The sequence below is a fragment of the Candidatus Cloacimonadota bacterium genome, assembly GCA_021734245.1.
Lineage (GTDB): Bacteria > Cloacimonadota > Cloacimonadia > Cloacimonadales > TCS61 > B137-G9.
Genome location: JAIPJH010000007.1, coordinates 1 through 57,671 on the forward strand (window position 1 = coordinate 1; position 57,671 = coordinate 57,671).

Here is a 57,671-nt window from a genome sequence, read left to right on the forward strand (position 1 = left end):
CGCGAGATCGTTTTGGGTGGAGCAGCTTTGAATAAAGAAGTGGAAACCTTCCTGCGGGATATTAAATTTCGCTATACTGTTGGTTATGGCATGACGGAATGCGGACCTCTGATCAGTTATGTGAGCTGGAAAAATTTTAAAAGATCTTCCTGCGGAAAAGTAGTAGATAATATGGAAGCCCGTATCGATTCCAACGATCCACAAAATGAAGTAGGTGAGATACTGGTTCGTGGTGAAAATGTGATGAATGGATATTACAAAAACAAGGAAGCAACAGCTGCAGCAATTGATGAAGAAGGCTGGCTGCATACCGGTGATCTGGGAATTCTGGACAATGAAAACAATGTATTTATCAAAGGACGCAGCAAAAGTATGATTCTGGGTGCTTCCGGCAAGAATATCTATCCAGAAGAACTGGAAGCCAGATTGAATAATCTGCCCTTTGTCCAGGAATCTATCGTCATCGAAAAAGACGGAAAACTGGTTGCGCTGGTCTATCCCGATATGGAAGCGGTCGATTCCGAAAAGATCGATGAACATGAATTGAATAAAAAAATGGAAGAAAATCGGATTCTGATGAATAAATACTTTCCTGCCTATATGGCTATCAATAGGATAGAGATCTATCCCGAAGAATTTGAAAAAACACCAAAACGCAGCATCAAACGTTTTTTGTATTCGAATTAATAATATTCTAAGGATTCTTTATGTGGCGTCCATTGCTGATAATTTTGCTGATTTTTGCAGTCCTGGCAGGTTTGTATTATTATTACAACAAACCGGAAATTACTGAGAACAGTGAAGAACAGATAAACGCTAATAAAACACCCAGGCAATCTGCGCTTTTCCGCCCCAAATCTATTGCTTACAAAACTGGACTGCTGGACTTGATGATATCTCCAATGGCTCGTTATTCGATTTCTGCCAGAATTTTATCCAAACGGCGTTATGTTCGAGGATGGCAATCGGAGATTTCTCCGTGGGACATTGTTTTCGGCTGGGGTGATGCTGCCAAAATGATAAGTGTGGAAAATCTTGGAATTAAACAGGCTGTTCGCCATTATTCTTTTCGAGTAGCAGCCGATATTCCGATGACAGGTGAATACATCAGAACTCACACCTCCAATAATCACATAATTCCAGCAAATGATAATATTCGCAAAGCAATTTTGTTTCTGAGTAAATATGATATTGTGAAAATGGAAGGTTATCTGGTTAATGTTAATGGTAAAAAAGGTCATCAAAATGTTTCCTGGATATCCAGTTTAAGCCGTAATGATTCAGGAAGGGGTTCAGTAGAAGTATTTTACGTGGATTCTGTTCAGAAAGGAAATAAAATCTATAAATAAACAGGAAATAATATTATATGAATGTAAACAATGGAATAATGCTGCCCAATTACGAAAATAGTATATTGAACCTTATTTCTTCAATATTGGAAAATTATGATGTTAAGCCTTTTCATCCAGTTCTAAAACAGAATTTGAATCTTTCAAAAAAACAGAATGTTATACTTTTTATTTTAGATGGTTTTGGCATGAATCTTTACAGTAAATTTGCTGAGAAAACTTTTTTAAAGGATCATTTTGTGGATAAACTTACATCTGTATTTCCACCCACCACAAGTGCTGCAATTTCCAGTATCACCAGCGGTCGTGCTCCAATTGAACACGGAGCGATCGGCTGGACTTTGTTCTTCAAAGAATTTGCCAAAAATATCGATTATCTACCCAACTGGGATTCTATTTCCACCAAAACTCAAAATTCTAATAAGTATAATGTTTATGACATGGTCGGAGCAGAGAGTATTTTTTCCATACTCCGCAAGAAACGGCCTGAACTGATGCTTTATCAAATTACCGAAAGTGGCTTACAGAGCAGTTTTAATGTGAATAAAGTTGCAGCAAATACAACGGTGATGAGCCCTCAAAATAGTGAAGATCGTTACGACTTGATCTACAATACGATAATTCAGCATCCAAACTTACAGAAATTTATTTATTCCTATTCATCCAGCCCCGATCATCTGGAACATCATCATGGTGTTTTTTCGCAGGAAGTGGAAGAATTTTTGAATAAAACATTCTTAGAACTGAAGATACTCTGTGAAAAATTAAAAGGAACCAGCACATCGATTTTGATAACCGCAGATCACGGACTTATCGATATCGATGAATATTTCTATTTAAATGAAGATGAAGAGCTATTCCAGAGCGTGATCTTGCCAGCTTTCCCCGAACCAAGGTTTTTAAGCTTCTTTGTAAAAAAACATCGGATGAATCAGTTTTTGAAAGCTGCAGAAAAATATGAAGATCATTTCTGGATATTATCTCGAGAAGAATTCCTTAATTCCAAACTTTTGGGAATGGGAATCGAACATGCCAAGATCGATGATTTTGTAGGAGATTATTTATTCATTGCCAAGTCTACCAAAGCTTTGCGTGGAATTTATCAACAAAATGGAAAGTGGGACAAAGAGTTTAAAGCTCATCATGCAGGCATTACGCCAGCAGAAATGCAAGTTCCACTTTTAAACATCGAACTTTGAGTTGAAATAAAAAAATTTGATTTTATGAAAAATGCAAAAACACAAATCGGTTATCTACAGGCGATCATTTCAGTAATAATAAATATTCTGTTGTTTGCAGTTAAACTATGGGCGGGAATAAAATCAGCTTCGATAGCTATTATCGCCGATGCCTGGCACACACTTTCCGATTCATTTTCTTCGTTCTTACTTATTATCGGGTTCAAAATATCCAGTAAACCTGCGGATGAAAAACATCCTTTTGGCCACGGTAGAGCAGAGATAATTTTTTCTGTGATCGTAGGTACAATTTTAGCAGTGATCGGCGTAAATTTTCTGGTAGAATCGATTGAAAGATTGAAAAGTGTCCATTCCGCTCAGTTTGGACTATTTGCCTACATCGCTACAATAGTTTCAATATTGGCAAAAGAAGGAATGGCTCAATTTGCGATTCGAATGGGAAAGAAACATAATTCCTACCTTCTTATTGCGGATGGCTGGCATCATCGATCCGATGCGATTTCATCTATAATAATTTTAATAGGAATTATTTTGGGAAAGTATTTCTGGTGGATCGATGGTATTTTGGGAATATTAATGGCATTCCTGCTTTTCTATGCTGCTTATGATGTATTAAAAAATTCAATTAGTCATTTAATTGGTGAAGAACCTTCTGATGATTTGATTTGTGAGATAGTTGAATTGATAAGAAATAAAATAGCACAACCAGTTTATCTGCATCATCTGCACGTGCATTATTATGGCGATCACAGAGAAGTTACCTTTCATATCGAAATGAATCCCGATCTGGCATTAAAAGAAGTTCATACGGTAATGGATGAAATTGAAAATCTATTACGAGTAGAAATGAATATCGAAGCAACAATTCATGCGGAGCCTTACAGCCTGCCAGATTCTGAAAATATTAGTGAACATGACAAATCAAAATAAAGCCTACATTTTTGCTTCTTTTGCTGTGCTTTTCTGGTCTACTGCACCTTCTGCATTCAAGCTGACACTGCGATATTTGAACACGATTGAAATGCTTTTATATTCTTCTTTTACAGCAAGTTTAGCATTATTTCTAATCCTGATTTTTCAAAAAAAACTGAATCAATTCAAGCAATTTTCCAATAAAGATTTTCTGCATTCTGCAATCTTAGGATTTCTTAATCCTTTTTTCTATTATGTTATTTTATTCAAAGCTTACACACTTCTGCCAGGCCAGATGGCACAACCACTAAATTTCGTATGGCCGCTGATGATCGTACTTCTATCAATTCCAATATTGGGACAGAAGATAAAACCTGCCAGTATTCTGGCAATTTTCATCAGTTTCTGCGGGGTAATAATAATCTCTACCAAAGGACGATTTGCTACAATGGATATGGTGAACCCGCTGGGAGTTTTTCTGGCTTTGTCCAGTTCAATTATCTGGGCACTTTTCTTTTTGATAAACGTTCGTGACAAACGTGATGAAACATTGAAACTTTTCCTCAGTTTTACTTTTGGATTTCTATTTGTTCTGATCGTATTTCTTTTTCAAGCCAAATTTCCAGATTTTATTGGTATTTTAGGAGCAATCTATATCGGGTTATTTGAAATGGGAATTACATTTGTGATCTGGGTAAAAGCTCTAAAGCTATCTCAAACCACTGCACAAGTTAATAATTTGATATATCTTACACCATTTCTGGCGTTAATTTTTCTGAATATTTTTATAAAAGAAGAAATTTTATTTTCGACCATCATCGGTTTGATTTTTATCGTTACTGGAATTTTGATCCAACGCAAAGTAGGAGGTAAAATTGAGAGTAATAAATCCAGCTGATAATCAGTTTGTAAAAGAATATAATAATGACAGTTCTGAAATAGTTCAACTGAAATTGGAAAAAGCCCAAAAAGCTTTCCTGGATTGGAAGAAAACGGAATTTTCTTATCGAGCAAAATTGATGCGAAACGCAGCTGAAATCCTAAGAAAAAGATCACAGGAATATGCTGAATTGATGACTATAGAAATGGGAAAGCTGATTTCCAGTGGTAAAGCCGAATCAGAAAAATGCGCCTGGGTTTGCGATTATTATGCCGAAAATGCTGAAAAGTTTCTGCAGGATGAGCCGATCATTACTGATGCAGATAAGAGTTTTATTACCTATCAACCTTTTGGCGTTATTCTGGCCATAATGCCCTGGAATTTTCCTTTTTGGCAGGTTTTTCGATTTGCCGCTCCCAATTTGATGGCAGGAAATGCAGGTTTGCTTAAACATGCTTCCAATGTTCCAGGTTGTGCTTTACAGATCGAGAAGATATTTTTAGAAGCAGGTTTTCCGGAAGCTGTTTTTCAAACTCTTCTAATTGGAAGTACAGAAACAAAAGCTGTAATTGAGAATCCAATCGTGAAAGCTGTCACACTTACCGGCAGCACTCCAGCCGGAAAATCTGTAGCAGAAACAGCAGGCAAAGTCCTTAAGAAATGTGTTCTGGAACTGGGCGGCAGCGATCCATACATAATTCTGGCAGATGCTGATATCGATAATGCTGTCGATCTCTGCCTGACCAGCAAACTGATAAACTCCGGTCAAAGCTGCATTGCTGCTAAACGATTCATTGTTGTAAAAGAAGTTGTTGAAGAATTCACAACCAAATTCCTGAATAAAATGAGCCAGCAGAAACTTGGAGATCCAACCGATCCAAGAACAAAAATCGGGCCGATGGCACGAACTGATTTACGTGATGAACTGCACCATCAGGTACAAAAATCTATAGAGCAGGGTGCAAAATGTATTTTGGGTGGATACGTTCCAGAAATGAATGGAGCTTTTTATCCTGCTACAATTTTAACTGATGTAAAAAAAGGAATGTTAGCATATTCAGAAGAAATATTTGGCCCTGTGGCAGTTATCATTACAGCCGTTAATGAAGCAGAAGCAATCCAGATTGCCAATGATACAAGTTTTGGTTTGGGAGCTGCAATATTCACTTCCAACCAGCAAAAAGGTGAAGAAATAGCAGCCAAAAAGCTGGAAGCCGGCTGCTGTTTCGTAAATGATTTCGTAAAATCCGATCCCCGCCTGCCTTTCGGAGGAATAAAAGAAAGCGGCTTTGGCAGAGAACTGGCAAGAGCCGGTATTCTGGAATTTGTTAATACTAAAACAGTTAGCATTAATAATTATTGACAATATAAAATGGATTCAGAATTTAATTAATAAAGGAAAAAGAGAGAGAAAAAAATGGGAACTCAGCAGATATTATTGATAATTTTATCGGTAGTAATCGTAGGTGTTTCGATAGCAACCGGCATCACAATGTATAAAGAGAGAGCTAAAGAAGCAAATCGCAGAGCTGTAGTTCAAGACATGTTCAATGTTGCAAGTTTAGCATTAGCATATCGTCGTACACCTGCTTCTCATGGTGGTGGAAAAGTTGATGATTTTATCAGTAATCCAAGAAAATTCTATCAATTTACAGGCTACCCACATGACAACACCTGGATTTATACTGATAATGGTCAGATCTTTCTTATCCGAATTGGATCAAATTATTATGTGATTGGTTATGGGAACGAGCTGGGAATAAATGAAGAGAATCGTATAAGTGCACTGCTGATTTTGGATGCTACAGCAGAAGACAGCATATTACAATTTTCTAACTAACTTTTATTTACAGGAGATTTAAGTGGGCACTCAACAACTTTTATTGATCGTATTAAGTGTTGTGATTGTGGGAGCATCAGTTGCAACAGGAATTATGATCTTCAATAATAAAATTAAGTCCAGCAATCGGGAAGCCATAATTCAAGATATGTATAATATTTCGTCCCTGGCGATAGCCTATTACAAAATACCGGAAACTCAAGGTGGCGGTGGTGGAAGCTGGGATAGTGACAGATTCATGCAGTACAGTGGATTTCCTCTTACCAGAAATGGAAAAAGAATGGTAACCAACAACGGACAAATTAGAGTGGTTGAACTAGCTAATGGACGTTTACGAATAGTTGGTTTTGGAAATGAACTTGGTTTTGATGAAGATAAAGCAATCAGGGCAAGGCTGGTACTGTTTGGACGAGAAATTGAAGGAAGTAGATTTAAAATTTTAAACTAATAAAAACTACCCGGTAATAAATAATTCTTAATTTCTTCGTTATAGTAGCGATCTGTCATTGTAGCAACGAAGTCTCGAACCTTTTCAGCATTATTGAACGATTTCATATAATTCTCATTTTTACGATTCAGGAATTGTGTAAAAACCTTGGAATCGGTTTCATTTGTCTCGATATCTTCCAGATACTGATCGAAAAGAATGTCCATGCTGCGATTGATAATATCTCTGGCATGTTTCACGTTTTTATCGGTGTAAATGCGAGCATAATTGAATTTCTTGAGTTTCAAGAGATAATGTGACGTTTCTTCATCAAATGCCACCTGATCTTTGTCGTAACTATTCAAGATCACACTTTTTACCAGTGTATCGATGATCTGGCTGTTGGTTTTTCCCAGGTACTCAGCGCAATTTACAGGAATTTCTTCCCGCTTTAAAATATTTAATCTGATCGCATCTTCGATGTCCTGTCCGATATAAGCAATTGTATCAGAAATTCTAACCACACAAGCTTCCAATGTTGCCGGCATCCAATTAACCTTTTTTCCCTGTTTCTTACCGGAAATATAAGATTTTATGTCATTTTCAGTTTTATTTCTGTTAGGATGAAGTACAGTATTATGAACTTCTCCATCGTGAGAAATTATGCCGTCCCGCACTTGGAATGTCAGATTCAATCCTTTACCACGATGCGAGATATGGTCTACAATATGAAGGCTCTGTATATTGTGATGAAACTGCCCAATTTTATATTTCTGACAACATTTACTGAGAGCGATTTCACCATCATGACCAAACGGAGAATGTCCCAGATCGTGGCCCAGAGCAATTGCCTCGGTCAGTTCCAGATTCAAGCGCAGCATCTTGGAAATAGTTCTGGAGATCTGTGAAACATAGGTGGTGTGCAAACTGCGATTGGAAGTTTCTTCATCGAACATATTCGTGAAGGAAAAAACCTGAGTTTTACCCTGATAACGTCGATAAGCTCCGCTATGCAGAATTCTATCACGATCAACAGCATAAGGTGTTCTCATATGACAGCGAGGTTCAGGTAAATAACGCTTTTCAGCTTCATTACGACAGGCAAACTCACTGTAATAATCACTGGAATGTTTTATATTTTCATCGTAAATCTTCTGCAGTTTTTCTCTATCCATTGTTTTCTCCCCTACCCTATCTTCATATTTTTTAAAATCTCAAATCTTTAATCGTCAATCTAAAATCTTGACTTTCTTATATTCCATAAAAAAAGGTGGAAAGCCCTCAGCTTTTTTCATTTTTTCAAAATACGTTTCCAGATGATCCTCTGGCGCATTTTTTGTAAATCCATTTTCATGAAGCGATCCAAAATCCTTGCGAATAGAAAAATGATCGACGATCCAGATGGCATAATCGGGATGATCAGTAGAAAGTCTGACAATTCCATCTGGCTTTAAGAGCTTCCAGAGTACATCGATAAAATCCTGATTAATTATTCTGCGTCGATTATGACGCTTTTTGGGCCAAGGATCTGGATGAATAATAAAGATCTTTTCAAAGCTTTCCTCAGCTAAAATTTCTGTTACGGTGCTATCTACAAACAGCCTGATCACTCTTACGTTTTTGTGATCTTCAAAATCCAGTTTCCGCATAATTGTTTTAATGCGTTTTTCTTTTAATTCTATCGCTAAATAATTAACATCTGGATTTTGTCTTGCTTTTTGTATCAGGAATTCACCTCTTCCACTACCAATTTCCAGATGAACTGGATTTGAATTTCCAAAAACCTGATTAAAATCAAGATGTTTATCAGCTTCAGGTTCAATCTCGAAATATGCAAATTTTTTACTTAAATCTTCCATTCTTATATTCTTATTTCTTTTCTTGGAACCAAATTCGAATCTCTTGTTTTTTCTGTCAATCTGCTCAAGTTTACTGCAAGGTTTTCAGAATAACATCTCAATATCGTTTGACACGAAAACTATACAATTTTTTGTAAGTTCAAAGTGAAAAAGGAAGTTATATGAAATATAAAATTTTGTTAATATTATTTTTAGCCGCAGTGCGTTTATTTGCCGATCCTCCACCTGGTTATTACGATGGAACTGAAAACCTTTATGGTGAGGATTTGAAAGCTGTTTTGAATGATATTATCGATGGACATACAGAAGTCAGTTATAGTGCGGCTTGGAATGCACTCAAAGATACTGACAAGGACCCTGATAATCCGAATAATGTAATTTTACTTTATACAGGTTGGTCGGTTACAAATACTGGTTATCCTACCTGGAACCGTGAACATGTCTGGGCAAAATCGCACGGAGATTTTGGGACAACTATAGGACCGGGAACAGATATTCATCATCTCCGTCCTGCCGATCCTGATGTGAACAGTGCACGTGGAAACAAAGATTTTGATAACGGTGGAACCCAGCATTCCATTGCAACAGGCTGCTATTATGACGATGACAGCTGGGAACCGCGTGATGAGGTGAAAGGAGATGTAGCTCGCATGATCTTTTACATGGCTACACGCTACGAAGGAGAAAATGGCGAGATTGACCTGGAAGCTGTAGATGCTGTAAATACTTATCCCAATCCCCAGCATGGAAAGCTCTCAACTTTATTGGAGTGGAACATCATCGATCCTCCCGATGATTTTGAAGAGAATCGAAACGATGTGATCTTCGAAGATTATCAGGGTAACCGCAATCCATTTGTTGATGATCCAAATTTTGCCAATTTAATCTGGAGCTCAACTATTGCTGATTTTGAAGGATTTCCAACTGAGGGAAATGCTCCGCTTACAGTTGATTTCACCGATTTATCTCAATCTCCATCTACAATTGAAATCTGGGAATGGGATTTTGATGGAGACGGCACGATAGATTCCAATCAACAGAATCCACAATTTATCTATCAGGAAGATGGTGTTTATTCGGTAACACTTACAGTTCAAAACGATCTGGGAGATGAAGCCAGCACCACCAAACTGGGTTATATTTTGGTTGGAAGTTCAAATATCCCGATCACGATTTTAGCTGAGAGTTTTGAAGACGGATTGAATTGGGCAGTTTACGATGCTTACAGTTCTTACAGTTGGGAACGAACCAACGATATTGTCAGCAGTTCACATCCAGATAATGTTCCGGATGGTGAATGGTATGTTTACATGAATAATTACGGCAGTAATGCCGGTGCCGATGACTGGTTGATATCTCCAGTTATCGATCTGTCAGATCTTACATATCCGTATTTTACATTTTTCTCCTGGACTAAATATAGCGACAATATTCCCGGTTTGGAAGTTATGGTTTCCACCGATTATAACGGTTCTGGAGATCCGCAAACAGCCATTTGGCAAAACCTGAATCCTGTTTTACCTTCGGCAAATTCTCAGACCTGGATGTCTTCAGGGCAGGTTGATCTTTCTGCTTATATTGATGAAAATATCTACATTGCCTTTCATTATGAATCTTCTGGTTTTGGAGCCAGTTCATGCACAGCCTGGGCTGTAGACAATATAATCGTGGAAGGATTTGAAGTTCAAAATTCTGTGAATGAAATAATTCCTGCCAATATCTCACTTTCCAATTATCCAAATCCTTTCAATCCAGCAACTACAATTACATTTAACGTAACGCAAACGTCTTCGTATGCGAAAATCGAAATTTACAATCTGAAAGGTCAGAAAGTTAAAACATTGCCTGTCATCCTGAGTCCCGAGTCTTTGCTCGGGAAAGCATGTGGCACACCAACGAGTTATTCTGTCGTCTGGAATGGCAAAGACCACAATAACAAGCAGGTATCCAGTGGAATCTATTATTACAAATTGAATATTCTAAACTCACCAATAAAGAAAATGTTGTTATTGAAATAAAAAAGCATTTGATTGTAAGAGGTTAAAATGAAAGATTTAAAAGAACTCACATTGAAAGCTGTTTTAGAACGAAGTAATAAATTGTTTGGTCATCGTACTGCATTTTCCTGGGTAAAAGGCGATCCTCACACATACAAAGATGTATATGAAAAAGTAAATGAGATCAAAATATTCCTGCATAACAACGGCATTATAACTGGAGATCGAGTTGCCATTTTAGCAGAAAATTCTCCTAACTGGGGAATTGCATATCTGGCAATAACAACCATGGGTGCTGTAGTAGTTCCTATCTTACCCGATTTTCATGAAAATGAAGTTCGGCACATTCTGCGCCATTCCGGAACAAAAGCGATCTTTGTATCGGAAAAGTTGTATGGAAAGTTACCTGAAAGCAAATCTAATCGTATGCGAATCCTTATTGATGATTTCAGTATTATCCCTCCTGAAACAACAAAAGAAAAACTTAACTCGATTCTAAATAGCGGTTCCCATGAATTCGCCAAGTTGAAAGAATCTGCTTTAAAATTTACAGGATTCGTAAGCCAGCAAGTCAGAGAAAATGACACTGCAGCAATAATCTATACTTCGGGAACAACAGGCCGTTCCAAAGGTGTGATGTTGACACACAAAAATTTAGTTTTCAACATTTTGGATACTCTTAATATTCAGAATTTAGATGAACATGATCGACTTATTTCGATTTTACCTCTTCCCCATACTTATGAATGTACAATTGGTTTCCTGCTGCCTTTCAGTTGCGGAGCCAGCATTTTTTATCTGGATAAACCTCCTGTAGCAAGAGTTCTTTTACCAGCAATGGCAAAAATAAAACCAACGATGATGTTAACCGTGCCACTTATCATGGAAAAGATATTTAAAACCAAAATCCAACCTACTTTCACACAAAAGAAGCTTTTGAATGTGCTTTACAAAATCCCATTTTTCAGAATTCTGTTACATAAAGCTGCAGCTAGGAAATTATATAAATCCTTTGGTGGGAAACTTCATTTCTTTGGAATTGGTGGAGCACTTTTAGCACCCGATGTAGAAAGATTCATGCGGGATGCAAAATTCCCTTATGCTATTGGTTATGGCCTTACTGAAACCTCTCCCTTGATTGCTGGATGCTCTCCATCTGTAACTCGATATCGTTCTACAGGAACTGTGTTACCAGGACTGGAAGTAAAGATCGAAAAACCAAATCCAAAAACAGGAGAAGGAGAAATCCTGGTAAAAGGACCAAGCGTAATGAAAGGATATTATAAAGATCCTGAACGGACAAAAGAAGTTCTTTCAGATGATGGCTGGTTTCATACTGGAGATCTGGGAATTCTTACCAAAGATAATTATCTATATATCAAAGGTCGTTCAAAAAATGTGATCATCGGGCCAAGCGGTGAGAATATTTATCCAGAATCTATTGAAGCTATAATTAGTGAAAATGAATTTGTTTTGGAATCGATAGTATATTCTCATGAAAAGAAAATAATAGCCAGAATTTATCTTAACTATGAAATGATAGATGAGATTCACGGCACTTCACAACATGAATCTAAAATGGAAAAAATAATCAATAAGTTATTGAATGACATAAAGAGAGAGACAAATTCCCAGCTTTCTCAGTTTTCACGCATATCTCAGGTTATCGAACAAACTGAACCATTTGAAAAAACTCCAACCAAAAAAATAAAACGTTATCTCTATACAAATTAATGAAGATTGTTTGCGGATTTACCTCTCGCCAGCAACTGTCGGATCGCCCCTATAGAAAAGGCTGATGTCCAGTCACGTTATGCTTTGCTAAAACGACACATACAGGGGATAAAATTTGGAAAACTCCGATGCAGAGCAGCGAGGAATTCTTTCGATTAATTTAAGATTTGTATAGATTGTTCACACTATAAAATTTTTCGTTTGACGATAAATACTGCTGTTTAAAAAGATTATTTAGAAAATAGAAAATTAAAAAAAATGTGGTTATCTGAAATGATAGAAAAACAGAAACAAGCTATCTCGGAATATCTGAGACAAAGTGAGAAAAACTCCCTTTTAATCGGAGCAGAACTGGAGTTTCTCATTGTCGATAAATTTACCAAAGAAAGTATCTCATATTACGGAAAACACGGCATTGAAGAACTTTTAAAAACACTTACAAATAATGGATTTACAGCAGATTTGGAAGATGATCATATCATCGGTGTTCACAATGAATATCTTGCTATCACATTGGAACCTGGGGCACAATGGGAAATTTCTTTGAATCCACAGAAAAGTTTTGAGATCATGGAAGCTAATTATTTGGAATTCATGGAATTACTGTTGCCAATATTACAATCTAAAAATCAAATTCCTTTTTCTTCCGGTTATCTGCCAATTAGCAGAATAGATGACATCAAGTTCATTCCCAAAAAGCGATATAAATACATGTCGGAATACCTGGGTAAAACTGGTAAATATGCTCATAATATGATGAAAGGAACAGCTTCTATTCAGGTTGCAATAGATTTTAGAGATGAAGAAGATTTTATCAGGAAAATGCGCTTAGCCTGTAGATTGACCCCGATTTTCAGTGCTGTTTTCGATAATACCGCTATTTTCGAAGGAAAACCATATAAGGATTTCTGCCTTAGAACTTTGATCTGGAATTGTTGCGATAACCAGCGTTGTGGAATTGTTCCATCTGTTTTTTATGACGATTTCGGTTATCAAAAATATGCAGAATACATTTTGAATTTGGTTCCAATAATAATTCAGAATGAAAATGGATCAATTACTTCCGATGATCCTTTTTTCATAAACTTCGATCTTACTAAAAATATCTATGAACAATTGAATCATATTTTCTCAATGTGCTTTCCTGACGTTCGTGCTAGAAATTATATCGAACTTCGCATGACAGATTCACTTCCCTACCCGCTTAATTTTGCTTTCGTTGAACTGATCGACTTCATTTTCAATGATGATGACAACTTCGAAATGGTTGAAGATTTATTGGAGAAAATAAATCTCGATGAAATTAATATGGCAAAACAGAAGATCATTAAGAAAGGCATAAACGCTGAATATAATGGCAAAACAATCATTCATCACATGCAGCAAATCATGAAAAACATTCCTGATGGGAAATACCAGACCATGATCAAGCAGATGGCATCAAAAGAAATAATTCCCAGAGAATTGGAACAGATCGGAGGACAACTTGCATCGACAGATATTTGAAGATTACAAAAACTTTGTTATCGAAAATCCAGAAATCTGTAAAAAAGATTTATTTGAGATCACTCGAAAACTTCAACAATCCAATGCGAAATATAAAGGAAAGATCATAAATTTCCGCTACCAGCCAATGTTTTTCTCATCACAAGACCTTCAGCAATTCAAATCCATTTGTAAAACTATGATGAGCATAATTCAAAAGTGTACAGAAGAATATTTGATGAATCCTGATTTCCGTAAATATTTTAGTTTTTCCAGAGAAATGGAAGAATTGATATTGAGCGATTCCGGTTACAAAACAGCAGCTCCAGTTGCTCGTTTTGATATCTTTTTCGATGAAGATTTCAAGTTCTGTGAACTGAATGGTGATGGCACTTCCGCTATGAACGAAGCCAACACTTTGGAAAAAATATTTCTTGAGTCGAAGATCATTACAAAATTGAAAACAAAATATAAAATTGAATATCACGAGCTTTTCATATCCTGGCTGGATCAGCTTTTGCAGATTTATCAAGAATTTGGTGGTAAGCAAAAACCAAATATTGCTATCGCTGATTTTCTGGGTCTGGGTTCGGTCGAAGAATTTGATATTTTCAAACAGGTTTTTGAAGAAAATGGATTTACAACAGTTATCTGCGATCCAAGAGAAATGAAGTACAAAAATGGAAAATTATATTACAGGCAAACACGCATCGATCTGGTTTATCGCAGAGCTGTAAATCAGGAAATGGAAAGAAGACTGCCCGAAGTTACCGATTTCATAAAAGCTTACAAAGATAAAGCAGTTTGTGTGGTTGGTCCTTTTCGTTCTCAGATAATGCACAATAAGATTTTCTTTTCCATTCTTACTGATCCCGCAAAGACTGCATTTCTAAATGAAGAAGAACACAATTTTATCGATAAACACATTCCCAAAACCTGGAGAATAAATGATGCTCCTCAGCAGGAAATTCTTTCCAGAAAAGATTGTTATCTCATCAAACCAAAAGATCTTTATGGTGGTAGAGATGTTGTTTGCGGATTAGATTGTACTCATAAGCAGTGGATTAAACTACTGACTGATTCTGAAAATAATGATGAGTTTCTTGTTCAGGAATTCTGCAATTTCACTAAACAGGAAATCCCAGATTTGGAAAAAGATAAATTTGTATTCAAACCTTATAAAACAACTTTGGGTTTATTTTGCTATAATGGAAAATTCAGCGGATTGTATTCCCGCATAAGCAAAAAAAATGTAATCGCGGGAGTAATAAACAGTATTACTTTACCAAGTTTTGCAGTTGAATAAATTACTTCATCAAGAGTAAACTTAGAGCCATAACAATCATTCCAGCAAATAATCCAAGCAAACTGTCATGACCTTTTCCATAAGCTCTGCTTGTGGGAAGAAGTTCATCCAAACTGATATAAACCATGATGCCTGCAACTCCGGCAAACAGAATTCCCATTATCTGAGGTGGAATTGCCGTTGTTTCTGAACCAAGAAAAAGGCGAATTCCAAGATAACCAATTATTGCTCCGATCGGTTCGGAAATTCCACTGAGAAAAGATAAAAAGAAAGCTTTTTTTCTGCTTCCGGTAGCATAAAATATCGGCACCGATACACTGATTCCTTCTGGAATATTATGCAAAGCAATAGCAATTGCAATGGCAATTCCTAATCCCGGATCCTGCAGAGCAGAAAGAAAAGTGGCAAGACCTTCCGGAAAGTTGTGAATTCCAATAGCTAATGCAGTGAACAAGCCCATTCTCAACAGTTTTTTATCGGTCACACGATGATCATGAGCACCAGGTTCTGCTGCTTTGGGATGCGCTGCAATTTCATCAAAATCCGGCATTGGAGCATCAGGGTCTCCCAAAGGTTTTGTTTCTTCTCTGGTATGAATCTCATGAGGATTTTCGGCTGACGGAATTAGATTATCGATAAGACCAATGAGTAAAATTCCACCAAAAAAAGCAGCTGCATTTACCCAATGTCCCCAATAATCTCCAAAAGCTTCTGTTAAAGAATCTACTCCTTTATAAAAGATCTCCACAAAAGAAACATACAACATAACTCCAGCAGAGAATCCGGTAGAGATGGAAAGAAATCTATAATTTGTTTTCTTGGAGAAAAATGCTATGGCACTACCAATTCCGGTAGCAAGACCGGCAAATATCGTCAAACCTAATGCGATCAAGACATTCTGCATAAATCACCTATCGAAAAAATAGTTCTTAAACTTGTTCAACTTTCTTTCTGGCAGCCAGCATTTGCCCGATCGGCAAATATTCAATTTCCTGTAATTCTATGTTGAATAAAACAAAATCCGGATCGGCAGGATCCTGCCAGAAATGCTTGATGAATTCTATATTATCAGCGATAAGTATCTTGTCTTTTATGTTTTTTACAATATGAGCATTTCCTGATCCGCGTATATAACCGGAACTTTTCTCACCTTTCAAATTTAAGCAAAATTCTATGTTGTTATTATTATAAATCTGTTTTACTTTTGCATCATTACTTCCTGTTGCAAACCAGAATTTCTGTTTAAAATAAATTAGTGTTACAGGTCGCAAGCGAGGTTTATTGCCATCCACACTAGCCAGATGAACAAGTTGCGTTTGTTTGAAATAACTGTAAATTTCTGTCCAGAAATCCATCTTTTCCACCACTTACTTTCGATAAAGAAGAAAAACCATATAACCGGCATACAAAGCTATAAACATCAAGGCTTCCCAGCGATCTAATTGTCGTCGTTTTCCTGTGAACATCGTTATAAATAATATAAGAGTTATTAAAATCAGAAAGATAAAATCTATATTCAATACTGTGGGAAATTCTATCGGATCGATGAGAGATGTAATTCCCAAAACCATGAAAATATTGAAAAGATTTGAACCAATAACATTTCCTACTGCCAGCCCATATCTTTTTTTGCGTACAGCCACGATGGAAGTTACCAATTCCGGCAAAGAAGTTCCTAAGGCAACTATCGTGATACCAATAAATTTCTCACTTACATTTATAAGTTCAGCGACAAAAACAGCATTTTTTACTACCATATTTCCGCCGAAGAACAAGCCAAGAATTCCAATCGAAACAAATAATACAGATTTCGGTATAGTATAATCGTAAATATTGATAGAGTCTATAACGCTATCTTTTGATATTCCAACCACATAAAAGAAGAATAGTACCAAGCTTATTACCAGGAACAGACCATCCAAACGAGAAAGAAGATTTCCGGCAAAACCAAAATTATTGGCCAGGGCAAATACAAAAACAGTTCCGACAAAAACCATGGGAATTTCTTTTTTTATAGTATTACGTTGAACTGCAATCGGATGAATGATGCCTGCTACTCCCAAAACCATCAGAGTGTTGAAAATGTTACTTCCCATCACATTGCCAAAACACATTTCATTATGACCACCGGTGCTGGAAAGAATGTTAACGATAAGTTCTGGAGCTGACGTTCCAAATGCAACGATGGTGAGACCAATAGCAATTTCCGAAATTGAAAGTTTCTTGGCCAGCGAAGAAGCTCCGTTCACCAGCAGGTCTGCACTTTTGATTAGAATAACAAAGCCGATGATCAGCAGAATTGCTGCCAAACCCAGCGACATAAATATCATACCTTCTATCATAAAACCTACATTAAATAAATTTACACATCTATTAAATCTGTGGCTTCATATTGCGATGAAACCAGCAAATTTAATTCGTGTTTCACTTCTTTTAAGAAATCGCTCATTATTTTGTGTGCCAAATCTGGCAAATTATTTTTTTCACTGAGATGAGCTAAAACCAGGTTTTTCAGCTTGGGATGCAGTATTTGAGTCATTACACCAACTGCCTGTTCATTGCTCAAATGTCCTTGTCTGCTTTTTATTCTCTGTTTTAGATGCGGAGGATAGGGTCCTGTAAGAAGCATTTGAACATCATGATTGCTTTCCAAGATAATTGTAGAAGAATTCTTCAAATTGTGCAGCATCAAATTACTGGAATAGCCAACATCGGTGGCAACTGCCAGTTTATTATTATTTTCCATTTGTTTAAAGATAAAATTCGAACCGTCGATCACATCATGAGAACTGGGAAAGGGACGAATAACTACATCATCGATCTCAAACTTTTCTCCAACTCTAAAATACTTTGTTCCTGCCGGTAATTTACCGACCCGATGACAACAGGTAGAAAAGGTAAGTTCAGAAGAATAAAGTGGAATATTCAGCTTTCTGCACAAAATTCCTGCACCGCTGATATGATCACTGTGTTCATGGCTGATAATGATACCTTTCAATTCCGCTGGATCTACATCGATGCTTTCCAGAAGAGCAATAATCTTTTTTCCGCTCAATCCGGCATCCACAAGGAATGCTGTATTCTCAGTTCGAATGAAAACTGCATTTCCTTTGCTGCCGCTGGCCAGAACACTGGTTTGGAACATTAACAGATCTTCCTATTTGATGTAATAATATCGCATATTCAAGCGATCAAATTCCGACCATTCAGCACCATCTTCCGAAATCTTATTTGTTAATTGCAGAACTCCCACCGTTTGTGCGTCCAGATTGTCGGCATGATGCATAACAATGGCTTCAATGGTTTGTGGTAAACGGGCTGAAGCTTTTTCATATTCGCCATGATGTGCCAAGATCAGATGACGCAATTTCATTAAAATATTTTCCGGGAAGTTGTTCAATCTGGCTGCTCTTTCACAAATGAATTGATCACCCAGTGGAATATGCCCGATCAAACGTCCCTGCACAGAAAAATCGATAGTATTGGCAATTTTATATTCAAACACTTTGCCGATGTCATGCAGAAGGGCTCCGGTAATCAGTAGATCTTTATCCACATCGTACATGTGCGATACGAAATCACAGATCGCAGCTATGGAAATTGTGTGTTCCAGAAGACCTCCGATGTAGTTGTGATGCCAGGTTTTAGCTGCCGGAGCTTGAGCAAATTTGGTATAAAATTCTTTATCTTCAAAAATATTTAATAGCAATTCTTTCAAATTTGGCTGTTTGATGTTATCGATAAAATTAAATAATTTATCGGAAAGTTTGTTCACATCTTTGGCAGTTGTTTCCATAAAATCTGCCAGATTGTATTCTTCTTCATAAAGCTTCTGAATTTTGTTAACTGTAATCTGGATTTGTGTTTTGTAGCTGATGATAACACCTTTGATGCGCAGAACATCACCTTCTTCAAATTTCTGTGCTAACGTTTTTGCATTATTCCACACATTTCCAGGAACAGAGCCTGTTTTATCGGAAAGCTGCAATCTTATATAAAAATCTTTACTGCCTTCCCGCAGGTTCTTCTGAGTTACCAGAAAGTCGCTGATAATTTCTTTGTTCAAATGATCTTTCAATTCACTAACTGTAATTTTTTCCATAATTTATCTCCAGTTTAATCTATTACATAAATGTTATTTGTATAAATCCAACCACGACCAAAACGGGTAATTTCCAAACGGTAATTTCCTGGCTTGGTAATTTCAAAGCTACCATTTTCGTCTCGTTTGTATTCTACTTTTTCTCCATTTTGGAAAAGAGTTACTTTTGCTATTTTGGGAATTCTAAAATAATATTTCAACCCTTTTCGGAACTTGATTTCTTCACCCAGGATTGCATTAGTTTCCCGATTGGAAATTCCAGCGAAAAAATTATAGGGATTCCCCATTTTGTAATTGATTATATAGCTATTACCTTTTTGCAGAGCAGTTAAAATATTGGCCTTATTGATCTCTTTTCCACTTTCAAGGAAAACATTGGTGCGAATAGCATTGTAAAGCGTGCGATGACGCAGGAATTTGAAATTAATCCCGAATTTCTTCATTCTTTCGGTATGAGCATCCACACTGCCGATAGCAGATTTTTTTTTACCTGCTGCGTTCAATTGATCCCACCAATTCAAGACTTCCCGAAATGGTTTTCTTACGAACATTGCAGGAAATAGCACCAAGAAAAGGCCGTTCAATTTTGGTTTCATTTTTCCGATCCATTCCGAAAGATAATTCCAGATCTCGATGCCGTCAAAGCCATCTACATCTTTTTGAAGCCATTCATATTTTCGGAACCGGGAACAGATCCTTCTTTCAATGGGATGAGCTGCAAATCCGATCGCTCCACTATTTTTATAGAACTCGACGTATTCTTGTACTTCCTTGCCTTTCAGCACTTCATCGGAATTGAAAACCAGGTAATGATGATCTTTGTTAGGATCGTTAACTTCCATTCCCACGATAACGACCAGATCTTTTTCTTTTAACACATGTTCATCTTCGGCGGCAGCTTTCGTGTTATGATCGTTGATGGTAACATAATCCAGATCGCGAAGTTTGGCTTCTCGAATGATGCGTGCCATGCTGATTAAACCATCATAAGAATAAATGGAATGATTGTGAATACAACCAGTTACTTCTACAAAATTCCTGTCAAATATCTGTTTTCTTTTCATTTGTTATTTCTTTAAAAGAAGGCATTTTTTATGTTTAACTATTTTTTCGTTTCCGCTTCTGGCAGAGAGTTTCAGCAGATAAACTCCGCTGGAAACCTGTTTACTATTTTCATCCTTTCCATTCCAGATAAAGCTGTTATTAGTATTGGAAATATCCTGCGCCATTTTCCGCACAAGTTGACCTCTAATATTATAGATCTTCAATTCCACATCTTCTGCATTTTCGCTCATGTTGAAATTAATATGCAAATTTCCGTTGAACAAGTACGGATTGGGAAATATCCTCATATTTACGGCAATTGGATCGATCTCGTTTTCCTGGATATCGACCAATTGAAAATCATCAAAATCTATCGCATTGTAGGCGTAGATCTGCTTGGTTTCATCATTCTGAAGAATTGCAACAGCTCTACAATTGGTCATATCGCCATTAATGGTTGTAAAATCCAGGTTATAATCAAAATCTACCGAATCTACGAAGCTTGTATCTGCTGCCAAAGTAATATTTTCGAATTGGGTTGGAATATAACGCAGGATCGGAATCGTGAAACCAGAAGGTAAACTGGCATTGTCAATAACGTCTTCCACTATCATCGTGTAAATGGAACAATCATCCAGGAAATTTGTGAAAACCCTGGTTTCAGAATTCGCCGCTTCCACTTTAATTTCAGCAAATCCAGCATTATCATATTTTCCACTCACATTGAAAGATGAAACAAATGTACTGTCATTCATCGCATCATCATATAGATCTGTAAAATCTGTGATATAACTAGAAGAAATATAACCCGGAATTTGCCGACTGCCATTGAGCACAGTTCCCGGCAATCCGACAAAAGAATATGAATTGTAGCGATTGAAAGAATCTATGCAATAAAATGGAACATTACCAGCAGAAGGAAAATAATTTATCACTTCTGTTGTTTCAGGATCGATGACATCCTGCTGAACTGTCATCACATTTGTGCTGTTATTACTATTTAACTGCACGCAATTTTCTACGATTGTTACCGGCATGGAATGATAAAAAGTATCGAATTCCAAATCCAGGGAATTATTCTGATTTAAACTGTCTGATGCACAACCTATGTAAGCAGAAGCTTCATATTGCGATGCAGAGTGTAACAATCCAAAATATAGACTGTCTGTAAAATCGTAAGTTACTATGCTTCCGGCTGAAATATTATCTACGAAAATAGTATCTCGAACTAAGCCGGTTGTTAATTCCTGCACGAATATTTCGTTTTCGGGAGAGGACATCGAAAAAACCAGATATGCATCTTGAGCTGTAGAATTGGATGCATTGCGAATTGTAAGTTTGGGAAATATTTGTGCTGCACTTGTAATATCACCTTCAAAAGTAAAATCCAAAACATCCAGATCCGTGCCATCGGTTATAAAATGTCCGTACAGGCAAAACAGGAATTCACTCTGATAATTAAAAGAATTCATGGAATAGTAATAATCATTAGTGTAGAAATAGCTTGTTAGTCCATCTCCTTCCGAAGCTGCAATAAATTGATCTGTAGAATTTGTGGGATAATCTACAATCAACCACATTTTCGAATCAATTATCGTATCATTAAATTCAATATTGTTCCAGGCTCCCAGGTTTAACTGATTTGGCTGCACCATTATCGAATCGTAAACAGCATCTGGTTGATACAGAGAATCACGAGCAACTTTTACACTCAACGGATCGGAACTCTGGCTGCCGGGAAGATAAATAAGTGCGCCTTCTGCTGCAAATTGCTGACCTGGAATTGCTCCCAGATAAGTTTCAAAATCGAAGCGGACAGCCCAGCTGGATGCGCCATACCAAAGTTGATCGACCGTGTTCTGATGATAATAAACCAGTGAATCTCGCATTCCGGGATTTACTTCCATTCCACCTGCTGGTCGAAATTCGATAGCGACCAAAAACGAAACAACAGTCAGGATCAGTATTACAAATACTTTTTTCAACATAAACTCCTTTTGGCAAAACTTGCCGAAAAGCCTTTCTTGTAAACCTTTTTTTGAACGATTTTAACTTCAGCAATCCCCGAAAATATAATTGCTGAGTTAACTGAAATTATAAATTATCAAGCCTTTTTAGCTCTTTTATGTCCGCGCCAGCGTCGATGCACCCAAAACCATTGTTCCGGATATTTCAGAATATATTTTTCCAGCTGCTGAGAAACCTTTTCTGTAAGAGCAATAACATCTGCTGTTGTATTCTTGTAACCCTTCGGTAAGATCATCGATTCAAAGATGAATTTATGTTTATCATTCTCTGTTCGTAGAGCAAGGGCAGGAACGATGGGAGTTTGGGTTTTGATGGCGATCTTGGCTGTTCCCACAAAAGTGGAAGCAGGATGCCCCATAAAATTGGTAAGAACGCCATTCTTTCTGGCATTCTGGTCAATCATGATAGTTACAATATATTTTTCTTTCAAAAGCTTGAGGATCTGTCTGAGAGCAGTTTTCAGTTCGATCAGCACCAGACCATCGTCTTTACGCAGAGAGTAGGTGAAATCATTTAAATAACGATTTCGTAATTTTTTGTAGATCACCGAAAGTTTGTGTTTGGTATGAATGTATCTTCCTGCCAATTCCCAATTACCTGTATGAGCAGAAGCCAAGATAACGCCTTTATTCAGCGTAATTGCAGCTTCCAGGTTCTCCCAACCTTCCAAAATAACATCATCGTACAATTTTTCGAAATCGGCAAAATAAATTTCGGCAGCATTCCTGCCCATTTCCCGATACATTTTCTTTAGAATTCTGTTACGTTCCTGCAGGTTCATTTCAGGAAAAACAAGCTGTAGATTCTGCTCTGCCGTTTTCTTTCGAATACCCAAAACCATGCCGCCAAACTGCATCAAATTTGCTGCTACGTTCTTGATGACAGAAAGCGGAAAGTGCTTGACCGTGTAATACAAACACATGAATAAAATATATTCTATCCTGCTCTGGATCGGCTTTTTCATCTAATCTCCATTTGCTGACAAATCTGTAAAAATGTTCCTGGAAGGCAACAGAAATTTTGTGGAAATTTTTGGAAGGGATAAAATATCTTTTTCCCTTTTACTTGACTTTGTGAGATTCATCCGAATCTTGAATTCAAAAATATTTGGAGAATAGGTTGAATATTTTAGCAATTTGCACTACAAGTTCATCTGGCAGCATCGCGATCTGCAAAGATGAGGTGATTTCCTTCAGCAGCTACCTGGATATCAAGATCACTCATTCCGAAAGACTGATGCCGCAAATAGATTTTGGGCTGAAACAATGCAAGATCACATTGGATGAGATAGATCTGATAGCTGTGGCAAACGGTCCCGGTTCTTTTACAGGATTGCGGATCGGACTGGCAACTGCAAAAGGACTTTGCATGGGAAAACAAATTCCACTTTTTCCTGTAAATACTTTGGAACTTCTGGCCTACAATGCTTTTGGCTCACGTTTAGCTGTTCTACCTTTTATCGATGCCAAAATGAATGAAGTTTATGCAGCATTATATTCGAAAGATTTTAAGGAATTGATAATTCCACAAAATGCCAAACCGATTGAATTTCTGAATCTGATCGATCAGCCTGTATTTATTCTGGGAGACGGCATTCAAAAATATTCCAGAGAATTGAAGGAAAGCAAGATTGAGTTTGTAACTGCTCTTCCCCACCAGAATATTCCACAAGCTTCCACATTGATAAGTATGGCACTGCAGCTTAAGGAAATACCCAAATACGATTTTGAGTTCATTTCCGACCTGCAGCCTTATTATCTGCGTAAATCTCAAGCTGAGATCGTGAAAGAAGAAAAGGAGAAAAAATAATGGAAAACAAACGACCAAGCTGGCATCAATATTTTATGGAAATGGCGTTTCTGGCTTCTAGCAGATCTACCTGCCTGCGCCGTAAAGTAGGAGCGATCGTTGTTCTGGAAAATCAAATAGTATCAACAGGATATAATGGCTCACCCAAGCACGTGCGACATTGTGCTCAAACCGGCTGTTTGCGAGCTAAAATGAATGTTCCTTCGGCAGAAAGACACGAACTTTGCCGTGGTGTTCATGCTGAACAAAATGCTGTGATCCAGGCTGCTGTAAATGGAGCTTCCATCAAGGGAGCTGTGCTGTATTGCACAAACCAGCCTTGCGTTATCTGCTCCAAAATATTGATAAATGCTGAGATAAGAACTGTATATATAGCCGAACCTTACGAAGACAAACTGGCTCAGGAACTTCTTAAAGAAGCTGGCGTTGCCATGAATTTGGTGAATAGAGAAACGGGTGTGCTGGAGAAATTGATTTAAGTTTATCAGGATTTCAGCAATTCAGGATTTCAGCAATTCAGGATTTCAGCAGTTCAGGATTTAAGCAGTTCAGTAACTCAGCAAGATTTGTATCTCGTTCACTCTGGAACGAGAAAGAACTTTTTTTTACAATCCCGTCAATCCTGTGATCCTGTCGAAGAAACTATCCGAGTTAATCCGTGTTTATCCGCGGCAATAGAGATTCTTCATAAGAGCAATCGTCGTAAGATTCTTCAGAATGACAGAATTATATTCGTCTTCCTGAGGATTTCAGCAAGATTTGTAAACGAGGAAATCTTAGACATCAAAAACAACTTTTCTCAATACTTATTATGAAGCTTTCGGAAAGTTTTTTATTCAACTCCTCCAGAGTTGTAATTTGTATAAAGATCTAAGCTGGCGGTTTATTCTTTTCGACTTTTATCTCATCCCCACGACTGAAGTCATGGGCTAATTTGCAGCAGCAATCCTAAACCAGCAGCTCCAAACTTTTTAGATAAAACTTTTTGTGAAAATGCTCCGAAAGATGCAGAAGAAAAATTCTGTTCAGCTTCTGCATCATGGTTTTATCTAATTTAAAATCATTGAGCATATTACCTATTTGTCGTAAATTATTCAGGATAAATGCCTGTTGTTTAGATAGTTTGATCAGCTGATCACTTTGAACAGGACGATAGCAAGCGCTGCAGATAAAACCGTGTTTTTGGGGATAATAGGCAAAAAACGATTTATTTTTATTACATTCCAGGCATTTTTCTACATCGATCTCGATTCCGATGATAACGAACATGCGAAGTAGAAAACGCCAGAAAATAGCAATTCCATTTTTAGGAATCGCTCGAATATAATCTAAATAACTTACGATCAATTCATAAAGTTTATGATAATCACTCATTTCCAGGATTAGCTGGCGATAGATCTCAGCAGCAGCCTGCATTAGAATGCCATTTTCAAATTTCGTTTCCCGTAGATGAGCCTTGATCAATTCACCATCTTTGAAGATATGCCATTCACTGCTGGGATTTTTGTATAATGTAAAATCAACTTCATTCAGAATTTCCAGAAGACCGATCGCTTTACTTTTCTGTTTGCGCACGCCTTTTGCCATTAGCGTGATGTGCCCGAATTCTAATGTGAACACATCTAAGATCAAGCTGGTGTCGCTATATTTTGTTTTTCTAAGAATTATACCTTTTGCTGATATCTCTCGGTTAGAGGAACTCATCTATTCCACAGTTACGCTTTTTGCCAGGTTTCGGGGCTGATCAACATCCAGACCGCGCAGATTTGCCACGTGATATGCCAGCAGCTGAAGTGGAATAACAGAAAGTAATGGCTGCAGAGTAACGATAGTTCTAGGAATATAAATCACGCTTTCGGATTGCTCGATTATTCTTTTATCACCTTCGGTAGCAATCGAGATGATTCTTCCATTTCGGGCTTTCACTTCCTGCAGATTCGAAATGATCTTATCATAGATCGCATCGTCGGGAGCGATTGCTACAACCGGCATATTTTCATCGATCAAAGCAATCGGCCCATGTTTCATTTCTGCAGCCGGATAACCTTCGGCATGAATGTAAGAAATCTCTTTTAATTTTAGAGCTCCTTCCAAAGCCACCGGGAAATTCACACCACGCCCCAGATAGAGTGCATTTTGGGAATCAACCAGAGTTTTGGCTATTTCCAGAATATTATCGTTTTGATCTAAAATCTGCTGGATTTTTTCTGGAATTTTCTGCAATTCTTTGATGAAAGCTGTTCCAAAAGTTGGAGATATATTTCTCATTCTGCCCAATAAAACAGCCAGCATGGTTAAAATGGTTACTTGCGAGGTAAAAGCTTTTGTGGAAGCAACTCCAATTTCCGCTCCGGCATGAATATAAACTCCGCCATCCGATTCACGCGCTATCGTGCTGCCAACTGTATTCGTAATTCCTAAAACACGGGCACCTTTTGCTTTTGCTTCCCGCATTGCAGCCAGAGTATCGGCTGTTTCACCGGATTGGCTGATAAAAAATACAGGAGTAAATGTAGGAATGATCGGATTGCGATAGCGATATTCGCTGGCATATTCCACTTCTACTGGAACGCGTGCAATATTTTCGATAATATGCTTACCAATAAGTGCCGCATGCCATGATGTGCCACAGGCAATGATTTGCATTCTTTTGATGCGTCGTAATTCCTCACCTGTCATATTTAAACCACCCAGACGTACTGTAGAAAGTTCCTGAACCAAACGACCTCTAAAAGCATTTTCCACTGAAATCGGTTGTTCAAAAATCTCCTTTATCATAAAATGCTGATATTCACCTTTATCAATGGAAGAAACATCCCAATCTACTACAGAAACTTTTGCCTTTACTACTTGATTATCCAAAGTTGTGATCTCGAAATGATCGTTATCTATCGTTACGATCTCATTATCTTTCAAATAGATAACTTTCTTGGTGTGAATGATGATGGCACTCACATCAGAAGTTACGAAAAATTCGTGATTTCCAATTCCCAGAATCAGCGGACTGCCCTTTCTGGCAGCAACCATTTTTCCCGGGTGGTCACTGCTGATCACAGCGATCCCAAAAGTTCCTTCCACCAGCTTGAGAGCTTCCTGCACTGCCGAAGTGAGATCTTTGGTGTCATGTTCAAAATGCTCGATAAGATGCACCAGAACTTCCGTATCTGTTTCACTTACGAATTTATGATTTTCAGATTCAAGTTTTTTTCTTAAATTGCGATAGTTCTCGATTATCCCATTGTGGACAAGAGCAATTTTGTTGTGACAGCAAACATGTGGATGAGCATTTTCTCCGGTTGGTTTTCCGTGAGTAGCCCACCGGGTATGAGCAATTCCCAGTTTTCCTTCCACCAGTTCCGGAGATGGAAGTGTGCGTTCCAGTTCTATGATCTTCCCCGGTTTTTTGTGCACTTTCAATTCGTTATTCTTATCGATTATCGCCAAACCTGAACTGTCATAACCTCTATATTCTAAACGTTTTATACCTTCTACGATGATCGGTGTAGCATTTCTTTTTCCTATGTAACCTACGATTCCACACATATCAACTCTCCAAAATTTTTATCGGTTTTTGATTTGTTTTATTTATTTGAACGTAAACAAAATACATTATTGCAGCTGCTGGAATTATATACCAGTACGGCATGATTTCCTGGCCCAGAAGTTTATCCAGGATCGGTATCTTTCCTTCGAACGTGTTCAAGATAACTGCTAAACTATTATTCACAAAATGGGCAAACATCGGCACAAAAATACTGTTGGTTTTCAGCAGCAGAAAGCCCATCCACATTCCCAGAAGCGATGCTGGAACCAGACGAAATGGATCTAAATGATAAATTCCGAATAAAATTCCCGATATCACGATTGCTCTTGCTATTCCCTGTTTTTCAAATCCGCGAATGATATAACCTCGGAAAAGCGTTTCCTCACAAATTCCCGGAAGAACTCCAATAACGAAAATACTGAACCAGAAACCACCTTGTTGTGCTGTAAGGAAATTTTTCATTCCTTCCAGGTATGATTCAGAAATTGGGAAAAATAAATTAATTACCTGACTGATAACAGCAACGATAAGTAAAGCCGGAATCACGGCGATAATTGCCCAGACAAAGTTCATCGTTTTCGTTTTATTCAGCCTGATGGTCGATTTGATATTGGTTTTAGAAACGCGCAAAATCAAGAGAACTGGCAGAAGTATCAAAAAAATCTGAGTTTTGATAAGCCCTTTCATGATATCTGCAGTTTGCCATTTCGTTCCCAGATAATATAAAGCTAACAGCAACACAAAATATACCAACATTACAAATTGTGTATTGAAAATATCTTTTTTCCCTTTGCCCCAGAATTTCAAACTTTTTTCCTCTTCAGTTCGGAAAAGCACACTTTCGCTGTTGAAAAGCTTTATCGAAACTCCGATCAGCACAATATCCAGAATGATCGTGTAACCAATTATCAGGAGAAAATAATTCAGGCTGAAATCGCTGAGCATGATATCGCGGATCATCAGAGAAAAATTCACAATTGGAATAAGAGCAAAACCGGCATTCAATTCAAACCCCGGTAAAAAACTTACCATGGAAAGCATGATGCTTCCAAAAATTAGCGGCATCTGATAGCTTTGAGCTTCTTTGATATTGCGTGAATACGTGGAAATGGAAAGTAATATTGCCGAGAAAAAAGTGATCAAAGGCAACATCAATATCAGGATTAAAGCGAAATTACCCAGAGGAAGCTGAATATTGGTAACTTCTGCCCCTGCCTGACTGATGATGTGACTGAACGAAAAATACATACTGAAAAGATTACAGAGAACTGTGATAATGGAAATTGTAATGATCGTAAGGTATTTTCCTACAACCAGTTCATTACGTCGGGCAGCGCTCACCAGAATTGTTTCCAGGGTTCCCCGCTCTTTTTCTCCTGCCACCAGATCGCTGGCAATTACCGAAGCTCCGCTCACCGTTAAAATTATCAGTAAATAGGGCAGGAATTTTCCCAGGGCAAAACCGATCATTTTTTCCGGCGGTGCAATATTATCTTCCAATACATTCACCGCATCCAGAATATCAGGATTTACCTTTATTCTTTCTAAGCGAGATGATACAATTTTTTCCTCAATTTCTTCCATTACACGATAGATTTTATCATAAGTCAGGCTGCTTTTATCATCGGATTTATTGTAGCTGACTGTGACGATAAACTGTTGCAAACCATCTGCTGTTGTGCTGTCGGAGATCTCGACCAGAGCTTGAATAGAGTTCTCTTCTACCAGTTGCAGATAAGTCGATCTTTTATATTTAGTTACGCTTTCCATTATCTGGAAAGTCTCGACTTCCGCAATCGTATTTTCAATTTCAATCGCAGTTTCGTTCATAAGATTATTTTGAATATAAACTGTAGCTTCTTCCTCTTCCAGCTTCATTTCCTGGCGAGACATCATGGAGCTGAATCCGATCATGAGCAGCGGATATAAAATAAGTGGAAGTACAAATGAAGTTATCACCGTTCGACGATCTCGCAGCAGGTCCAGGAGTTCTTTGCGATATACTGTGAAAACTTTATTCAGATTCATTTTCTTCCTCCCGCTTTTCGTTTACAAAGTGAATGAAGATATCGTCCAGATCGTGCAAACCGGTTTCTTTTCGGAAATTCTCCCAGGTTCCTTCCACCAGCAGTTTACCTTCGTGGATCATTACAATCTTATCAGCAATTCGTTCTGCTTCCCGCATTATATGTGTGCTGAAAAGAACACATTTTCCCTGCTCTTTGCAATGATGAATAAAATTAACAATATTTTTTGCTGTAAGAATATCCAAACCGGCAGTTGGTTCGTCGAAGATCATCACAGGAGGATCGTGAATTATCGATCGGGCAATCGATACTTTCTGTTTCATACCGGTGGAAAGCAGATCGATCTTTTTATCCAGGAAGTCATGCATATCCAGAAGATCAGCCATTTCCTGAATTCTCAATTTAATATCACTCTCAGAAACATCATACAGCCTGCCAAAATAAGTTATCACTTCCCTGGCAGAAAGACGTGCGTAAAGCCCTGTATCACCGGACAAAAATCCCAGATTCGCTCTTACATTCTGTGCCTGTTTCAAAATATCGAAACCTTCTACCAAGGCAGTTCCACCAGTGGGTTGCAAAACTGTAGACAGCATTCTCATGGTTGTGGTTTTACCAGCTCCATTCACTCCCAATAAAACCACAATTTCACCTTTGTGGGCACGGAAAGAAAGATCGTTCACAGCAAAAAGCTCTCCCCCATTTTTCTGCACGAACATTTTAGATAAATTTTGTACTTCAATCATAATTCCTCAATCAATAAACATTAATTTTGCTTAATTAGAATTAATAGGATTTTGAATCAAGCTTTTTTAGATAAAAAAAATAGCAGGACAGCAAAAAAGCCATCCTGCCCAATATAATTTAAACAGACGGAATGAAGTCTGTTTCGTCGTCGATCAGTCGAATAAATTCTGCTACGATCTTTACAGCACCATCCAGATCTTTGAAAGAAATTATTTCATTTGGAGTGTGCATATAACGATTTGGAATACTGACCAAGCCCGCTGCTACACCGGAACGAGATGTCTGGATCGCATTTGCATCTGTACCAGTTCCTCTAGGAGCTGCATGAACTTGATAATCAATTTTTGAATTTGCCGCGGCTTTTTTCAAGATTTCAAATACTTTGGGATTGATGTTTGCACCAACAGAAATGCTGGGTCCTTTTCCCAGGTCGCATTCACCCAGAATATCTTTACTCATGCCGGGATAATCGGAAGCATGTGTTACGTCGATAGCAATTCCCACCTGAGGGTCGATGCCGAATGTACTGGTTGTCGCACCGCGCAGACCGATCTCTTCCTGAACAGAAGAAACTGCAAAAACATTGGCTGCCACTTTCTCATTTTCCAATTCTTTTAAAACAGCACCGGCAACGTAAACACCAGCTTTGTTGTCAGTAGCTTTGGTTGTAACAAAATCGCGGCTCAGCATCTCCATACCAGGAGAGAAAGTAACAATATCGCCAACAGCTACTTTTTTCTCTGCAGCTTTTTTGTCTTTTGCCCCAATATCGATCCATAGATCTGATAGTTTGGGAGCTTGCTTTCTTTCTTCCGGTTTTAATAAGTGAATGGGTTTTCTGCCAATAACTCCACGTACAACTTTTCCGTTATGATAAATATCGACACGCAATCCTGGCAATAAACTCGGATCTACACCACCCACAGGTTTGAAGCGCAAGAAACCTTTATCGGTAATATAATGGATCATCAAACCAATTTCATCGGCATGACCAACCACCATAAATCGAATTTTACCAGTTCCTTTTTTGAGTGCGATCACGTTTCCGTGTACGTCTGTTTTAACTTCATCTGCCAGATCTTTCACATAGTTTCGATAAACTTCCTGAGCAGGCTGTTCATATCCGGAAGGACTTGGAGCCAGCACCAGATCTTTAAAGAATTTCTTGTCCATTTATTTCTCCCTTTTATAAAAATTAACAATTATTCGCTACACCAGCAGCAAATGGATTCACGCTTTTCTTCTCTTCTTTCTTCGGTTTTTCGTTTGGGATCATGCACAAAAATTTGAGAACTGTATCACCATCATTTACATAATTGTGTTTCATCTGAGGTTCTACATAAACAATATCACCTTTCTTAAATGGAATTTCACCATCTTCTGTGGTAAGATGTCCTTCTCCTTCCACGATATAATTTTCATGTTCCCATTCATGAGCATGATATGGTGTAAAGCCACCTGGTTCGACTTCAAACATTCTCATGGCAAAATTCGGAGCACCATCTTTGGCAGAAACCAGCCAGCGGATCTTCACCTTTTTTGCACCATCCATTGTAACATCTTCCAAAGGAACATCTGTATAATGGGAATGTTTCATCCTTTCCTCCAAAAAAATCTTTTAAGAAATTATACTGATATAACTTCTTTCACTTCAGGAATTTCTTCTTTCAATACTCTTTCAATTCCAGCTTTCAAGGTAAGAGTAGCCATTGGACAGCTTCCACAAGCACCTTGCAGTTTCACCTCAATTACATTATCTTCACGTACATTCACCAATTCACAATCTCCACCATCTGCCTGCAGTGATGGGCGAACTTTATCCAGAACTTCCTGAACTTTTGCTTTATCTAACATTTTTCCTCCGTTGCAGATTCTTTTCAGAACTGCTTATTTATTTTTCTTATTCTTTTATTTTACTTACCGAAAAATAATATAGTTCAAAATAGTAAAGAAAAAAGGAATAAATTATTTTCATTTAATAAAGTTAACTTATAGTGAACTTCATTTAGAATCAAATCCTGAATTTCCTTGACCACTAAACCCTATTTTAAAGATTGACAGAGAATTAATTTTTAAAATAAAAATGAGGAGTGAGAGATGAAGAAGAAAGTCATCATTATGGGTGCTGCAGGACGTGATTTTCACAATTTCAATTGCTATTATCGCGATAATGAAAATTACTATGTGGTTGCATTCACAGCAACGCAAATTCCCGATATCGATGGAAGAAAATATCCCGCTGAATTAGCTGGAAAACTCTATCCTGAAGGTATCCCCATTCTGGCAGAAGAAGAGATCAAGGAATTGATCCAGAAACATGATGTTGACGAAGTTGTATTTGCATACAGCGATGTCCCTCATGAACGAGTTATGAATATTGCTTCTCTGGTAAATGCAGCCGGAGCAGATTTCAAACTTATCGGAATGAAAGAATCACGCATCAAAACAACCAAACCGCTTATTTCAATTTGCGCTACCAGAACTGGTTGTGGAAAAAGTCAAACAACAAGACGCGTAGTAGAAATTCTGAAAGCTAAAGGCTTGAAAGTGGCTTCGATCCGCCATCCAATGCCTTACGGTGATCTGGTTAAGCAAAAAGTTCAAAGATTTGCTGAGCTTGCTGATCTGGAAAAACATGAATGTACAATCGAAGAAATGGAAGAATATGAACCACATATCATGATGGACAGCATCATTTATGCTGGAGTAGATTATGAAGCTATCGTGCGTGAAGCAGAAAAAGAAGCAGATGTTATCATCTGGGATGGCGGAAATAACGATACTTCTTTCTATACTTCCGATAAAGAACTTACTATTGTTGTTGTAGATCCTCACAGACCAGATCATGAAAGATTGTATTACCCAGGCGAAACAAATTTGATAGCTGCTGATGTTGTTGTTATCAATAAGATCGATTCAGCTGATCCGGAAGGAATTCAAATCGTACGCGATAACATCCGTGAACTTAATCCAGATGCTATTGTTATCGACGGAGCTTCTCCACTTACAGTTGATAAACCCGAACTGATAAAAGATGCTAACGTTCTGGTTGTGGAAGACGGACCTACACTCACACATGGCGAAATGCAGTATGGAGCTGGTGTAGTTGCAGCCGAAAAATATGGTGCTGCTGATCTTGTAGATCCTCGCCCATTTGCTGTTGGAACTATCGCTGAAACATTTGAAAAATATCCTGAGATTGGAATTCTGCTTCCTGCCATGGGTTATGGCAAGCAGCAGATGAAAGATCTGGAAGAAACAATCAACAACACTGAATGTGATGCAGTTATAATTGGAACTCCAATTGATCTTACAAGAATCATCAAAGTTAATAAGCCTACAGTAAAGATCGGTTATAGCCTACAGGAGATTGGACATCCAACTCTGGAAGATGTTTTAAAAGATTTCTAAATAATCGAAATCAATAAATTAAGGGCAGATAATTTTCTGCCCTTTTTTTACCCATAACTTTTTTTACTCATAGCAGACTTGATAGATCTGAATTAAGTTAAACGGCAAAATCCTTGAAAAAAAGCAGATTTTTCCGTCATTCAGACATTTCTTGCACATTGCTCATACGGCTTCGTGCTGATTCGATGGTACAGGTTTGAAGAATACGAAACGGAGTTTCGTTGGAAATTACATTCCAAAACGGGAGTTTTGGAACGAGAAGAGTTTTGGAACGAGAAGAGTTTTTGTATCTCGATCACTCCTGATCGAGAAGTGCCATTATTCTGCCTGCCCTGTGGAATGCAGCTTTGCTGCTGGTTTTTCCAATTCCACCGGGCCAACCAAGGCTTAATCGCGAATTCTTTCGGGACGAAGGCTGGACATTTCTTGCACGTTGCTCTTACAGCTTCGTGCTGATTCGATGGTACAGGTTTGAAGAATCACATTACAATTTTAAAAATAAAAAAAAATATTTTGTTCGTTTTAGTTGGTTAATGAAAAATTGGTGCAGAAGGGGGGACTCGAACCCCCACAGGCATATTGCCTACTAGACCCTGAACCTAGCGTGTCTACCAATTTCACCACTTCTGCAACAGTGCGGATAAAATTTCACACCATTTTTGAGTCAAGAAAAAAAAGCAAATTCATTCTGGAAAATGAATTCAATGTTATATTAATAAATAATTGACAAATTTATCTATGATTTGAATTTCCAGACAAATGAAAAATTGGATGAAATAGAAATGGCATATTTAGTATTAGCAAGAAAATACAGACCTCAAACTTTTGAAGAGATCTATGCGCAGGATCACATAACACAGATCTTAAAAAATACAATTGATTTGGATAGGACAGCTCATGCTTATCTTTTTACCGGTCCACGTGGAGTAGGTAAAACTTCTCTGGCTCGAATATTTGCCAAAAGTTTGAATTGCCTGGAAAATGGACCAACAACTCATCCCTGCAATAAATGTCAGAATTGTACAGAGATCACCTCTGGAATTTCTGCAGATGTAATCGAGATCGATGGCGCTTCCAATACAGGTGTAGAAGACATTCGCGAGCTGCAGAAAGAACTGATGTATTCTCCATCCAATTCTCTTTATAAAATCTACATTATCGACGAAGTTCACATGCTTTCCAAGAATGCTTTTAATGCACTTTTAAAAACTCTGGAAGAACCTCCCAAAAATGTGATTTTTATTTTTGCAACAACTGAGCCACATAAAGTAATTGCAACTATTATATCTCGTTGTCAGCGTTTTGACTTCAAACGAATTCCAATTCCCGATATTATCAGCAGGCTGCAGGAAATCTGTGAACTGGAAAATATATCCATTGATAAAGAAGCTCTTTTTATGGTTGCCAAAAAAGCTGATGGAAGTATGCGGGATGCCCAATCACTGATGGATCAGGTTCTTGCCTATGGAAAAGAACACATTGCACTAACAGATGTTCTTTCGATATTTGGGATTGTTCATTTTGATATTTTTCATAAGATCATGGAATTTATAGCTCAAGAGGATGCAACCAGCATTATCAAGCTTCTACACGACGTACTGGAAAAAGGCAATGATATTCAGGAATTCATAAATGGACTACTGGATTATATTCGAAATTTACTGCTTGTGAAAGTAAATATAGAAGTTCCAACCATGAGCGATGCAATCCTGAAAGAAATGCAGGAACTGACTTCCAATTTTTCAGAGAATGACCTTTTATATTTGATGAGTATTCTGGTGAAAGCTAAGATGGATATAAAAAGCAGCACAAATCCAATTCTTGTAACAGAGATGACTTTTATCAAAATTGCAAAACTCCAGAAGCTGCAAGCATTGGATGATATTCTCAATAATCTTGGCAATTTTGAATCCGAACCAGTGGCTCAAATAAAAAGAGAAAAACCAAAGCAACCCAAACCTTCCAGAGAAGAAATCAGCAAAAAAACTGAAGAAGTAAAACACGTGATGGAAAAGGAAATCGATGAAGATAGACCAAATGTGGATTCCCTTTCGGAAGAGGTTTACAAAAAGTATTTACCGCAAATCATCAGGCTAATAAAAAAAGAAAAACCAATGGTGGGAACTTATCTGGAGAAAAGTCAACTGGAAAGCATTCAAAACAACGTGATAAACTACTCTGTTTCCAAACAAATGGCTTACAACTACCTGATGGATGGAAAGAATATAATTTCAGATATTTTTTCTAACTTTTTTAAGTTGCGAATTAAAGTACATTTTGATCATAAAGAAAAAGAAAAAAGTGATGAGATCGTTAATCCTACTTTGGAAGATATTCGTCGGGAATCTCCCATTATAGCAGATTTCATCGAGAAAACAGATTCAATTTTCGATTAGCATTTCATTTATAGTTAAAAAGTTGTAACCTTCATTTTTCAGATTTGGAAGTGCTTCTTTCAAAGCTTCAATTGTAAAATTTCTATCAACTGTACTATCTATAAATTTTCCTGCATCGTGCATCACGATTATGCACCCAGGTTTAACTTTTCTATAAAGTCTTTTTAAGATTTGCTGTTTAGAAGTGGCTTTGAAATCTTTTGTGGATGCATTCCAGATGATCATTTGTTTATTCAAAGTCTTCATAACTCGAAACGTATTCAGATCGAATCTACCATATGGTGGACGAAAAGGAATATCTCCTTCCACACCACATTTTCGTAAAAGCTTCTCAGTCTTTTTGATGTCTTCTCTCATCGATCTTTGAGAACGAAATATGAAATTTCGATGATCCATGGAATGATTGGCAACTTGATGACCATTTTCTAAGATATTTTTTATAATTTTTTTATATTTTTCTATTTTACAGCCACTTACAAAAAATGTAGCTTTAACCTGATGCTGTTTTATAATTTCCAGAATCTTTTGTGTGTGAACAGGGTGCGGCCCGTCATCAAAAGTAAGTGCAATATTCTTGTTTTGCCCAGAAAAACTGAAATGAACATTCTTGCAACCAAACATCATTATTCCTCATTATTATTGACTTCAATCATCATCTATTTAATTTTGATTTTAATAAATTGTGGTTGGGAAAGTGGTCAAGATATTTACACTTCCCAGGAATGGAGTAGATGGTAGATGGAAATTTTTCTTTCTTTAGCAGTTTTATATTCAGTTCTCATTTTATTTTTCTTTTTGGGATTGCATTCACCGAAAGCACAGAAAAATACTACAATTAACAAAATATCCATCATCGTAGCTGCCAGAAATGAAGCTGAAAATCTACCGAAATTACTGAATAGGTTAACTAGTCAGAATTATCCGACTGAAAAATACGAGATCATAATCTGCGATGACCGATCTGACGATAATTCAACTGCGATAATAAAAGAATTTCAAAGTGAGAATCCAAATCTGCAATTGATTCAGATCAAGGAAGAAGATCCAAAAATTTTGGGCAAAAAGGGAGCAATAACAACTGCTGTTAAAGCTTCAAAATATGATATTCTGGCGTTCACTGATGCTGACTGCCAACCGTCAGTAAATTGGCTGCAAGAAATCAATAAACATTTTCCGGAAGATGTCGATTTTGTAGCAGGATATTCAACAATCCAGCATGAAAATAAGTTTTTTGGATTAATGAAGAATCTGGAACGTTCTGCAATATTTGCTGTAATTGCCGGTGCCTTTGGTTTTAACTGGGGAATTACTGCTACAGCTGGAAATATGGCATATCGAAAAAAACTGTTTGATGAAGTGAATGGATTTGAAGGAATCGGTCACATCCGTTCTGGCGATGATGACCTGATGCTGCATAAAATGTGGAAGTTCATCAGAAACCTGCGTTTCATGTTCTCAACCGATTCGATAGTTGTTACGCAAGGTTGTGCAGATGTGCAGCAACAGATAAATCAGGAAACAAGGCGTGGTTCAAAATGGAAAATCTATCCGTTTTCGATAAAACTTGTTACACTTCTTGTGATGTTGTTTTACATTAGTTATATTCTGCTGCTCCTGTTTACAATTCTTGGAAGTTATACCTGGTGCTTCTTTGGTATCGTCACATTTTTAAAAATCGTTCCTGAGTTTCTTTTAACTTTTTCGTTTCTTCTCAAGGTTAAAAATCTTAAATATCTTCAGGTCTTCCCCATTGCGGAGATCATCTACATTCCATATTTCATTTTTTTTGGCTTGAAAGGAACTTTTGGTAAATATCGCTGGAAAGAATAAATGGAAAAAAATAGAGAAACAAAATGAATATGTATGATCTTGTAGAAAAAAATAAAACTGAATTCAGTCGATTCAAAGTACAAAATGATAATATTCGTAGGCTTTGGAATATTTCGGGGAAATGTGCTGAATTGCTTTATATTATGGTTCTTTCCAAACAACCAAAATCAATCCTGGAGATTGGTTCATCCAATGGATACTCTACTTTCTGGTTATCGCTGGCAGCAGAAAAAGTGGGTGCAAATATTATTTCCATTGAAGTTGATGAAAGCCGTTTTAGACTAGCAAAAGAAAATCTAAAAAACCGGAAAAATGTTGAATTGATCAATGCTAAAGCAGAAGAGATTCTTCCAAAAATAGAAACTGAATTTGACTTCATTTTTATAGATGCCGGAAAAATAAATTATATCGATTATCTTAAGCTGATCGTTCCAAAACTAAAAGAAAAATCCATCATCATTGCAGATAATGTGATCTCTCATCAACACACGGTTAAAGAATATCTTGACTTTATAAAATCAGATTCCCGTTTTGAGAGTATGATGTTGCCCTTGGATACGGGATTAGAGATCTCGATATTCAAAGGAGAATAAGGAGATTTAATGTCACATCCTGTTGTAATTGGAATATCGGGCGGAACTGGTTCGGGTAAAAGCACCATAACCGAAGCAATTCAAAAGCAAGTTGATTGTGAAATAACTTTAATTCAACAAGATAATTATTACAAAAGTTTCGGGCACCTTCCCAAAAAAGAAAGAGAAAAGATAAATTTTGACCATCCTGCCACTTTTGATACAGAGCTTCTGATCGAGCACGTTTCACATTTGAAAAAATCGATACCGATTGAAATGCCTTTATACGATTTTAAAACGCATATGCGAACAAATGAGACCGTAACAAAAAAACCATCTCGGATAATTATTCTGGAAGGAATTCTTATTTTCGAAAATCCCGATTTACGTGATCTGATGGATATCAAAATATTCGTAGACACAGATGCCGACGTTCGCATTTTACGCCGCATTGTGCGTGACATGAATGAGCGTGAAAGAACCCTGGAATCGGTACTCGAACAATATTACAATACTGTCCGGCCCATGCATATCGAATTTGTGGAACCAAGCAAGAAATACGCAAATATCATTATTCCCGAAGGTGGGCAGAATACGATCGGAATTGATATGATAGTAGCAAAAATAAATGATATCAGCAAGAAATAGGAGAAATTATGAATAAACTATTTTGTATAATTATTGTCTTCAGTTTTTTATCAATTTGCCTGGCAGATCAGGTTACAATTTATAATGACAATTTTTCTTTAGTTCGAACTTCACTGGAACTTGATCTGGAAAAAGGTGTGCAAAATGTTTTTATAGATGACATCCCGTCCACAATAGAATCAAGTTCCGTGATAATAAAACCACAGAACGGAAAAATTGAAATCTTCAGCCAGAACTATGAATACGATCTGGCAAACACGAATCAGATCTTACGAAAATACATAGGAAAAGAAGTGGAAGTGATCAGCGTTACCGATCAAGTTTTTGCAGGGATACTCCAATTTAATGATTATCAGACTATTGGAATTTTAGATTCTGTTACAAACAAACTTACTCTTTTAAATTATAAGGAAGTCAGGAATATTAATTTAGCAGAACTTCCTGCAAATTTCTTTCTGAAACCAACTCTGAATTGGAAGCTAAAATCTGAAAAATCGGGAAAACATAATATAGATTTTTCTTACCTTTGTTATGGAATGATGTGGGAAGTAACCTACAATTGCGTTTGGAATGCCGAAAGTGAAAAACTTGATATTAACAGCTGGGTAACGATTACCAACGAAACAGGCAAAGCCTTCCAAAATACAAAACTTAAATTAATTGCTGGTGATGTAAATAAAATACCTCAATATAGAGGTGGTCGAACTAATGAAGTTGTGTACGCAGTGGATGGAATGAAAACAAAATCTCCACAATTCGATGAAAAAGCTTTTCACGATTTCCATCTCTACACACTCAGTGAAAACGTAAACATCAACAACAATCAAACTAAGCAGTTAAGACTTTTCCCAATAAAAACTGTGCAGGCCGAACAAACTTATGAATATAAAACCTATAGTAATGAAGTAAGAGGAATTATTAAATTCCAGAACAGCAAGAAGAATGGGCTGGGTTTACCACTTCCCAAAGGTGAACTGAAATTGTACCAGAAAGATGAAGCTGATGATCAACTGGAGTTTATTGGTGAAGATCGTATTGATCATACTCCCAAAGATGAAGAAGTTAAGATCCAAACCGGAAATGCATTCGATCTGATAGCCGAAACCAAAGTAACAGACTCCAGGAAGATAACGAAAAATGTCAGTGAAAAAGATATTGTTGTATTTTTGAAGAATCGTTCGAATAAAGATAAGGAAATAATCATTTCTCACAACTTATCGGGTAATTGGACAATTGAAAAAGAAAATGTTTCTTACAAAAAAGAAGATGCATTTAACGTTAAATTCATTAAAATATTAAAAACAGGTGAAGAAGCAGAAGTAACCTGGACAGAAAGAATCGAATATTAGAGGAGGATATATGAACTTGAATATTGCTAAATACAGTAAAATGTATAATGATGTTCTTAATGTTTGTTCTGTAGAAGAAAACTTAACAAGGATCATCGAAAACGTTAAAATTGAACTTCCCTTTCAATCTTTAGGTGTTTTTATAAAAATACCAAACATGGATATTTTCCGATATAAATTCGGAGAAAACATCAGCAAACAATTTGCAAAAAGTACTATTTTTACTGTAGCTGATCCTTTAATTCAGGAATTGACTAATCTAAAACCGGTCGATATGAAGTTTCCTGGTCAGTATATGTTTGAACATGAATATTCTCATTTACTTATAGCTCCTATACTTTATAGAAAAAAATTGAAGGGTTTTATTTTTGTAGATAAAGAAGAAGGTTATTTTGAAAAAAATGATGTACATAAATTAAAAGCTTATAGTGGAATTATCAGTTTTATTATTCGTGTATCCAGAATAGAAGAAGAACTGAATCAACATAAAGACAATTATGAATATTTCATGGTTTATAATAGACCCGCTTTCATACAGAAATCTGCCCTTGTATTTTCCATGATGAAAAGATACAATCGTTATCTTTCTCTGGCTATCTTCAAAATCGGAAATTATAAAAAAGTTTTACGTGTTATCAAGGAATTGAAGACAGAAAGATTTATAGAAAATGTGAGTACCAGTTTTCAACACGATCTTCGTCAATCTGACCTGGTAGGGCTGCTGGCTAAAGATGAAATAGCAATTCTTCTACCCGAAACTTCAGCAAAAAATGCTGTGATCACCCTGAATCGATTGCGAAAAAAGATTCAAGATGTTGATCATATAAAAACCTGTAAGATCGGATGGGGAATCAGAACACTTTGCGATGCTGATAAAAACATCGATGATATTATTGAAAATGCCGAAAAAGCAGCTTTTGAATCTTATAAAAATAGTAAATCGGAGATAGTATTATCATAAGTTGACCAAGTTTATATTTTTGATAGAGTTCCTGCTCAATATTTATCAATAAAATAAACTTTAAATACTTTTTGTTGAATTGAATTATTGTTCGGTTTTGCACTCGAACTGTACGTAAACGAACATATTGCAAACGATTACAACGCTTCTAATCCTTTTATTTAAAGTCATATACACTTTTGGCACGACTTATGCTTACTTGTATTCCAGAATTAATAGAAGTGAGGTAATGATCATGAAAAAAGTTTTATTTTTAACTCTTATCCTAGTATTGGGAACGTTCCACGCTTTCCCTTTCGAACAAGAACCCAATTGTGAAAACATGACGTTCAAACCAAGTTTTGCCTTTTATGGCAATAACAATTTATCGGTAATATCAGCAGGTAGAGGATATACAGGAATTGCTGCAGAGGGCGGTCTGTCGGCAACAAATCTGAATCCTGCGTCATTAACAATTCCATATACAGCTCAGGCTTATTATGAATATGGAATAAAAAATGAATTTACTGTGGATGAAGGTACTTCTTCCCAGGTAGATCTTAGCAATTATAAAGCTGGAGCCAGCTACGGAGCTGCCTACAGAGTAAATGACAATATCAATGTTGGATTGCTTTACAGCAAAGCCAATAATCTTCGAGTAGATTACGGAACAGTTCACAATTATGACTGTAGCGGACTGATCGTGATCGAATCATTCGACCAGTATGAAAAAGCAGCTATCTCAGTTTTAAGTATTCCCGTAGCCTACAAATTGAATGAGATTTTCACTCTTGGAGTTGGTTTAAATACTCATATTTATCATGCACAAACCAGTAGAGCCTGTATGAATGAATACGAAGAATGGGAACATTTCAACGGTGAGATCGATTTTGTTCTCTTCCGTCCAAAAGCTGGAATAATTGCTAATTTTGGTCAGAATTTTTCTGTGGGAGCTACATTTGTTTCACCAGCCACAAAACGTGTAAAAGAAGAAGTGTGCTGGGAAGAGATCAAGTATGATAAAAACTCATTTGCAACTCAACTGGCTATTGGCACAAAATATTCATTTGGTTCTTTTCCCTTAACCGTTTTAGCAGATTACAGATATTCTAATGAAGCTGTAAATGTGGAATTCCTGGATAAACATGAAGCAAGTATTGGTTTGGAAAGCAAGCTACTTCCTTTCTTAACTTTAAGAACTGGTTTTATGTATCAAAATGATTATAGAGATCTTGATTATGTTCAGGATAACTCATTATACTGGTGCGACCAGGATTCTTATGAACAGAATTTTGCTACAGCAGGTGCAAGTGTAAAATGGCGAAAAACCACCTGGGATCTAGCTGTAATGCATAGCGGTTTTGCTTCCGATCTTTCTCAAACTTATGTTAAACTCGGTTTGACTTTAGATCTGGAGCAGCAATAGGTTTTTCATAAATCCTCCCATAAAGATTTATGCTAAAAAAAGCCCTCGATTTTTCGAGGGCTTTTTGTTTAAAATTTTGTTTTTTTTTTATGAATTTATAAGCGTCTTCATCTCCAGCACGGCTTCTGCCAATCCAGTAAAAACAGCACGTGAAATGATACTGTGTCCTATATTGTATTCTTCAATGATATCAAGTTCGACCAATCTTTGCACATTGTGGTAATTTAAGCCGTGACCTGCAACAACTCTAATACCTAATTCCCTTGCTTTGAAGGCAGCTTTATTTATTCTTTTTATCTCTTTTTCAATTTCTACTTTATCTTTACAATTGGCATACTTTCCTGTGTGTAATTCAACTGCATCAGCTCCGATTTTCTTGGCTTTTTCCACCATTGTAAGATTTGGCTCGATAAAAACGCTGACTTCAATACCGGAATCTTTTAATTTCTTAATTCCAATTTTATGATCATCTACCAGCTTCAATCCACCTTCTGTGGTTAACTCTTTTCTTTTTTCTGGAACTAAAGTCACGGTATCAGGTTTTATTTTTTTTGCAATGAGAATCATTTCTCCTGTTGCTGCCATTTCCAGATTCAACCTTGTATGGATCAATTCGCGCAGTAACTCAACATCTTTATCCTGAATATGCCGTCTATCTTCCCGCAGGTGAACAGTTATCTGATCTGCTCCGTGTTGCTCTGCCAGAAGTGCAGCTTGAATTGGTTCCGGTTCATCTCCCAGCCTTGCTTGTCTTATTGTAGCTACATGATCGATATTAACTCCGAGTAAAATCATAAAATATTTTCTCCTTAACTAATAATTGATTATAGATTTTTAAGGTTGATCAGAATTTCTGCTTCGCTTCGCAATTTTTTGATATGTTTGATCATCTGCAATTCACGGTCGATCTGCTTAAGTCTTTTTACAAGTGCTTCTTTCACATCATCAAATTCGGCTACTTTGCTTTCTTTGCGATCCGTTACCATGATAAGGTGATAGCCAAACTGTGTTTTTACTGGTTTACTGATCTCATCGATCTCCAATTTGAAAGCTACGTCTTCAAAAGGTTTTACCATTTTTCCTCTACTAAAATAACCAAGATCTCCAGAACTTCCACAGCTTGGACATTCGGAAATTTCTTCAGCTTTTGATAAAAAATCTTTAGGTGATTCGATTGAATCTCTGATTTCAGAAATCTTTTTTAAGCTGTTTTCGCAACTTCCTTTAATTAATATGTGAGAAGCTTTGATCATTTCCTGCGTGACGAATGAAGCCTTATTTTCCTGGTAAATTTCGTTTAGTTTTTTCACTGGAATCTCTTCCGGAGGTGGAAAATTTTCTCTTACAAATCTTTTTATCAAGAGTTCATCATGAATTTTATCTTTAATTTTCTCATGATCCAAATCATTATTTGCCAGCATTTCATCAAAATGTTCCTTAGAATCAAACTTAAGCATCAATTCCACAAATTCTTCTTCAACATCATATGTATCGATCTCCAAATCAGAATTTCTGGCTTCTTCCAAAAGCAGATATGCATCTATCAATTGCTCGACCGCTCTTCGTTTTGCTTCTTCATTTGGTTCTTCCAGGCACATTTGATGAAGAACATTTAGCAGTTCAGCTTCATATTCAGGTTTTTCAATCTTATAATCGTTCACTATCGCAATTATCATGTTTTCATTTTCTCCATCCAATTTTTAATACCTTTTAATACAGCATATAAGGTAATATCAGAAGCCTCTAATGTCAAATCAAAAACTGTCTTTCGATACCAAGTCAGTTGCCTTTTGGCATAATTTCTCGTGTGTTGTTTGATGTCGTTCAGACATTCATCCAGAATTTTCTTTTCTTTCTGGAAGGCAAATAACTCTTTATAACCAACAGTATTCATTCCTGGTGAATCTTCATTATAACCCATTTCAAGCAGGTTTTGGAATTCTTCTATCAATCCCATTTCAACCATTTTATCCACTCGATCATTGATCTTCTTATACAGGATTTCACGGTTTTCATTGATTAGAATATTGAAAAAAATGAAATCATTTTTTCCGGCTGGATTTTCCTGCCATAATTGAGTTATTGTTTTTCCTGTGTGCTCAAAAACTTCCAAAGCTCTGATAATTCTGTTTGCGTCATTAGGATTGGCTCGTTCCGCAGAATCGGGATCGACCTGTTTTAGTTTGTCGTGTAGAAATTCAGATCCTTTTTCTTCTGCAATTTTCTGGAGTTCTTTTCTGATCTTTCGGGGAATGTTCGGGGCTTTGAAAATTCCTTCCTGCAAAGCTTTGATGTAGAACATCGTTCCACCGCAAACTATAGGAAGTTTTCGAATTCTATGCAAAGATTTGATACACTCAGAAGCATCACGAGCAAAATCTCCGGCACTGTATTCCTGATTCGGTTCAATAATATTGATGATGTGATGTTTTACTGTTTTCTGTTCTTGCAATGAAGGTTTAGCAGTTCCAATATTTAGATATTTATAAACCTGGCGGGAATCAGCAGAGATAATATCAGTCTTGAACTCTGCGGCCAGCTGCATTGCAAGTTGGCTTTTCCCCACCGCAGTCGGTCCTTGAATTACAACTACCGGGATCATTACTAAGTTCGTTTAAACCTTTTTTCAAATTCTATCAGTGGCATTTTGATAATAAGCGGTCTGCCGTGGGGACAGAAGTAAGGAACTTCGCAGGCAAAGAGATCGTTTATCAGTGCCAGCATCTCCTTCTTCCCCATTTTTTTGCCGGCTTTTATGGCAGCTTTGCAGGCAACCGATTTGGAAATACTGTCTCTGAAATCTTCCGTTTCGGCAAATTCATCTTCCAGTTGTTTGATGATCTCAATGAAGATATCTCCGCCATCCCAATCCTCCAATTCAATCGGGATTTCATCGATCACAATCGAATTTCCGCTGAATGTTTTGATGCTGAATCCGATCTTTTGAAACACTTCCAGGTTTTCGCTGATCAAATCAGGAACTGTCTGGCTGAGATGTGGTGGCAGATCGATCACGATCGGGAAAAGCAGTTTCTGTGTTTGAGCTGGAGCTCCATGAATGCGATGCAGAATCTTTTCGTAAATAATGCGTTCGTGCGCTGCATGCTGATCAATGATCATGAGACCTTCTTCCACCTGCACAAAAATGTAGCTCTGATGCAGCTGCCAGGGATTGATCACATCTTCTTCCGGACGTAGAAACATATCCTTCTTGGTTGGAATTATCCTTTCCTGGATTTTCTCATCAGTTTCAGTAGGCTGTTTAAAAATATCAGGTTGATAGATCTGCTTGAATTCCCTCTTTACCTGGCTGAAACGCTTTTTATCAGTCTTTTTATTAAATATTCTGGATTCAATTTTTGTTGTTTTCCCTGTATCAACTGTATTGGAAATTTTATTTTTAAGTTCTTTGAATTTATTATCTTCATAGCTTAAAAGAAGTTTACTGATCGCATTCTTTACAAACGCATGAACTTTTCCTGGATCTCCAAACCGTATCTCCATTTTAGCAGGATGAACATTAAAATCTACCTGCGATGGATCGACTTGTAAAAATAAAATGAAAGGAGGTGTTTTGCCCTGCTGAAAAATTCTGAGCTTCCTGATAAATGGTTCGTAGGCAGATTTGATGCTGTGAAGCACGATCTTATCTCGAATAAATCTACCGTTTACAAACAAATAACGATAATCGGCAAAACCTTGATTATCTTCCTCCAAACCAGAAATATAACCAGTCAGTTTCATGTCCTGATTTTCTACTTTTACTTCAATCAGATCTTTCTGCAGAAAATCCCTGCCGAAAATCGCCTGGAAGCGTTTATCTTTATCTTCTTCCGCTGGATAATTTAGTTTTTCTTTTCCATTTGCAATTAAGCGAAATTGGATCTGGGGATATAAAATTGCCTGATAATGCAGGTAATTGAGAATATGTTTGTATTCAACGGGAGTTGATTTCAGGAATTTTTTACGAGCAGGAACGTTACTGAATAATTTGCGAACTGTGATCGTAGTTCCCACATTTGCCGAGGTTTTGGAAAAATCGGTTAATCTGCCGCCGTCAAATTCTACTTTAGAAGCCATCTGACTTTCTTCATCGCGAGTAATAAGTGTGAGTTTGCTGACCGATGCAATACTGGGCAGGGCTTCGCCGCGAAATCCCAGAGATGAGATCTTGAAAATATCGGTAACAGTACGAATTTTGCTGGTGGCATGACGTTCAAAACACTGCATCGCATCGTCTTCACTCATTCCGATACCGTCATCTGTAATCTGGATCAAGCGTTTTCCGCCCTCTTCAATCTGGATCGTTATTTTACTCGCACCGGCATCGATGGAGTTTTCCACCAGTTCTTTTACCACCGAAACCGGACGTTCGATCACTTCTCCGGCCGCGATCCTGTTAGCAACTTCTTCCGATAAAACCTTAATCTTACCCATTTTATTTTATAAACCTGTCATCCGAATTTTTGGTTCGGAAATTCTTTACCTTATTTTCCAGCCAACCCACTTTTATTTCTTCTTCACTATCCACCATCGGCACATACGGCTTGATGTCTAAAAGCGGAGTTCCGTCCACGATGTCAATATTAGAAATGTGTAAAATGTTTTTCTCGATCTTATTCAACTTTACTATCGACATTCCGATCTGGTTTGGCCGTCGTGGAGCACGTGTGGCAAAAACTCCCCGTATTTCATCTTCCATGAATGGTTTAACAAGAAGATTATATTCTACCGAAAGATGAAAATTAAATATTAGAACGATATATGAGAATTTATCCAGATCTTTCAATCCTTCAGCAAACTCTGGAAAAACTTCGATTGTTGCTTTGATGCCTTTGCCACCCATTGGTTGAATCGGCATATCTTTACGTTCTTTGAACGGTGTGTGAATTATTCCGATTGGTCGGAATGTGATTTGATTTGCATCCATTAATTTTCCTTTTTTTATCTCAGCCGCTTTTGCCTGAGTTTTGCTCGTTACAGATTAATTCTCAATCTCAGCCACTCTTGTTTGAGTTTTTCTCGTTCAGGAGTGAACGAGTTACAGATTAATATTCAAAACTTTTGCACCTCTTATATTTCCCTGTTTTAGTTCCATAAGAGCTTTATTGGCATCTTCAAGTTTATATTCTTTTATTTCCGGTTTAATGGGAATTTTGGCAGCAAGTTGCAAACATTCTTCAATGTCTTCCGCAGTTACATTTGCCACGCTTTTGATCTCTTTTTCCTGCCAGAGATGTTCTTCGTATTTTATTTTCTTCCACTCATCAATATCTGAGTTTTCTTTTCGGATAGCATTAATAACTAATCTACCACCCGGTTTCAGAACATTAAGAGCAGCAATAACCGGTTTCCAGACTGGTGTTGTATCGATAATTGCATTACACAATTCAGGTGTAATTTCTGTAGTATTTCCTGCCCAATCTGCTCCTAATTCTATGGCAAACTTTCGTTCTTTGGGATTGCGGGCAAATATAAAAAACCTGGATTTTGGATATTTGTGTTTTGCCATTTCTAACACAAGATGACCAGAGGCACCAAAACCGGTTAATCCTAAAACATCTCCGTCTTTCAGATTTGCTAATTTCAAAGATCTATATCCAACTCCACCGGCACAAAGCAAAGGAGCTGCTTCTGAATCGCTGAAAATATCAGGAATTTTGTAAGCATATTTTTCCGGAACTGTCATGTATTCGGCATAGCCACCATTTACATCGCGTCCTGTTGCTTTGAAATCGACACAGAGATTTTCATCTCCCCTCAGGCAGAATTCACACTTCCCGCAAGCCGACCAGATCCAACCTGCTCCGACTCGATCACCGATTTTGTGCTTGTTTACTTCAATTCCGATTTCTACAACTTTTCCCACAACTTCATGCCCCAAAACAAGTGGAAATTTATGCGGAGGAGTTCTGCCTTCGATCTCATCCAATTCGGTATGACAAACACCGCAAACCGAAACTTTGATCAAAATTTCATTTTCTTCTGGTTTCGGCGTTGGAATCTCAGACAAGATCACGGAATTGGATTCTTTGGTTAGATCGTGGATTTTGGTTAAGGTTTGTGCTTTCATTATTTTATTTCTCCAAATAACACCTTTGCTTTATCAAGCATTTTAATTTTCTTCCAAGATCAACTTTACTCTGTACCACCCTTCTCCAGCCTTCGCTCAACTTCGGCTTGGCAGGCAAGAGGAGAATTGAAAAAACCTGCCAGGAAAACTATACCCGGCAGGTTTCAATTTATTAGCGTTCATCCGCGTTAATTAGCGGTTCCACTTTCTTATAGCTACTCTACGTTTTCCCTTTGCAAAAGGGAAACTGCAAAGAGTTTACTCTTCTGCCATCTTTTTATATTTCAGATAGCGTTCTTTAGCATATTTATCAAATTCCGAACGGAAGCCTTCAACTTTTTCCGGGAAGGTTCTTTCCAATGAAGTGTAGCGTCTTTCACCTTCCAGGAAGTCTCTAACCGGAATTGTTGGTTCTTTACTATCCAGACTGAATGGATTCTTTCCTTCTTTCTTCAAATCAGGATTGAAGCGATAAAGCAGCCAGTAACCGGAATCAACAGCTTTTTTCTCTTCCTTCTGTGTTTTGTGCATATCGATTCCATGATTGATACAGGGAGCATACGCCATGATGATAGAAGGTCCATCGTAAGCTTCTGCTTCTTGGATCGCTTTGAGAGCTTGATTCTTATTGGCGCCCATCGCAATTGATGCCACATAAACATAACCATAGCTCATCATCATCATTCCCATATCTTTCTTCACTGTTTGCTTTCCAGCTTCAGCAAATTTGGCAACAGAACCCAGCGGAGTAGCTTTGGAAGCTTGTCCACCAGTATTGGAATAAACTTCTGTATCCAATACGAGAATATTGATATTTCTGCCGGATGCCATTACGTGATCTACTCCACCGTAGCCGATGTCGTAAGCCCAACCGTCTCCACCAAAAGCCCAGACAGATTTTGGCACGAAATAGTGTTGGAGTTCGATAACTTTTTTCAGGATAGCTTTTCTTTCTTCACAGCAGGGAAGATCGATCTCTTTTTTCAGAAGTCCATGGATCTTTTTGGAATTTTCTTTTACTGCTGTATCTTTTGCATCCCAATTGTCCAAAGCGAATTGGAAAACTTCCTTCAATTCAGCGGTAATATCTTTTTCCATCAATTTTTCTACATTATATTTGAGCTGTTTTCTGTTTGCTGCTACAGCCAGGCTCATTCCAAAACCATATTCAGCGTTATCTTCGAAAAGACTGTTTGCCCAGGTTGGTCCATGACCGTCTTTATTTGTGCAATACGGAATTGTTGGGAAAGTTCCGCCCCAGATAGAAGAACAACCTGTGGCATTAGCAACAAGCATTCTATCGCCGTAAAGCTGCGTAATAAGCTTGACGTAAGGTGTTTCACCACAACCGGCACAAGCACCACTGAACTCAAGCAGAGGTTGCTTGAATTGACTTCCTTTTACAGTAGTTTCTTTATTTGAACCCAATACATCATTTGGCAATGAATCGAAGAAAAGAGCATTTTCGGCTTCACCTTTTTCTCTTTCTACTCCGATAGCAGCCATTTGCAATGCACTTTTTGGGCATTCCAATACACAGTTTACACAGCCCTGACAATCTTCAATATAAACCTGCATTGTATACACGTATTCGTCTTTATCTTTTCCCATGGCAGGAATTGATCGGAATGTTTCAGGAGCATTTTTCAGATCTGCTTTTTTGATGAGTTTGGGTCGAATAGCAGCATGAGGACAAACAAAGGAACACTGATTACATTGAATACAATTTTCTGGAATCCAATGAGGAACGTAAGGAGAAACTCCACGTTTTTCCAGTTTAGTAGTTCCGGAAGGTACAAATCCGTCAAAAGGCATATCAGAAACTGGAATTTCGTCTCCTTTTTCTCTCATGATCTTCTCGATAACATTCGTGGTGAATTTATCTGAATTTTCGGGTATAAGTTTTTTGATCTTAGCAGAATTGCCTGGAACTTCTTTTGGTACAGGAATTTCAACCAGAGCTTCGTTTGTTTTGTCGATAGCTTTCCAGTTCATATCCACGATTTTCTGACCTTTCTTCTTGTACGCTTTCTCAGTAGCTTTCTTGATCATTTTGATCGCTTCTTCTCTTTCCAATACACCGGATATCAGGAAGAATGCTGTCTGCATTACTGTGTTAATTCTGGTTCCCAAACCAACTTCATTGGCAATTTTAAGAGCATTTATATTATAGAGTTTGATGTTCTTTTTGATGATAGTTTGTTGATCCGCTTTAGTCAGATTTTCAAAGACTTCATCACTTTCCCAGATAGAATTGATCAGGAAAACTCCATTTTCCTTGATTCCTTCCAAAATATCGTAACGACCGATGAATGCCTGATTATGACAGCCAATGAAATCGGCATTTGTAATAAGATATTCGGATTGGATCGGAGACTTTCCAAAACGCAGGTGAGAACGTGTAATTCCACCGGATTTTTTGGAATCGTATTGGAAGTAACCTTGAGCGTACATATCAGTGTTGTCACCAATGATCTTGATCGAGTTCTTGTTAGCTCCAACTGTTCCATCAGAACCAAGACCCCAGAATTTACAACTGATAGTTCCTTCGGGAAGTGTGTTTATGTGTTCTTTTACATCAATAGATTTTTTGCTGACATCATCTGTAATTCCTACAGTAAAACCATGGAAACCATCATTATCCAGATGATCGTAAACAGCTTTGACCATAGAAGGAGTGAATTCCTTGGAAGAAAGTCCATAACGTCCACCGATGATTTCAAGATCTTTCTTATCTTTGAGAGCTGTAACTACATCCAGATAAAGCGGTTCTCCTAATGACCCTGGTTCTTTAGTTCTATCCAGAACTGCAATTTTCTTAACGCTGCCTGGAATTGTATCGATAAAAGCTTTTGCTGAGAATGGACGGTAAAGACGAACTTTGATCAGACCGAGTTTTTCTCCATTATCATTGAGTTTATTAATAGTTTCTTCAATTGTATCAACTGCAGAACCCATCGCGATGATGATCTTATCAGCATCTTTGGCTCCCACATAATCGAAAAGATGATATTGGCGATTAATTACTTTGGCAACTTTGTCCATGTATTCCTGAACGATTCCGGGAGTTGCATCGTACATATTGTTAGTAGTTTCACGTCCCTGGAAATAAACATCAGGATTTTGAGCTCCCACTTTTACGCGTGGATTTTCAGGATTCATGGCACGATTGCGGAAATCTTCTACATATTTCATTTCAACTAATTCTTTGATCGTGTCAAAATCGATTTGTTCGATCTTCTGAATCTCGTGTGAATTTCTGAATCCGTCAAAGAAATTCAGGAATGGAACGCTGGATTTCAAAGTAGCAAGATGAGAAACTATTCCCAGATCCATAATTTCCTGGATCGAGCCGACTGCCATTAAAGCAAAACCTGTGTTTCTTGCACTCATCACATCAGAATGATCTCCAAAGATCGAAAGTGACTGAGCAGCTAAAGAGCGTGCTGACACATGAAATACAGTCGGTAGCATTTCACCGGCAATCTTATGCATATTCGGAAGCATCAGCATAAGACCTTGTGATGCTGTATAAGTAGTTGTGAATGCACCACCGGAAAGTGATCCGTGTACTGCTCCAGCAGCTCCTGCTTCGGATTGCATTTCTACCACATCCACAGTTTGACCGAAAATATTCTTCAAACCATTTGCAGCCCAGGCATCTGTGTATTCTCCCATGGGAGATGAAGGGGTGATGGGATAAATGGCTGCTACTTCACTGAAGGCATAGGCTACATGAGCTGCAGCGGAATTGCCATCCATTGTGACTTTTTTGAATTGTTTCATAATTACTCCCTTATTTTTATTTATTAATATTACAATTTTGTTCCAAATTTACGCAGCTGGTTTTGAAGTCAATAAATTATTCTATTTGTTTATTTTAACCTATTTTGTTCTAATTCGTTGTATCATCCAGGCTATAAAATACACACCCAATCCGACGAAATACATGTAATATCTTTGTGAATGATCGATATTGAATAACTTGGTCAAGACAGCAGGATAGAAAAGGATAAGTGATGAAATCAGAAATAGTGGAATTTCATACCATTTATTTCTGGTTAGAAACCAGCCCTGAACTGCGTTTGTAAAAGCAAAAGCTGCAAATACTGCCATCACGAAGATAAGTAAAATCTGAAATATATTGGTGATGTTGTAAAGAACAAGTTCTGGATTGAAGACAAACATAAAAGGAATTACTGCCGTTCGCAGATCGTAGATAAAACCCTGAATCCCTGTTTTTATGGGATCAGATTTAGCAATAGCTGCTGCTGTATACGCTGCCAGCCCAACCGGTGGAGTATCATCGGCTAAAATACCAAAATAGAAACAGAATAAATGAGCAGAAATAGCTGGAATTGGATTGATCGAATAAATCGCACTCAATTTGATGATCACAGGAACCGTGATCGAAGCCATTACGATATATGTTGCAGTAGTTGGAAGTCCCATTCCCAGGATCAAACTGGCAATGGCTGTAATTATTAGAAGTAGAAAGATATTCCCACCAGAAATCGTTTCTACTATCTGCACGATCATGCTGCCGATTCCCAACGTTACAATTCCTACTACAATCCCAGCAGTCGCAGTTGCCAAGGCTACTGAAAGCATATTCATCGAACCTGCTTTCATACCGTTTGCCACCATTTTTAAAGATGACTTCAATGCTATTAAAATACCTTCATTATTCCGTAAAGCTAATGTGATTTCCTTTATAATAACAACTACAATCAGAGCTAAAATAGCATTGAATGCTGCTAATTTTGGTGTATGCCGAGTAATGATGAGTTCCCAGATAAGAATAATAAGTGGAATTAAATAAAAGAATCCTTTTTTCAAAACTTCCACAAAGACTGGTATGTCTGGTTTGGGAAGTCCTTTCATTCTGAGTTTTGATGCTTCCAGATGTGTAATATAAAAAAGTGCAAAATACGATACAATTGCTGGAACTGCTGCGGCTTTGATAACTTCCAGATACGAAACTCCCAGATATTCCGCAATAATAAATGCTGCTGCTCCCATTATCGGTGGCATCAGTTGACCGTTCGTGCTGGCTGCTACTTCTGTTGCTGCTGCTATCTTGCTGGGATAACCAACCTTTTTCATGAGTGGAATTGTGAACGTTCCTGTAGTAACAACATTGGCAATACTGGAACCAGAAACTAATCCTGTGAGTCCGCTGGAAACAACTGCAGCTTTGGCAGGACCACCTTTATATTTTCCCAAAAGAGAAATTGCCAGATCATTGAAGAAATAACCAGCTCCTACCTTTTCCAGCATCGATCCTAAAAGCACAAATAGAAAAACTGTGTTTGCAGACACATCCAACGGAATACCATAAATTCCTTCTGTGGAGAGAACTATCTGGCTTATATATTTGGTAATTGAAACACCTTTGAAGGCAAAAACTGCCGGCATGTAAGGTCCCAGAAAAGCATACAAAGTAAATAATACGGCAATAATAGAAAGTGCCGGCCCGATAATTCTGCGAGCTGCTTCCAAAATAATGAGCACAAGTATTACACTAATAATGACATCTCGTAAAATCGGTCTGCCGGCTCGCATGGAAATTCCTGTCCAATCAAATACAATGTAGAGAACTGCCAAAATACCGATTATTGCAAGGAGCCAATCATAATAAGGGATTTTTTTCTTTGTATAAGAAATCACTCCTTTTTTCTTTTTGAACGGAACCGTGAGGAATACCAGCAAAACTGCAAATGCTAAATGTATGGTTCGAACAATTAAGCTATCCAAAATTATAAACTTAGGCAATATCAGCTGAAATATTGCCCATGAAACAGCAACTAAATAAATTAAATTTTTATTAATTTTTTTCATATTAGCGCAGACTTCTTATTTGAAGCTTTTTATTGTCAACTCAAAAGGTCTTCTCGCATCTCCGAAAAATATTTTTTTTCCGTAAACAATAAAAAGCACTATAATTTCATTTTTTCCAAGCCCATGAATTTTTAACCTGTGAAATCAATTCAATTTCACTGGGTTACTCATGGGAATTTATCAACATAAAATCATTCATATCAACCATTTAATGGTTTCCAGCTTAGGTAAACGCTTAAAACCGTTATCCGATATATTTCTCGCATCAGATTCCCACGAATGAATCCCTGGGCTATACTGGATTCGATTTTGGAGGACAGATTAGTAATAATTTAATTATTTACCCCTCTCCGGCAACAGCCGGATCTCCCCTCAAACAGGGGAGAAAATTTGGAAAACCCCGATGCAGAGCAGCGAGGATTTTTTTCGATTAGATTAGGTTTATATCATCCAAATTTTTCGGGGGATTTAAGAAAAGGCCTTAAAAAAAAATAACTCCCAATCTTTCAACTGGGAGTTATAAATTTTTATAAGTTATCTATTACATCAAACCTGCTTCTTTGTAATATTTTAAAGCTCCTTTGTGAATTGGAGCAGAAAGACCTTCCAGCATATTGGTTTTATTTAATACTTTGTAAGCAGGATGAAGTGTTTTAAATTCTTCCAGATTTTCGAAAACTTCTTTGGTCATAGCATAAACGATGTTTTCACTTTCAGATTCAGAAGTTACAAATGTAGCTTTAACTCCAAGTGTTACAATATCTTTTTCATTCAATGCATTGGGATAGAATTCTGCTGGAATTATGGATTTTGCATAATAAGAATGAGATTTCAATAGCTTATCGATTTCCTCACCAATCAAGGGAATGATCTTCACTTTCAAGCGGCCGGAAGTAGCTTCTTTTATGTTTCCATTGGGATGACCGACTGTGTAGAAAAATGCATCTATTCTGCCGTCTTGCAGAAGTCCTGGAGCTTCAATAGCTTTCACATATTCTGCATTGATATCGTCTACAGTAAGTCCCAGAGCTTTTAGTACATCCAGAGAATTCTGCAATTGACCCGATCCTGGATTTCCCAGATTTATTCGTTTACCTTTCAAATCATCGACTGTGATAATCCCACTTTTTTCGGATGCCATCAGTGTGATCGATTCGGGATGAATGGCAAATACAGCTCGCAAAGTTGTCTGTTTACCCTGCTCTTTCCATTCCGCCAAACCATTATATGCTTGAAATTGGCGGTCAGATTGAGCAATTCCAAAATCAAGATCACTGCTGAGAACAGCATTGATGTTATATACTGATCCTGGTGTCGACTCAACAGTTGCTTTGATGTGGTACTCACTTGCTTTCTGATTGATCATCCTGCTTATCGCTCCACCTGTAGGATAATAAACTCCTGTAACTCCACCTGTTCCTATCGTTACAAATCTTGTTTGCTTAGATGTACAGCTGATCAAGATCAGTGCTACCAAAAATAAAACTGTAATTGTTTTAAATCTCATTAATTTTCTCCCTCTGTTTTTTCATCATCTAATTCTTTTTTCTGTTCCAATTTCTGCTCCAATTTCTGTTCCAATTGCAATCTCAGATATTCAAATTGATTTTCTTTAATTTCTGCTGTCCCGATTTTTTTTCTTAAATTATCTATCTGTTTCTGAATCAGGAATTTTTGTGCTGCTGAACTCATAATCTGTAATTCATTTAAGAAATACCAACTTACTAATAGCTGTCCTTCTTTTTCGTAAACATCTGCCAAACCGGAAAGTATTTCATTCCTTTTTGGATGGTCGGGATATTCCTTATAAAGCTTTAAGAGAGCGTTCTTAGCAATCCCAAACCGGTCTACAGAATAATTTGCCAGATAATAGAAGAAAAGGGCATCAGCGTTATAAATGGAATCATTTAAAGCAACGATAGGACTGAGCGTATTGATCGCTTCATCATATTTTTGCAGAAATAACTGATTTGTAGCTATTTTCATCTGCATGGGAATCTGACGAGGATAATCAGTTTCCTTCAAAATCGTAGAATAAACATCATTTGCTTCATTAAAAAGTTGATTCTCTTCATAAATATCAGCCATAATCAAAAGGAACTTTGCCAGTATTTCATTATCATCAATTGAATTCAAATAACCAGAAAGCAGTGTAATTGCTTCCATTGCAGGCAATTGTTCCAGCACAAACTTGAATTCAGTTTCGATTTTGGTAAATAGAGAATCCGGTCGATGCTTTTTCATAGCCATATTAAAATTATCAGCTGCTCCTTTCCAATCCTGTTTTCCTTTGAGAGCTTTTCCTTTGAAGTAATAAAGAGAATCGGTAGGATTTACCATGATATAATCCAAATAAGTTAGCGCAAGGTCATATTCCTGCTCATTCAGGTAAAATTTGATCAATTCATAGTAATAATCAATATTTTCATCTAGGAATGTATCCGCAGCTTGAATATCTAAAAAATCATTCTCTTCCAAATCTTCCTGAGCTGAAAGAATTGAAACTGAAATAATCAGTATTAGAAAAATACATTTAGCTATTTTGTTCGAAAGCATATAACGCCGCTCCCAATGCTCCTGTTATCAATGAATTTTCCGGTGATTCAATTTCTACATTTAAGACTTGGGCAATACTTCTTCTCATACCCAAATTCTGAGCTACACCACCAGTAAAAACTACCGGTTTTTGCCAATTCATCTGAGACATCAAATTTTTGATCCTTTTGGCAATTGATCTATGAACCGAATTCACAATATCTGCAGGTTTATTTCCTGCAGCTATCAAACCTATGATCTCGGATTCAGCAAATACTACGCAGGTACTGTTGATGTCAATATCTTCTTTGCTCTGATCAGCAGTTTTTCCCAGATCATCTACTGTGATCTCCAAAATATT

The 57,671-nt window shown here is 37.3% G+C and carries 51 protein-coding genes and 1 tRNA gene (1 of these 52 running past the window's edge); 22 read left to right on the forward strand and 30 right to left on the reverse strand.

Going from position 1 to position 57,671, the window contains the following annotated elements; all coding sequences use genetic code 11:
• The 8 genes from K9N40_02135 to K9N40_02170 form a co-directional block, all read left to right on the forward strand.
• Positions 1-687 (forward strand): AMP-binding protein (locus tag K9N40_02135; GenBank protein ID MCF7813261.1); only part of this gene is annotated, 687 nt, incomplete at its 5' end.
• A 20-nt stretch (positions 688-707) separates the two neighbouring features.
• Entirely contained in the window at positions 708-1,349 is a 642-nt protein-coding gene (locus K9N40_02140) for a hypothetical protein (GenBank protein ID MCF7813262.1), read from the forward strand.
• A gap of 17 nt (positions 1,350-1,366) precedes the next feature.
• A complete protein-coding gene (locus K9N40_02145) occupies positions 1,367-2,548 on the forward strand; it encodes an alkaline phosphatase family protein (protein ID MCF7813263.1) in 1,182 nt (393 codons plus the stop codon).
• A 24-nt stretch (positions 2,549-2,572) separates the two neighbouring features.
• The gene (locus K9N40_02150; GenBank protein MCF7813264.1) at positions 2,573-3,478 is read left to right on the forward strand and encodes a cation diffusion facilitator family transporter; all 906 of its coding nucleotides are present in this window, start codon (positions 2,573-2,575) and stop codon (positions 3,476-3,478) included.
• A complete protein-coding gene (locus K9N40_02155; protein ID MCF7813265.1) occupies positions 3,462-4,358 on the forward strand; it encodes a DMT family transporter in 897 nt (298 codons plus the stop codon). Before K9N40_02150 ends, K9N40_02155 begins: the two co-directional genes overlap by 17 nt.
• Positions 4,336-5,703, forward strand: coding sequence for an NAD-dependent succinate-semialdehyde dehydrogenase (locus K9N40_02160; GenBank protein MCF7813266.1), 1,368 nt, complete (start codon positions 4,336-4,338; stop codon positions 5,701-5,703). Before K9N40_02155 ends, K9N40_02160 begins: the two co-directional genes overlap by 23 nt.
• Before the next feature lie 54 nt (positions 5,704-5,757).
• Entirely contained in the window at positions 5,758-6,180 is a 423-nt protein-coding gene (locus K9N40_02165) for a hypothetical protein (GenBank protein ID MCF7813267.1), read from the forward strand.
• A 22-nt stretch (positions 6,181-6,202) separates the two neighbouring features.
• Positions 6,203-6,628: a hypothetical protein gene (locus K9N40_02170; protein ID MCF7813268.1), complete on the forward strand. Its 426-nt coding sequence runs from the start codon at positions 6,203-6,205 to the stop codon at positions 6,626-6,628.
• Here the strand turns inward: K9N40_02170 and K9N40_02175 are convergent.
• Both K9N40_02175 and trmB read right to left on the reverse strand, forming a co-directional pair.
• Complete coding sequence (locus K9N40_02175; protein ID MCF7813269.1) at positions 6,625-7,782, reverse strand: HD domain-containing protein; 1,158 nt, start codon at positions 7,780-7,782, stop codon at positions 6,625-6,627. The genes K9N40_02170 and K9N40_02175 overlap by 4 nt on opposite strands.
• 54 nt (positions 7,783-7,836) lie before the next feature.
• Positions 7,837-8,466 (reverse strand): tRNA (guanosine(46)-N7)-methyltransferase TrmB, encoded by a 630-nt coding sequence (trmB, locus tag K9N40_02180; GenBank protein ID MCF7813270.1) that lies wholly within the window; start codon positions 8,464-8,466, stop codon positions 7,837-7,839.
• A gap of 161 nt (positions 8,467-8,627) precedes the next feature.
• On the opposite strand from trmB, the gene K9N40_02185 reads away from it, so the two are divergent.
• The 4 genes from K9N40_02185 (at position 8,628) to K9N40_02200 (ending at position 14,988) form a co-directional block, all read left to right on the forward strand.
• Complete coding sequence (locus K9N40_02185; protein MCF7813271.1) at positions 8,628-10,484, forward strand: endonuclease; 1,857 nt, start codon at positions 8,628-8,630, stop codon at positions 10,482-10,484.
• Positions 10,485-10,511: 27 nt separating this feature from the next.
• Positions 10,512-12,197, forward strand: a complete 1,686-nt coding sequence (locus K9N40_02190; protein ID MCF7813272.1) for an AMP-binding protein — start codon at positions 10,512-10,514, stop codon at positions 12,195-12,197.
• 273 nt (positions 12,198-12,470) lie between these two features.
• Positions 12,471-13,703, forward strand: a complete 1,233-nt coding sequence (locus K9N40_02195; protein ID MCF7813273.1) for a glutamate--cysteine ligase — start codon at positions 12,471-12,473, stop codon at positions 13,701-13,703.
• A complete protein-coding gene (locus tag K9N40_02200) occupies positions 13,684-14,988 on the forward strand; it encodes a hypothetical protein (protein MCF7813274.1) in 1,305 nt (434 codons plus the stop codon). Before K9N40_02195 ends, K9N40_02200 begins: the two co-directional genes overlap by 20 nt.
• A gap of 1 nt (position 14,989) precedes the next feature.
• Here the strand turns inward: K9N40_02200 and zupT are convergent, their stop codons facing one another.
• The 8 genes from zupT to K9N40_02240 all read right to left on the reverse strand — a co-directional run bounded on the left by zupT (position 14,990) and on the right by K9N40_02240 (position 23,126).
• A complete protein-coding gene (zupT, locus tag K9N40_02205; protein ID MCF7813275.1) occupies positions 14,990-15,892 on the reverse strand; it encodes a zinc transporter ZupT in 903 nt (300 codons plus the stop codon).
• Positions 15,893-15,917: 25 nt separating this feature from the next.
• On the reverse strand, positions 15,918-16,343 hold the full coding sequence (locus K9N40_02210; protein ID MCF7813276.1) for a pyridoxamine 5'-phosphate oxidase family protein: 426 nt from the start codon (positions 16,341-16,343) through the stop codon (positions 15,918-15,920).
• Between the two features lie 12 nt (positions 16,344-16,355).
• Positions 16,356-17,330, reverse strand: a complete 975-nt coding sequence (locus tag K9N40_02215) for a calcium/sodium antiporter (protein ID MCF7813277.1) — start codon at positions 17,328-17,330, stop codon at positions 16,356-16,358.
• A 20-nt stretch (positions 17,331-17,350) separates the two neighbouring features.
• Entirely contained in the window at positions 17,351-18,133 is a 783-nt protein-coding gene (locus K9N40_02220; GenBank protein ID MCF7813278.1) for an MBL fold metallo-hydrolase, read from the reverse strand.
• A gap of 12 nt (positions 18,134-18,145) precedes the next feature.
• Positions 18,146-19,093, reverse strand: coding sequence for an HD domain-containing protein (locus K9N40_02225; GenBank protein ID MCF7813279.1), 948 nt, complete (start codon positions 19,091-19,093; stop codon positions 18,146-18,148).
• An 11-nt stretch (positions 19,094-19,104) separates the two neighbouring features.
• Positions 19,105-20,154, reverse strand: a complete 1,050-nt coding sequence (locus K9N40_02230; GenBank protein ID MCF7813280.1) for a PHP domain-containing protein — start codon at positions 20,152-20,154, stop codon at positions 19,105-19,107.
• Positions 20,155-20,157: 3 nt separating this feature from the next.
• On the reverse strand, positions 20,158-22,119 hold the full coding sequence (locus K9N40_02235; GenBank protein MCF7813281.1) for a T9SS type A sorting domain-containing protein: 1,962 nt from the start codon (positions 22,117-22,119) through the stop codon (positions 20,158-20,160).
• A gap of 119 nt (positions 22,120-22,238) precedes the next feature.
• The gene (locus tag K9N40_02240) at positions 22,239-23,126 is read right to left on the reverse strand and encodes a lysophospholipid acyltransferase family protein (protein ID MCF7813282.1); all 888 of its coding nucleotides are present in this window, start codon (positions 23,124-23,126) and stop codon (positions 22,239-22,241) included.
• A gap of 155 nt (positions 23,127-23,281) precedes the next feature.
• On the opposite strand from K9N40_02240, the gene tsaB reads away from it, so the two are divergent.
• Entirely contained in the window at positions 23,282-23,971 is a 690-nt protein-coding gene (gene tsaB, locus K9N40_02245) for a tRNA (adenosine(37)-N6)-threonylcarbamoyltransferase complex dimerization subunit type 1 TsaB (protein MCF7813283.1), read from the forward strand.
• Entirely contained in the window at positions 23,971-24,450 is a 480-nt protein-coding gene (locus K9N40_02250) for a cytidine/deoxycytidylate deaminase family protein (protein MCF7813284.1), read from the forward strand. Before tsaB ends, K9N40_02250 begins: the two co-directional genes overlap by 1 nt.
• A gap of 469 nt (positions 24,451-24,919) precedes the next feature.
• Here the strand turns inward: K9N40_02250 and recO are convergent, their stop codons facing one another.
• From recO to K9N40_02285, 7 genes are all read right to left on the reverse strand, one after another.
• Positions 24,920-25,675 carry a DNA repair protein RecO gene (gene recO, locus K9N40_02255; protein ID MCF7813285.1) on the reverse strand — a complete coding sequence of 252 codons (756 nt, stop codon included), beginning with the start codon at positions 25,673-25,675 and terminating at the stop codon, positions 24,920-24,922.
• The gene (glmS, locus tag K9N40_02260; GenBank protein ID MCF7813286.1) at positions 25,676-27,514 is read right to left on the reverse strand and encodes a glutamine--fructose-6-phosphate transaminase (isomerizing); all 1,839 of its coding nucleotides are present in this window, start codon (positions 27,512-27,514) and stop codon (positions 25,676-25,678) included.
• A gap of 1 nt (position 27,515) precedes the next feature.
• Positions 27,516-29,543 (reverse strand): ABC transporter permease subunit, encoded by a 2,028-nt coding sequence (locus K9N40_02265; protein ID MCF7813287.1) that lies wholly within the window; start codon positions 29,541-29,543, stop codon positions 27,516-27,518.
• Positions 29,530-30,288: an ATP-binding cassette domain-containing protein gene (locus K9N40_02270; protein MCF7813288.1), complete on the reverse strand. Its 759-nt coding sequence runs from the start codon at positions 30,286-30,288 to the stop codon at positions 29,530-29,532. Before K9N40_02270 ends, K9N40_02265 begins: the two co-directional genes overlap by 14 nt.
• A gap of 118 nt (positions 30,289-30,406) precedes the next feature.
• The gene (locus K9N40_02275) at positions 30,407-31,462 is read right to left on the reverse strand and encodes a M42 family metallopeptidase (protein ID MCF7813289.1); all 1,056 of its coding nucleotides are present in this window, start codon (positions 31,460-31,462) and stop codon (positions 30,407-30,409) included.
• A 22-nt stretch (positions 31,463-31,484) separates the two neighbouring features.
• Positions 31,485-31,886: a cupin domain-containing protein gene (locus K9N40_02280; GenBank protein MCF7813290.1), complete on the reverse strand. Its 402-nt coding sequence runs from the start codon at positions 31,884-31,886 to the stop codon at positions 31,485-31,487.
• A 29-nt stretch (positions 31,887-31,915) separates the two neighbouring features.
• Positions 31,916-32,143 carry a NifU family protein gene (locus tag K9N40_02285; GenBank protein MCF7813291.1) on the reverse strand — a complete coding sequence of 76 codons (228 nt, stop codon included), beginning with the start codon at positions 32,141-32,143 and terminating at the stop codon, positions 31,916-31,918.
• Between the two features lie 243 nt (positions 32,144-32,386).
• On the opposite strand from K9N40_02285, the gene K9N40_02290 reads away from it, so the two are divergent.
• Entirely contained in the window at positions 32,387-33,700 is a 1,314-nt protein-coding gene (locus K9N40_02290; protein ID MCF7813292.1) for a cyclic 2,3-diphosphoglycerate synthase, read from the forward strand.
• 542 nt (positions 33,701-34,242) lie between these two features.
• Here the strand turns inward: K9N40_02290 and K9N40_02295 are convergent.
• Positions 34,243-34,330 (reverse strand) — tRNA-Leu (locus K9N40_02295).
• Positions 34,331-34,482: 152 nt separating this feature from the next.
• Between K9N40_02295 and dnaX the strand changes: the two genes are divergently transcribed.
• Positions 34,483-36,096, forward strand: a complete 1,614-nt coding sequence (dnaX, locus tag K9N40_02300; protein ID MCF7813293.1) for a DNA polymerase III subunit gamma/tau — start codon at positions 34,483-34,485, stop codon at positions 36,094-36,096.
• On the opposite strand, the gene K9N40_02305 is transcribed toward dnaX, so the two are convergent.
• On the reverse strand, positions 36,082-36,717 hold the full coding sequence (locus tag K9N40_02305) for a polysaccharide deacetylase family protein (protein MCF7813294.1): 636 nt from the start codon (positions 36,715-36,717) through the stop codon (positions 36,082-36,084). The two genes, dnaX and K9N40_02305, sit on opposite strands and share 15 nt — an antisense overlap.
• 117 nt (positions 36,718-36,834) lie before the next feature.
• Between K9N40_02305 and K9N40_02310 the strand changes: the two genes are divergently transcribed.
• The 6 genes from K9N40_02310 (at position 36,835) to K9N40_02335 (ending at position 42,861) form a co-directional block, all read left to right on the forward strand.
• A complete protein-coding gene (locus tag K9N40_02310; GenBank protein ID MCF7813295.1) occupies positions 36,835-37,926 on the forward strand; it encodes a glycosyltransferase in 1,092 nt (363 codons plus the stop codon).
• 23 nt (positions 37,927-37,949) lie between these two features.
• Positions 37,950-38,519, forward strand: a complete 570-nt coding sequence (locus tag K9N40_02315; protein ID MCF7813296.1) for a class I SAM-dependent methyltransferase — start codon at positions 37,950-37,952, stop codon at positions 38,517-38,519.
• Positions 38,520-38,528: 9 nt separating this feature from the next.
• On the forward strand, positions 38,529-39,146 hold the full coding sequence (udk, locus tag K9N40_02320) for a uridine kinase (protein MCF7813297.1): 618 nt from the start codon (positions 38,529-38,531) through the stop codon (positions 39,144-39,146).
• 8 nt (positions 39,147-39,154) lie between these two features.
• Positions 39,155-40,495, forward strand: coding sequence for a DUF4139 domain-containing protein (locus K9N40_02325; protein ID MCF7813298.1), 1,341 nt, complete (start codon positions 39,155-39,157; stop codon positions 40,493-40,495).
• A 10-nt stretch (positions 40,496-40,505) separates the two neighbouring features.
• Positions 40,506-41,456, forward strand: coding sequence for a diguanylate cyclase (locus K9N40_02330; protein ID MCF7813299.1), 951 nt, complete (start codon positions 40,506-40,508; stop codon positions 41,454-41,456).
• 235 nt (positions 41,457-41,691) lie between these two features.
• Positions 41,692-42,861 (forward strand): hypothetical protein, encoded by a 1,170-nt coding sequence (locus tag K9N40_02335; GenBank protein MCF7813300.1) that lies wholly within the window; start codon positions 41,692-41,694, stop codon positions 42,859-42,861.
• A gap of 87 nt (positions 42,862-42,948) precedes the next feature.
• On the opposite strand, the gene K9N40_02340 is transcribed toward K9N40_02335, so the two are convergent.
• The 11 genes from K9N40_02340 to K9N40_02390 form a co-directional block, all read right to left on the reverse strand.
• A complete protein-coding gene (locus tag K9N40_02340; GenBank protein MCF7813301.1) occupies positions 42,949-43,656 on the reverse strand; it encodes a pyridoxine 5'-phosphate synthase in 708 nt (235 codons plus the stop codon).
• Between the two features lie 29 nt (positions 43,657-43,685).
• A complete protein-coding gene (locus tag K9N40_02345; GenBank protein MCF7813302.1) occupies positions 43,686-44,537 on the reverse strand; it encodes a peptidylprolyl isomerase in 852 nt (283 codons plus the stop codon).
• Positions 44,534-45,463, reverse strand: coding sequence for a tRNA (adenosine(37)-N6)-dimethylallyltransferase MiaA (gene miaA, locus K9N40_02350; protein ID MCF7813303.1), 930 nt, complete (start codon positions 45,461-45,463; stop codon positions 44,534-44,536). Before miaA ends, K9N40_02345 begins: the two co-directional genes overlap by 4 nt.
• Positions 45,464-45,465: 2 nt before the next feature.
• Positions 45,466-47,298, reverse strand: a complete 1,833-nt coding sequence (gene mutL, locus K9N40_02355) for a DNA mismatch repair endonuclease MutL (protein ID MCF7813304.1) — start codon at positions 47,296-47,298, stop codon at positions 45,466-45,468.
• A 1-nt stretch (position 47,299) separates the two neighbouring features.
• A complete protein-coding gene (tsaA, locus tag K9N40_02360; protein ID MCF7813305.1) occupies positions 47,300-47,791 on the reverse strand; it encodes a tRNA (N6-threonylcarbamoyladenosine(37)-N6)-methyltransferase TrmO in 492 nt (163 codons plus the stop codon).
• 111 nt (positions 47,792-47,902) lie between these two features.
• A complete protein-coding gene (locus tag K9N40_02365; protein MCF7813306.1) occupies positions 47,903-48,934 on the reverse strand; it encodes a zinc-dependent alcohol dehydrogenase family protein in 1,032 nt (343 codons plus the stop codon).
• A 258-nt stretch (positions 48,935-49,192) separates the two neighbouring features.
• Positions 49,193-52,720, reverse strand: a complete 3,528-nt coding sequence (nifJ, locus tag K9N40_02370) for a pyruvate:ferredoxin (flavodoxin) oxidoreductase (GenBank protein ID MCF7813307.1) — start codon at positions 52,718-52,720, stop codon at positions 49,193-49,195.
• 99 nt (positions 52,721-52,819) lie between these two features.
• A complete protein-coding gene (locus K9N40_02375; protein MCF7813308.1) occupies positions 52,820-54,775 on the reverse strand; it encodes a TRAP transporter permease in 1,956 nt (651 codons plus the stop codon).
• A 541-nt stretch (positions 54,776-55,316) separates the two neighbouring features.
• Positions 55,317-56,282 carry a TAXI family TRAP transporter solute-binding subunit gene (locus K9N40_02380; GenBank protein ID MCF7813309.1) on the reverse strand — a complete coding sequence of 322 codons (966 nt, stop codon included), beginning with the start codon at positions 56,280-56,282 and terminating at the stop codon, positions 55,317-55,319.
• Positions 56,282-57,331, reverse strand: a complete 1,050-nt coding sequence (locus tag K9N40_02385; protein MCF7813310.1) for a hypothetical protein — start codon at positions 57,329-57,331, stop codon at positions 56,282-56,284. The genes K9N40_02380 and K9N40_02385 overlap by 1 nt, the downstream gene beginning before the upstream one ends.
• On the reverse strand, positions 57,309-57,671 hold the final stretch of the coding sequence (locus K9N40_02390; GenBank protein MCF7813311.1) for an acyl-CoA dehydratase activase. 417 nt of this gene lie beyond the right edge of the window; the window shows 363 of its 780 coding nt (coding positions 418-780); its start codon lies beyond the right edge, outside the window — the gene reads right to left on this strand; the stop codon is at positions 57,309-57,311. The genes K9N40_02385 and K9N40_02390 overlap by 23 nt, the downstream gene beginning before the upstream one ends.

Coding starts and splice junctions, on each gene's coding strand:
- K9N40_02140 (MCF7813262.1), top strand. CDS start 708: ATGTGGCGTCCATTGCTGATAATTTTGCTGATTTTTGCAGTCCTGGCA.
- K9N40_02145 (MCF7813263.1), top strand. CDS start 1,367: ATGAATGTAAACAATGGAATAATGCTGCCCAATTACGAAAATAGTATA.
- K9N40_02150 (MCF7813264.1), top strand. CDS start 2,573: ATGAAAAATGCAAAAACACAAATCGGTTATCTACAGGCGATCATTTCA.
- K9N40_02155 (MCF7813265.1), top strand. CDS start 3,462: ATGACAAATCAAAATAAAGCCTACATTTTTGCTTCTTTTGCTGTGCTT.
- K9N40_02165 (MCF7813267.1), top strand. CDS start 5,758: ATGGGAACTCAGCAGATATTATTGATAATTTTATCGGTAGTAATCGTA.
- K9N40_02175 (MCF7813269.1), bottom strand. CDS start 7,782: ATGGATAGAGAAAAACTGCAGAAGATTTACGATGAAAATATAAAACAT.
- trmB (MCF7813270.1), bottom strand. CDS start 8,466: ATGGAAGATTTAAGTAAAAAATTTGCATATTTCGAGATTGAACCTGAA.
- K9N40_02185 (MCF7813271.1), top strand. CDS start 8,628: ATGAAATATAAAATTTTGTTAATATTATTTTTAGCCGCAGTGCGTTTA.
- K9N40_02190 (MCF7813272.1), top strand. CDS start 10,512: ATGAAAGATTTAAAAGAACTCACATTGAAAGCTGTTTTAGAACGAAGT.
- K9N40_02195 (MCF7813273.1), top strand. CDS start 12,471: ATGATAGAAAAACAGAAACAAGCTATCTCGGAATATCTGAGACAAAGT.
- zupT (MCF7813275.1), bottom strand. CDS start 15,892: ATGCAGAATGTCTTGATCGCATTAGGTTTGACGATATTTGCCGGTCTT.
- K9N40_02210 (MCF7813276.1), bottom strand. CDS start 16,343: ATGGATTTCTGGACAGAAATTTACAGTTATTTCAAACAAACGCAACTT.
- K9N40_02215 (MCF7813277.1), bottom strand. CDS start 17,330: ATGATAGAAGGTATGATATTTATGTCGCTGGGTTTGGCAGCAATTCTG.
- K9N40_02220 (MCF7813278.1), bottom strand. CDS start 18,133: ATGTTCCAAACCAGTGTTCTGGCCAGCGGCAGCAAAGGAAATGCAGTT.
- K9N40_02230 (MCF7813280.1), bottom strand. CDS start 20,154: ATGAAAAGAAAACAGATATTTGACAGGAATTTTGTAGAAGTAACTGGT.
- K9N40_02240 (MCF7813282.1), bottom strand. CDS start 23,126: ATGAAAAAGCCGATCCAGAGCAGGATAGAATATATTTTATTCATGTGT.
- K9N40_02250 (MCF7813284.1), top strand. CDS start 23,971: ATGGAAAACAAACGACCAAGCTGGCATCAATATTTTATGGAAATGGCG.
- recO (MCF7813285.1), bottom strand. CDS start 25,675: ATGAGTTCCTCTAACCGAGAGATATCAGCAAAAGGTATAATTCTTAGA.
- glmS (MCF7813286.1), bottom strand. CDS start 27,514: ATGTGTGGAATCGTAGGTTACATAGGAAAAAGAAATGCTACACCGATC.
- K9N40_02265 (MCF7813287.1), bottom strand. CDS start 29,543: ATGAATCTGAATAAAGTTTTCACAGTATATCGCAAAGAACTCCTGGAC.
- K9N40_02270 (MCF7813288.1), bottom strand. CDS start 30,288: ATGATTGAAGTACAAAATTTATCTAAAATGTTCGTGCAGAAAAATGGG.
- K9N40_02275 (MCF7813289.1), bottom strand. CDS start 31,462: ATGGACAAGAAATTCTTTAAAGATCTGGTGCTGGCTCCAAGTCCTTCC.
- K9N40_02280 (MCF7813290.1), bottom strand. CDS start 31,886: ATGAAACATTCCCATTATACAGATGTTCCTTTGGAAGATGTTACAATG.
- K9N40_02285 (MCF7813291.1), bottom strand. CDS start 32,143: ATGTTAGATAAAGCAAAAGTTCAGGAAGTTCTGGATAAAGTTCGCCCA.
- K9N40_02290 (MCF7813292.1), top strand. CDS start 32,387: ATGAAGAAGAAAGTCATCATTATGGGTGCTGCAGGACGTGATTTTCAC.
- dnaX (MCF7813293.1), top strand. CDS start 34,483: ATGGCATATTTAGTATTAGCAAGAAAATACAGACCTCAAACTTTTGAA.
- K9N40_02305 (MCF7813294.1), bottom strand. CDS start 36,717: ATGTTTGGTTGCAAGAATGTTCATTTCAGTTTTTCTGGGCAAAACAAG.
- K9N40_02310 (MCF7813295.1), top strand. CDS start 36,835: ATGGAAATTTTTCTTTCTTTAGCAGTTTTATATTCAGTTCTCATTTTA.
- K9N40_02315 (MCF7813296.1), top strand. CDS start 37,950: ATGAATATGTATGATCTTGTAGAAAAAAATAAAACTGAATTCAGTCGA.
- udk (MCF7813297.1), top strand. CDS start 38,529: ATGTCACATCCTGTTGTAATTGGAATATCGGGCGGAACTGGTTCGGGT.
- K9N40_02325 (MCF7813298.1), top strand. CDS start 39,155: ATGAATAAACTATTTTGTATAATTATTGTCTTCAGTTTTTTATCAATT.
- K9N40_02330 (MCF7813299.1), top strand. CDS start 40,506: ATGAACTTGAATATTGCTAAATACAGTAAAATGTATAATGATGTTCTT.
- K9N40_02335 (MCF7813300.1), top strand. CDS start 41,692: ATGAAAAAAGTTTTATTTTTAACTCTTATCCTAGTATTGGGAACGTTC.
- K9N40_02340 (MCF7813301.1), bottom strand. CDS start 43,656: ATGATTTTACTCGGAGTTAATATCGATCATGTAGCTACAATAAGACAA.
- K9N40_02345 (MCF7813302.1), bottom strand. CDS start 44,537: ATGATAATTGCGATAGTGAACGATTATAAGATTGAAAAACCTGAATAT.
- miaA (MCF7813303.1), bottom strand. CDS start 45,463: ATGATCCCGGTAGTTGTAATTCAAGGACCGACTGCGGTGGGGAAAAGC.
- mutL (MCF7813304.1), bottom strand. CDS start 47,298: ATGGGTAAGATTAAGGTTTTATCGGAAGAAGTTGCTAACAGGATCGCG.
- tsaA (MCF7813305.1), bottom strand. CDS start 47,791: ATGGATGCAAATCAAATCACATTCCGACCAATCGGAATAATTCACACA.
- K9N40_02365 (MCF7813306.1), bottom strand. CDS start 48,934: ATGAAAGCACAAACCTTAACCAAAATCCACGATCTAACCAAAGAATCC.
- nifJ (MCF7813307.1), bottom strand. CDS start 52,720: ATGAAACAATTCAAAAAAGTCACAATGGATGGCAATTCCGCTGCAGCT.
- K9N40_02375 (MCF7813308.1), bottom strand. CDS start 54,775: ATGAAAAAAATTAATAAAAATTTAATTTATTTAGTTGCTGTTTCATGG.
- K9N40_02380 (MCF7813309.1), bottom strand. CDS start 56,282: ATGAGATTTAAAACAATTACAGTTTTATTTTTGGTAGCACTGATCTTG.
- K9N40_02385 (MCF7813310.1), bottom strand. CDS start 57,331: ATGCTTTCGAACAAAATAGCTAAATGTATTTTTCTAATACTGATTATT.